Here is a 57,479-nt window from a genome sequence, read left to right on the forward strand (position 1 = left end):
ACCAGGGCGACCTTCTCCAGGAAGTCGGCGAGGGTGCCGGCCTCCTCGCCCTCGGCGCGCTCCTGTTCGAACTCCAGGGCGACGGCCGCGAGTTCCTGGAGGTTCTCGATGCGGGTCTCGTCCTGGGGGTCGGTGGAGGCCTGCAACTCGGCGAGGTAGCCGGTGCGTTCGAGGATGGCCTCCAGGACGGTGGCCGGTCCGGCGCCGGACTCGACGATGGTGCGCAGGTCCTCCATGAGCGTGTTGAACCGCTTGACGGCGTTGGCGGAGCGCGCCGCCATGCCGTACGCCTCGTCGACGCGCTTGAGCGCCTGCGGGAAGCTGATCTTCTCCCGCTGCGACAGGGCGTCGATCATCGCCTCGGCCCGGTCGCCGATGCCGCGCTTGGGGACGTTGAGGATCCGGCGCAGCGGCACCGAGTCCTCGGGGTTGGCCAGCACCCGCAGATAGGCCAGGACGTCCCGGACCTCCTTGCGCTCGTAGAAGCGGACGCCGCCGACGACCTTGTAGGGCAGCCCGGTGCGGATGAAGACCTCTTCGAAGACACGGGACTGCGCGTTGGTGCGGTAGAAGACGGCGACGTCGCCGGCCTTGGCCTCGCCCGCGTCCGTGAGGCGGTCTATCTCGTCGGCGACGAACTGGGCCTCGTCGTGCTCGGTGTCGGCGACGTACCCGGTGATCTGGGCGCCGGCGCCCTGGTTGGTCCACAGGTTCTTGGGCCGGCGGGACTCATTGCGCTCGATGACCGCGTTGGCGGCGGTGAGGATGGTCTGAGTGGAGCGGTAGTTCTGCTCCAGGAGGATCGTCGTCGCGTTCGGGTAGTCCTCCTCGAACTGGAGGATGTTGCGGATGGTGGCGCCGCGGAAGGCGTAGATCGACTGGTCGGCGTCGCCCACCACGCACAGCTCGGCGGGCGGGACCTCGGCCTCCGGCGGCACGTCGACGGGGTGCTCCGACGCCCCGCCGACCAGCTCGCGCACCAGGGCGTACTGGGCGTGGTTGGTGTCCTGGTACTCGTCGACCATGACGTGCCTGAAGCGGCGGCGGTAGTGCTCGGCGACGTCCGGGAAGGCGCGGAGCAGATTGACCGTCGTCATGATCAGGTCGTCGAAGTCGAGGGCGTTGGCCTCGCGCAGCCGCGACTGGTACATGGCGTACGCCTGGGCGAGGGTCTTCTCGAAGCCGTCGGCGGCCTGGGCGGCGAAGTCCTCCTCGTCGATCAGCTCGTTCTTCAGGTTGCTGATCTTGGCGCTGAAGGACTTGGGCGGGAAGCGCTTGGGGTCCAGGTCGAGGTCGCGGCAGACCAGCGCCATGAGCCGCTTGGAGTCGGCGGCGTCGTAGATCGAGAAGGACGAGGTGAAGCCGAGCTTCTTCGACTCGCGGCGCAGGATGCGGACGCAGGCGCTGTGGAAGGTCATCACCCACATCGCGTTGGCGCGCGGGCCGACGAGCTGCTCGACGCGCTCCTTCATCTCGCCGGCGGCCTTGTTGGTGAAGGTGATCGCGAGGATCTGGCCCGGGTGGACGCCGCGCTCGGCCAGCAGGTGGGCGATGCGGTGGGTGAGCACGCGGGTCTTGCCGGAGCCGGCGCCGGCCACGATGAGCAGCGGGGAGCCGGAGTGCACCACGGCGGCGCGCTGGTTGTCGTTCAGCCCGTCCAGGAGGGCGGCCGGGTCCAGGGCGGGGCGCGGGGCGCCGTCCCGGTAGTACCGGTCGCGCTCCGGGGGCGCGTCGAACTTCCCGCCGAACAGGTCGTGCGGGACCGGCTCCGGTCCGTGACCGTCCTCGGGCGGCGGCGGGGGTTCCTCCTCATGACCCCGGGGGGTCTGGAGGCTCGCCAGGAAGCTGTCGTCAAAGAGGCTGCTCATCGCTCTCCGAGTCTAGGGCGCCCCACCGACAACCCGGCGCCACCCCGGAAAATGGCCGGGACACCTCACACCGGTACGCCCTGCGACGTGCCGGGATACGAAGAGTGACACCCGTCGCCGAGGTAACGAAAATGTATCGGGCATATCACCCACCAACCTTCACAGCGGCCACACGAGTTGGCTACGGTGCGGGCAGGCCGAACGACCCCCTCCGGCGAACCTCGCCGGGCCGCGCGGCCTCCGCCGAGTCCGACGTGCCCGCCACGGCGCCCGGAGCCGGGGACCCAACCGAGAACTTGGGGTGAATCGGCCGTACCGCCTCCCGCGAGGACGGTCCGCCGTAGGGCAACCCTTCCGTGCCGCCCGAACCCGACAGCTAACCCGGTAGGCGGAGCACTTGGAAGGAGCGCCTCCTTGGCGTCGCACCGCAAGTCGCGCCCCACCGGTTCACGCGTCGCGGGCATACGGACCCCGGCCCTCGCCACGGCGGCCCTGACCTCCGTCGCCCTGCTGTCCCAGACGGCGAACGCCACGCCGTCGGACGACGACAGGCCGAGCCTCGAAGAGGTCGAGAAGAAGGTCGACGACCTCTACCGCCAGGCGGGGTCGGCCACCGAGAAGTACAACGCGGCCAAGGAGAAGACCGCCAAGCAGCGCAAGAAGGTCGACACCCTCCTCGACGACGTCGCCCAGCGCACCCAGAAGCTCAACGACGCGCGCGAGGAACTGGGTTCCTTCGCCTCCGCGCAGTACCGCACGGGCACGGCGGTCCCGGAGACGGCGACCTTCCTGCTCGCGGACTCGCCGCAGGAGTACTTCGACCAGAACCAGCTGATGGGCCGGCTCACCGGCCGCCAGAAGACCGCGGTCGACGACTACGTCACGCAGCAGTCCGAGACGATGAAGAAGCGCCGGGAGGCCGCCGAGAGCCTGGAGACGCTCACCGGCTCGCAGAAGGACCTGAAGACGGCCAAGTCGACCGTCCAGAAGAAGCTCGCCACCGCCCGTGAACTGCTCTCGAAGCTGACCGCCGAGGAGAAGGCCCGGCTCGCGGCGATCGAGAAGAAGAAGCAGGAGGAGGCCGCCCGCAAGGCCGCGGAGCTGGCCGAGCAGCAGGCCCGGCAGCAGGCCGAGGAGCGCGAGCGGCGGGAGGAGGCCGCACGGCAGGAGAGCGGCGGTGGCACCTCCTCCGGTTCCTCGGAGTCCGGCGGCAGCGGCTCGTCGGGCTCCTCGACGCCGGACTCGTCGTACGGCACCAAGGCCGAGAAGGCGCTCGGCTTCGCCCGCGCCCAGATCGGCAAGCCGTACGTCTGGGGCGCCACCGGCCCCGGCTCCTACGACTGCTCCGGCCTCACCCAGGCCGCCTGGAAGGCCGCGGGGGTGACACTGCCGCGCGTCACGTACGACCAGGTCAACGCCGGAACGACCGTCCCCGTCTCCCAGGCACAACCCGGTGACCTGGTCTTCTTCTACGACGACCTCAGCCACGTCGGCCTCTACATCGGCAACGGCATGATGATCCACGCCCCGAAGCCGGGCGCGTACGTCCGCGAGGAGTCGATCTACTACGACGGCGAGTCGTCGATCCACAGCGTGGTGCGACCCGCCTGACCGGCGCGGCTCTCTAGCATCGGGAGCATGTCGTCAGGTACGTCACCAGGCACGTCGTCAGGCACTCTCCCCTTCCCCCTGCGCGCCTGGTGGGCGCAGCGTCCACCGGCGGCCGGGGCCGCGGTGATGGCGACCGGCATCCTGTCGGTCGCCCTGCATCTGACGGGACACGAGGTCCTGTCCCGCATCGCGCTGTTCCTGGCCAGCGCCGCCTGGCTGACCCTGGCGGCGAACTTCGTCTACCTGCTGCTGGTCGAACGCCCGCAGTGGCTGACGCGGGCGGGGACACCGGGCGCGCTCACCGCGGTCGCCGCGACCACCGTGCTCGGCACCCGGTTCGCGCTGCACGGCTGGACGCCCCTGGCCGCCGCGCTGCTGGCACTGGCGGCGCTCCTGTGGCCGGTGCTGATCCTCTTGGTCGTGCGGCACTGGGGGCGCAGGATGCCGGGGGCGGTGTTCCTGGGGTGCGTGGCCACGGAGGGGCTGGCGGTGCTCGGCGCCACGCTCTCCGCGGTCACCTCGACACCCTGGCTGGCGCACGCGGCGCTGGTGCCGTTCTGGCTGGGGATCGTGCTCTACCTGATCGCGCTGTTCCGCTTCGATCTGCGGCAGGTGGCGCTGGGCTCCGGTGACCACTGGGTGGCCGGCGGCGCGCTCGCCATCTCGGCCCTCGCCGGCGCCAAACTGATCGCGGCGGCCGGGACCGGCATGTACCTGTGGAACTCCGACGACAGCGCCGTGCTGCACGACGTGACCGTCTTCCTGCTCACCCTCGACCTCGCCTGGTACGTCGTCCTGCTGGTCGCCGAGTTCGTCTGGCCGCGGCTCCGCTACGACGTGCGGCGCTGGTCGACGGCCTTCCCGCTCGGCATGACGGCGGCGGCGACGCTCTCCGTGGCCGCCGCGATCGACCTCGCGTGGCTGGACACACCCGGCCAGGTCCTGCTGTGGATCGCGGTGGCCGGGTGGCTGGCGGTCGCGGCGGGAGCGGTCGCCCAGGCCCGGGCCGGGGCCCGGTCTGCGGGCGCGGGTGCCTCCGCCGTCACGTCCACAGCACCGCGATGAAGATGTTCGCGACGGTCAGCAGGCCCACGAGGCCGAACAGCGGCTTGTCGACCTTCTCGTCGTCGCGCTTCACGTAGACCAGGCCGAGGATCACGATCAGCAGGGCGAGCTTCACCCCGATCTTGAGGTTGTCCACGGACTGGTCGTCGGCCTGGTTGAGGCCGACCAGGGCGACACCGGTGACCAGCATCGTCAGCGCGCCGTGCAGCATCGCGGGGATGAAGCGGGCCGTGCCCCGGCCCATCGCCTTCATCTGGGTCAGGAAGCCGCCGAGGAGCGCGGCGATGCCGATGATGTGCAGACCGACGAAGAGGTGGATGAGTACGTCCATGAGGCCGGAGCCTAATGAGCGGCCCGACACGGTCCGCCACCGGCCCGGCCACGGGCGGGACGACCCGGCGCATATATGCGTCCCATAACAGCTCAGGTCCCTCAACCGCCCCCGATCGGCCGGCTCGGTCATCACCCCGCGTGAAGACGACGGCCGCCGGACGGGCACGCGGTCAGATGCGTACGCGGGCCGATCCGGTACCGCCACTTCCGCGCATCCCGTCACCGGACCGTTACCGACGCGCCTAGCGTCCTCCTCCAGGCAGCCGGAGCGGACCGGAGCCGACCCGGCACGGCCGGAGTCGAGTCGTACGGAAGACGGAAGGACGTGGATCGCAGGTGGGAACCCACCGCAGGCCGCGACAGCGCGTGACGGGCGGCGGCAGGGCCCGTACGGCGGCCACCATCACCCTCGCGGGCGCGGCCACCGCGACGGGCCTGGGCGGGACCGGTCACGCCGACCCGCAGCCGACGGCGGCCCAGGTCAGGGCCGAGGTCGACAAGCTGTACCAGCAGGCGGAGGTCGCGACCGAGAAGTACAACGGCGCCAAGGAGAAAGCGGACGCCGCCGAACAGCGCCTGGAGAAACTGCGGGACCAGGCCGCCCGCAAGGAGGACCGGCTGAACTCGGCCCGGGAGGCGCTGGGGTCGGTCGCCGCGGCGCAGTACCGCAGCGGCGGCCTCGACCCGGCCGTGCAGCTCATGCTCTCCGCCGACCCCGACCGGTATCTCGACGGCGCCGCCTTCGTCGAACGCGCGGGCAGCCGGCAGACGGCCGCCGTGGGCCGGGTGCGCAAGGAGCTGCGGGACATCGAGCGCCTGCGCGGCGCCGCCCGCGTCGAGCTGACCTCGCTGACGTCACGCCGGGCCGAACTGAAGCGTCACCGCGAGACCGTCACCGGCAAGCTGGAGACGGCCCGCCGCCTGCTGTCCCGGCTGACGGCCGAGGAACGCGCCGGCCTCGCCGACGGCACCGGCGACCGGGCCTCCCGCTCCGCCTCGGCGCCCCGGACCGGCCTGCCTGCCTCGGCCCAGGCCCCCAACTCCCGTGCCGCGGCGGCCGTCGCCTACGCCTACCAGAAGCTCGGCAGCCCCTACGTCTGGGGCGCGACCGGCCCGAACGCCTTCGACTGCTCGGGCCTCACCCAGGCCGCGTACCGCGCCGCGGGGGTGTCCCTGCCCCGCACGACCTACGCCCAGATCGACACGGGCCGCCGGGTCTCACGGTCCGAACTCCTCCCCGGCGACCTGGTCTTCTTCTACTCCGGCATCAGCCACGTCGGCATCTACGTCGGCAAGGGCCAGATGATCCACGCCCCGAACCCGTCGGCGCCGGTCCGGGTGGCACCCGTGGACCAGATGCCGTTCGCGGGGGCTACGCGGGTGGCGTAGCGCCGGTACGCGCGTGCGCGACGAAGGCACCCCAGGCGGCTCCGGCAACGGCAAACCGGGGGCTGCCGGGGCCGAGCTTGGAGTCCCGGACGTGGATGGTGTGGGGGCAGGGGGCGACTTCGAGGCAGTTACTGCCCTCGCTGTCGCTGTAGCTGGACTTACGCCAGTCGAGGGCTACTTCGAGGCAGTTGCCGCCCTGGCTGTCGCTGTAGCTCGACTTGAACCAGGTCAAGCGTTCAGTCATCGCTCCTCCGCCACCCTTCTGATGAACGTGGCCGACTCTTCCACACTGAGACAGTGCATGCGGATCATCGCATGGGCTTGTGTAAGGGCGCTCACCTTTGCGGGGCTGCTCTGCAGAACGCTGACCTCGGGTGCCTCGATGTACCCATAGTGCTCATGCTCGGGTGTCTCCAGTAGCACGATGCTGCCGTTCAGCGCGACGCCGCTACAGCGGCCGAACGGCAAGACCTGAACCGACACGTTGCGGAGCGCACCCACCTCCAAGATATGACGCAACTGCTCACCCATTACATGGATCCCGCCAACCTCGGTACGCAATGCGGCCTCGTAGATCACGAACCCGTACATCACACCGACTTTGCGGCGAAGTCCTTCGGCCCTACGGAGCCTGGCTGCCACTCGCTCGCCAACCGTCTCGTCGTCCAATGGCGGCGAACTGTCACCGATCAGCGCATGCGCGTAAGCCTCCGTCTGCAACAGTCCCGGAATGAGCAACGGCTCGTAACAGGCGAAACTGATGGCCTCCGCCTCGATGGCCATGAACTCCTGCGACCGCGCAGGAAACGGCTCCGGCTTCAAATACTCCTGCGCAGCAACCAGCTTCCCACCCGCCCCGCACACCTGATCCGCGATCTGCAACAGCCGCAGTGTGGGCCGACGGCGGCCGTTCTCCATGGACTTGACGTACTCGTAGTCGTAGCCGGCCTCCTTGGCCAGCGCCTCCCGGCCGACACCCGCGTCGGTACGCCACATCTTGATCTGGCTGCCGCAGTACCGCCATGCGATCGGCGGCTGGGAGTTCACCTCGGTCGACACGCACACCTCCGCCGGAACCACGCCGGGTACAACCACGCGCTGTACCCGGGCCGTTACTCCTGAGGCTACGCGCGAACCGGGACGGTGATCTCGCCAACCGCGAAACACCGACGCAAGGGATGAACCGCACATGCCGCTGCCCACGACGGCCCCGAAGGACATCGAATGGCGGCTGCCCCGTCACGCGCGCAGCGTGAGCAGGGCCCGCGCCCTGCTCCGCGAACAGGCGGCCTCGTGGGAGCTGCCGCAAGACGTGACGGACACGGCGGAACTGCTCCTCAGCGAACTGATGACGAACGCCTACCGCCACGCCCGAGTCCCGGCCGGCCGCCAGATCTGGGCCCGCTGCGTACTCACGGAAGAGCACCTCCGCATCACGGTGACCGACGCCAACGACACACTCCCGTCTCCGGCCACGGCTCACCTGGACGACGAGTCGGGCCGCGGCCTCTCGCTGGTGACCGCACTGGCGGACGACTGGGGCGCGGCGAGGAGAAGCTGCGGCATCGGCAAGGAGGTCTGGGCCGAACTGACCGTCCGGGTCACACCAGCCGACGCGCCGTAGCCCACCGCGTCAGCTCATGCCGGTTGGACAGCTGGAGCTTGCGGAGGACCGCCGAGACGTGGGACTCGACCGTCTTCACCGAGATGTACAGCTGCTTGGCGATCTCCTTGTACGCGTAGCCCCGGGCGATCAGGCGCAGCACCTCCCGCTCGCGCTGGGTGAGGCGGTCCAGGTCCTCGTCGACCGGCGGGGCGTCGGTCGAGGCGAACGCGTCCAGGACGAAACCGGCCAGGCGCGGGGAGAAGACGGCATCGCCCTCCTGGACGCGGAAGACCGAGTTCACCAGGTCGGTGCCGGTGATCGTCTTGGTCACGTAGCCGCGGGCGCCGCCGCGGATCACGCCGATCACGTCCTCGGCCGCGTCCGAGACGGAGAGGGCGAGGAAGCGGACGGGACGCTCGGTGTCGCTCATCAAGGACGCGCAGCGGCGCAGGACCTCGACGCCACCGCCGCCCGGGAGGTGGACGTCGAGGAGGACCACCTCCGGGCGGGTCGCGGTGATCACCGTGACGGCCTGGTCGACGTCGGCGGCCTCGCCGACGACCTCGACGCCGGTCTGCGCGGTCTGGCCGATCTCGGCCTGGACGCCGGTACGGAACATGCGGTGGTCGTCGACGAGCACCACGCGCACGCGCCGCTCCCCCGCGGTGCCGCCGGCCGGCTGCGCGGGCTCCGCCGCCTCGTCCGCTCCCGCCGTACCGTTCGCCTCGGTCGGGTCGCTCATGACGTCTTCTCCGCCCTCTCCATTTCCAGTTCGACCTCCGTGCCGCCGTCCGGCACCGCGCGCAGTCGCGCCGTGCCGCCGTTGCGCTCCATGCGGCCGATGATCGATTCTCTGACTCCCATGCGGTCGGCGGGTATCGAGTCGAGGTCGAAGCCGGGACCGCGATCGCGGACGGACACGAAGACCGTCCTGCCCTCGACTTCGGCGAAGACCTGTACGGCGCCGCCCTCGCCACCGTACTTGGCCGCGTTCACCATCGCCTCGCGCGCGGCCTGCATCTGTGCGCCGATTCTGTCGTCGAGCGGGCAGTCGCCCACGACCACGACCTCGATGGGGACTCCGTGCTTGTCCTCGACCTCCGCGGCATTGCGCTTCACGGCCTCGGCGAGGGTGGTGGGCTCGTCGTCCTCGTCCTTTCCGTTGCCCTCCGGCTTGTAGAGCCAGGAGCGCAGGTCGCGCTCCTGGGCGCGGGCGAGGCGGCGCACCTCCCCCGCGTTCTCCGCGTTGCGCTGGATCAGGGTCAGGGTGTGCAGCACCGAGTCGTGGACGTGGGCGGCGACCTCGGCCCGCTCCTGCGCGCGGATGCGCATCAGCCGCTCCTCGGAGAGGTCCTGCGTCATCCGCACCAGGTAGGGACCGGCGAGGAGCGTGATGCCGACGAGGACGGCGAGCGCCGCCTGCAGGACGGAACCGAGGTGGGCGGCGGAGCCCTGGAGGACGAAGATGCCGGTGACGCCCGCCGTCACCAGCAGGACGCCGCCCACCGAGCGCAGCAGGGTGACGGTGCGCCGGTGGCGGCCCACCTCGGCCCAGCGGGCCCGGCGCGCGTTGTCCGCCTGGCGCCAGACGAGGGCGACACCGGCGCCTACGAGCACGGTCGGCCAGAGGTAGACGCGGGCCCCGCCGCCGAGGTCGACGTTGCCCACGAAGACCAGGGCGACGACGACCATGAGGAGCAGGGCGACGATCTGGCCCTTGTCAGGCTTGCGGGCGACGAGTCTGCGGCGGCCGTCCGGCGCGGTCTCGGCGGTGACGAGGGACGGCGGCTTCTGCGCGTCGACGCCGCCCACGCCCAGCGGCACGAAGAACCAGAAGGCCGCGTACAGCAGCGCGCCCAGTCCGTCGGCCATGAACAGACCGACGAAGACGAACCGCACCCAGATGACGGGCAGGCCGAGATGACCGGCCAGCCCCCGCGCCACGCCACCGAGCCAACGTCCGTCACTGCTGCGGTAGAGCTTGCGCGGCGGCCGCGGTTCGACGAGGGGTGCTGCTGCGGCTTCCGGCATGACACTGATGGTCACACGGGTGCGGGAGGCGGAGCATCAGGGTCGGCCCCCGAGACTCCCCTGATCTTCGGGCCGCAGCGGCCTCGAACACTCCCCGGGCCCCGCGTCAGGGCCGAAATCAGGGTCCGACCAGGGTCGAACCGACTCCCGTCCGGACGCCGCGCCCGTCACCATGGACTCATGACAGATCACGAGCACGCCGCGACGGGTCCGGGACCCGGCTCCGGCCCGCGCCCTCCACGGGGTGCCGGGCCGCAGGATGCCGCGCCCGCCGCGGATGCCACGGGTGCCGCGACCGGCCCGGGCGCGGGCGGCGTCGACACCGGCGAGGGCAGCGGCCCTCCCGGGCCGCCGCAGGATTTCCGGCGCGACCGGCAGCACCGGACGATCGCCGGAGTCTGCGCCGGCCTCGGCCGGCAGTGCGACCTCGACCCGGTGATCTTCCGCATCACCCTGGCCGTACTCTCCGCGACCGGCGGCATCGGCCTCATCTTCTACGGCTTCGCCTGGCTCTTCGTCCCCGCCGACGAAGAGGAGGAGAACGAGGTACGCAAGCTGCTCACCGGCCGGATCGACGGTCAGGCCCTGGCCGCGGTGCTCTTCGCCCTGGTCGGCTGCGGAGTCTTCCTGACCATGCTCAACAACGGCGGAGTGCTCACCTTCGCCGTCGTCCTCTCCCTCCTCCTCGCGGGCGCCGGGTACTGGTCGCGGCAGCGGAGGACCCCCGCCCCCGACCCGATAGCCGCGCAGGCCGCCGCGGACGCCCCGCCGGAGGCGCAGGCGCCCCCGATCATGTTCACCTGGCCCTCCTGGTGGCGGGACCCCATAGTCAAGGACGGCACCCATGACGGCGGTACGGGCTACCTGTGGGGTCCGCCCGGCTCCGACGAGCGCGACATCGCCGCGGCCGTCAACATCGGCCGCGGCGCCCCGCACCGGTGCGGCCGCACGCCGGGTGAACGGCGCCCCCGGTCCCCGCGGCCGCGCGGCCCGCGCGGCATCGGCGGCTGGGTGTTCCTCCTCGCCCTGCTCGCCGGCTTCCTCGGCACCCGGCTGACCTGGGACGACCAGCCGCTCGGCACCAGCCTGCAGACCGGACTGGCCTGCGCGCTCGCCGTCTTCGGCCTCGGTATCGCGGTCAGCGCCTTCCTGGGGCGCACGGGAGCAGGGTCCGTCTTCCTGGCGATCATCACGGCCGCCCTGCTCGCCGGGTCGGCAGCCGTGCCGAAGGACGTCGGCACCGAGTGGACCCGGACCACCTGGAGGCCGACGGCGGTGACCGACGTGCGCGAGCAGTACGAGGTCGGGGCGGGCGACGGCACACTCGACCTCTCCCGGCTGAACGTGGCCGACGGGCAGACGGTGACCACCCGCGCCGACGTGGGCGTGGGCCGAATACGGGTCATCGTGCCGCAGGACGTGACCGTGCGGCTCAGCGTCGAGGTGGGCGTCGGCGACATCCAGCTGCCCGGGGAGAACGAGAAGGACGTCGACGTGGCTCCGGGCAAGCACAAGGAGGTCACCCTGGCTCCCACCATGAGCGACGAGGACAGCGGGACGCTCGACCTCGATCTCCAGGTCGGCCTCGGACAGGCGGAGGTGACCCGTGCTGCGTCATAGGTTCCAGCCCGGACGGCTCGTGGCGGGCTTCTTCCTGATGCTGGCGGGCGTCGTCTACGCCGGTGACGCGGGCGGCCTGTGGGAGACACCGTGGTTCGTGATCATCCCGCTCGTCGTGGGCGGGCTCTGCCTCGCGGGAGCGGTCGGGGTCGTGGCCCGTTCCGCGCGCCGGGACGACACCCGGGCGGACCTGCCCGGGTAACGGCCCGAGGGACACCGGCCCGCGCCGGGGGCGGGGCGTACGGCCGGTCGCGGCGGCCTCTACCGGTACCCGTCCCCCGACCGGTCCCGGCGCCGCGAGCGCAGGGCGGCGTCGATGGAGAGGAGTGGCGCGCCCGCCAGGACGAGGGGGGTCCAGGCCATGAGGTAGGCGAGATCATTGCCGTAGTAGTACGGATCGGAGGCCCAGCTGACGGTCAGCCACAGGCTGAGCGAGATCAGGGCGCCGCCGAGTGCGGCCAGGCGGGTCAGCAGTCCGAGCAGGGTGCCGATACCTACGGCCAGTTCGCCCAGGGCGATGGCGTAGCCGAAGCCGGACGGGCTCTTCAGGGCCATGTCGACCAGCGCGGGGATGGCCGAGGAGTCCCGGACGGTCCGCATCATGTCGCCGATGGAACCGGCGCCCGAGTCCTTCATGAAGGCGCTGTCGGTGAGCTTGTCGAGACCCGCGTAGATGAAGGTGACGCCAAGGAAGATCCGCAGGGGCAGGAGGGCGTATCGGGCGGCGTTGTCCCGCCAGTCGCCGCCGTTCTGCCGGGAGGAGTACACATCGCCCCGCATACCGTGCGTCATCACTGCCAGCCGCCTCTCGCCGCGCATGCCGAGCCCCTCACCAGACCATACGTACGACACCCAGGCCCCGCTCAACCCTCCCGCAACCGGTTTCTTGCTGTCGGTTTCGACAGGTTGGCGTCCGCCGGTCGGGAGTCAGCCCGAGGGATCAATGAGCCTCCGCCAACCTGAAGAAGCAGGTCAGCGGTCTGGTGTGACCGGCTCTCGAAATACTCGCGCTGGTCGTCGGCGGCTGTCTGCGGAGTAGATCGGCTGACAGAGCCGGACCTAATAGGGATCGTCGCCGTAGCCGGACGTGCTGCTCCCACCACTGTCGGACGAGGAGCCATAGTCGCTGGACGAGTCGTAGCTGTCGGACGAGGAACTGTAGTCGCTGGACGAGTCGTAGCTGCTGGAGCTGCTGGAGCTGCTGGAGAAAGAGCCTTCGTCGCTTGCGGCGGCGGACGAGGGGTGGCCGCCACCCGTGCCGGAGTACATGCCCCTGGGCGGTGCAGGAGGTGGGGGCTGTTCCTCGGCGGCGTCGACGGGCAGCGGGGAGGCGACGGGGCCGGTCGCGTCGGCGGCGGTGCCGACTGGAAGTGCGGCGAGTGCGGCGTCGTCCGCGGGCGACAGGGGGACCAGGCCGTGCGAGGCGTTGCGGCCGTCCGGAAACAGATGCCCGACGGCGAGACTGGCAGGGGTGCCCGGGGAGGCGTCCTCCATGAGGAGCGCAGCCGCTGGCGGCAGGGCGATCAGCGGGCTCAGCGGCTTCAGCCGGATGCGCCGCAGCGAAGCGCGACGGCGGACGAGACGCCGGACGCTCCGGTGCGCCTCCCGGGCGCGCAGCTCCAGCTCCCGCGCCCGGTGCTGCGCCGTGTCTGGCTGGACCTCGGAGAAGTACTGGGCGGCGGCTCCCAACCAGTGACGCGTCTGGCGGACCTCACCCGACGTGGCCCAGGCGATCCCCAGGTTGTACGCGGCCTGCCCCAGTCCGAAGAGGTCCTCGGCGGGGATCACACGGAGCGCCTGCCGGTAGGAGTCGCGAGCGGCCGACGCATCGCCGCTCCGCAGCTGGGTGTTTCCCACGTGGAGGAGCGACCGGCCCTCGCTGGCCCTGTCCCTGGCACGCCTGCCGAGCTCGACGGCCCGCTCGTGGTAGGCGAAGGCCCGCTGCTCGTCCCCGTGTCGGGTCTCGACGACACCGAGGTTGTCGAGGATCGCCGCGAGCCCGCTCCAGGCCTTCCAAGCGTGCGGGGCGCTCACAGGCGGCTCGCAGGCTTGCACGACGAGTCTCAGCGCGGCGACGCCCTCGTCGCCGTGTCGCCCGGGCTGGTCGAGTTCGCTCAGCGCCCGGTACATCAGAGAGAGAGTCTCCTCCGCGCGATGGCTCTGCCCGAAGGGCACGTCCACCGCCTCCCGATAGTAGGGCAACGCCTGGTCGAGCAGCCCTTGTTGGTGGTACGCCCTGCCGATTTCCCTCAGCAGATGACTACGGCTCTTCGCGAGGCCGAGACGTTCCGCCGCGTGGACCGCCGCTTCGTGGGAGAGCAGCCAGTCGTACCAGAGCTTGCGCAGGTCGAAGTAGGGCGTGAGCCAGGACGCCAGGGAAACGGCACGGTCCTGCGAGGGCGGGTGGTCCTGGGAGCGCATCACGGCGGCCACCAGATTCGGTCGCTCGGCGTCCAGCCAGGCGAGCGCGGAGCCGGTGGTCCTGATGCCCTTGTTCGCGCGGGCGGCGGAGTGCGGGGCCGGGTCACGCGCATACAACGCGGGGTACGGCCGGGGGGAGCGGTGCGGGCCACCAGGCAGCCGTGCGACAGCGGCCTCCACCGTCACGTCGTAGTGGTCCATGAGCCGGGTGAACGCGGCGTCCCGCTCTTCGGCGGTGACCTCCTGGCAGAGCTCCTGGGCGTGGAGCAGCACCAGGGATTCGAAGCGATAACCGTCGTAGCCGGTGCTCCTTTCGAGAATGCGCAGGCCGTGCAGTTCGCTCAGCCGGTCGTCGGCCCTGGCCGGCGAGACCCCCGAGAGTGCGGCCGCGGCGTGGACGCCGATGTCGGGCCCGGGGTGGAGGGGCAGCAGCCGGAGCATCTCCCGCGCAGGCATCGAGAGCAGCCGGTAGGACTCGTCCAGGATGGAACGTACGCTCCGGTCCCCCGTGCTCAGTTCGGCGAGCCGGCCCGAGGAGTCGGCGAGTCGGTCGCGGAGACCGTCGAGGGACATGCCCGGACGGGTGACGAGCAGGTGTGCCACCCGCATGAGGGCGAACGGCAGGCGGTCGCACAACTCGGCCACCGCTCGTGCGGCCTCGGGGTCGTCGGCGACCCGCCGGTCCCTGCCGAGCGCGTGCTCGACGACGGATCCCAGGAGCGCGACGGCGTCGGACGGAGCGAGGCGGTCGAGCGGTTGGAACGCTGCGTGCTCGTCGAGCAGCTCGGTCAGCTGGCGGCGGCTGGTGACCAGCAGCCGACCGGTCCCGCCGGGCGGCAGGAACGGGGTGACCTGTTCGGCGGCGGTGGCCCCGTCCACGACGATCAGCAGCGGCTTGCCGTGCTGCTCGGCGTGGTCGAGCAGATAGTGGCCGAACAGCTCCTGCTGCTCGTCGAGCGTCCCCGCCCCGGGCACGGACCGGTGCAGGGCCACCGCCAGCATGCGCACGGCCCGACTCAGCGCATCGTACGGCGTACCCACGTCACCGGGCCGGTTGTCCACGTCGATGAACAGCTCGCTGCTGAACCAGCGGCGCCCGGCCCGCCTCGCCTCCTGCGCCACCGCCCGGGCCAGCAGGGTCTTGCCCACACCCGCCGGTCCGTGGACGACCACCGGTCCCAGGGCGCCGCGACGAGGGTCCAGCCGGGCCAGCACCTGTCGGGTCTCGTCCTCCCGGTCGATCCAGCGGCCGACGTCGGGCATCCGCCCCACCGCCTGGGCCCTGCCCTCCCGGGGCAGATTCCAGATGTTGAACTGGCGGTTGCCGTCCCCGATCTGCTGGCCGCTGTTGCGGTAGGTGTTCCCGGTCAGGCTCGTGCCGCCTGTCCGGTGTCCGCGGGAACCGTCCGGGGAGTCGGAACCCCGCCTCACGTGTCGGAGCCGTAGTGGATCTGCTGGTGGTTGTGGCTGCCGTACTGCTGGGGCGACTTGTCGTAAGTATTACCGTGAATGTTCAGCACCTGATACCGGTCCACCACCCCCGGAACCAGGGAGATCAGCCGCCTTAGCTCCGTCTCCGTCCGCTGTCGGACCTGGTCGTCGGCATCGCTGAGCAGGGCGGTGAAGTGCCGCTGCCACAGGCCCGCCTGACGTCGGCTTCCCTCCGCATCGTCCGCCGCCCGGACCAGCGCTGTCCGCTCCAGGTCGCGCTGCACCTCGTCCTCACCGCCACGCCCCGAACGCCTCCGGAACATGCGGGCCACGCCTTCGCTCACGGTCCCCCACGCCTCCGTACCGGCGGCCTGCGCGACAGCGGCCCCGCCCGCCGCGGCCAGCGCCAACAGCGATTCGGTCAGCATCCCCACACCCTCTCCCCCGCACCTGAACAGCCCTTCCCACCCCGTCCTCCCCGCCCCAACTCCCGGACAAACGAGGCCCCACAGCACAGGCGTTCCCGCTCCCGCCGCTCGGATGAGACAGTGCCGCGGGCGATACGTGCGTAGGGAAGGACCCGCTGAGCGACACGGACGGCAAGAGCGACGCGAACACGGGCGACTCGGACGCAGGCTTGCACGGGCCGGAACGGCAGCGACGGTACGGGCCGGGGCGACGACTCAAGCGGTACGGGCGTACCGGCGGCGACGAGACGGCAGCGCCACGGCTCGATACCGGCGTAACCGGGTTGCTCTCGGCGGCCGGTTCCTGCGCGCTCTACTCGTCCTGACGAACCTCGAAGTCAACCGCTGACGGGCTATCTTCTCCGTGGACTGCCGCCCACGACCAGCACGAGCACTCCGAGAACCGGTCACACCAGCCCTCTGACCTGCGACTTCAAGTTGGCGGAGGCTCAATCCGTGACGTCGATCGCGTACCGGTTGGTCTCGGCTCCGGCGCCGGTGACCACCTGGACGTCGACCCGGCCCGGTTCCACGTCGGCCGGTACGGGGACGGTCAGCACGTCGTCCGCGGGGTTGCTGAAGCCGCCCGTCACGGGGACGAGGGGGACGTGGACGTTGACCGCGCCGATGCGGACGACCATGCGGGACAGGCGGTCCGCGCGCTGGGCGCCCGGGGGTACGAATCCGGCGCCGCGGATCTCGATGTCGTCGCCCGTGCGGATCGGCCCGTCCAGGTCGCCGGCCTCGCGTGCCCGGACCACGGAGAGGATCACCGGCCTGCCGCCCTCGGCGTACTTGCCGGCCACGTAGGTCGCCGCCGACACCAGCACCACCACCGCGAGCCCCCACGGCAGGTCGGGGAGGTGTTCCGGGCGCCGGGCCAGCCGTACCGCCGCGAAGACCAGGGCGACGGCGCTGATCACCACGTACTGGATGTCGGCGAAGGTCCCGCGGCCCGCGTCGTCCGTCAGCAGGTCGGAGGCGCGCGGCCGGTCCGCCCGTACCTTCTGCAGGCGCTGGCCCAGCACCCGCAGTCCGACCACGCGGCGCACCAGGACGGCGATGCCGCACACCACCGCGAGCACGGTCACCGCGCCGGTGGCCCGGCCGAGTCCGAGACCGGAGATCAGCGTGTCCCGCCCCTCGTGGCCCGAGGCGAGGGCCAGTTGTCCGGCCAGCACCAGCACGGCGTAGGCGACGAGGAGGACCCAGGCGGCCGCCACGGCCCGGGAGGTGGAGAGGCGGTTGTCCTCCCCGATGACGGGAGCCAGCGCTCCGCCCCGCGTCCGGTGGAACCACGAGGCCGCCGTCAGCGCCCCCGCCACCACCAGCGCGGCGGCGAGTCCGGCCGTGCGTGCCGCCGTCCAGCCGGCGCCGATCGCGGTGAGGGACTGGCCGAGCAGCAGCAGGACGACCGCCGCCCACACGGCCGCCACGGTGCGCCGGCCCAGACCGGCGAGCCAGGCGTCGCCCTCGGCGCGGCCGCGTTGGGCGACGAGTTCGGCGGACTGTGTCAGTTCCTCGGACACCCACTGGCGGGAGGCGGAGGCCGAGTGGGCCACGGCGGCCGGCAGCCCCTGCCCGGCCGCGAACTCGTCGCGCCGCCGCAGGAAAGCGGCGACCGCCCGGCGGTGCCCCTCCCGGGCGCCGTGCGGGCAGTCCCCGCAGGTGCAGCCGCCGTCGTGGGCCGCCTCGATCGCGCCCTTGTCCGAGCCGCTCCCGCGTCTCGCCTCCTGCACCGCCACGCCCTACGCCCGCCTTCCCGCACCCCTGCGACAGAACATCCGTGAATGAGGATGAGTAACCATGAATGAACGTCCGTGAATGAACATCCGTGAAAGCGCCCCCTGTTCCCTAGGGCCCCATGCGCCTGAGTCCCTAAGTCCCTTGGCACGAGAGCGAATTGTGCCGTACACGACCCCCCGCGCGCCGGGCGGCCCCGGTCCCTCGTGCTCAGCAGGGGTGACGCTCGGGGCACCGCCTTGACGCGGTCGCGAGAGGGGGTCAGTCGAACAGGTCCGGCTCGCTCCGACTGATCTCCTGCCACAGCGGCTGGTAGTTGATCCACGCCACCAGGTCGCCGCCGAGCTGCTCCCGGGTCGCCACCGCCTGACGGTGGTCGATCAGCACCGGCCGCCCCGCCGCCCGGGCCGTCAGCTGCACCTGGCAGGACCGCTCCAGCGACAGGAACCACCAGGCCGCCGCGTCCACCGAGTCGCCCACCGTCAGCAGTCCGTGGTTGCGCAGCACGAGCGCCTTGCCGGAGCCGAGCATCCGGGCGATGCGCCGCCCCTCCTCGGCGTCGACGGCGACGCCCGAGTAGGAGTCGTACAGGGCGTGGTCCTCGTAGAAGGCGCAGCTCTCCTGGGTGATCGGGTCGAGCAGGTCGCCGAGGGCCGACAGCGCGCGCCCGTGCACCGAGTGGCAGTGGGCGACCGCGACGACGTCCGGGCGGGCGGCGTGGACCTGGGAGTGCACGGTGAAGGCGGCCTGGTTGACGTGGTGGCCGCCCTGCACCACCTGGCCGTCGGAGTTGGCCAGCACGAGGTCGCTCACGGTGATGTGGGCGAAGGGCATGCCGAACGGATTGACCCAGAAGCAGTCGGTGTACTCGGGGTCGCGGGCGGTGATGTGTCCGGAGACGCCGTCCTCGAAGCCGTACCGGCCGAAGAGGCGCAGCGCGCCCGCGAGCCGTTCCTTGCGGTGCCGGCGTTCGTCCTCGACCGAGTCGTGCATCGGCGGCATCGCGAACCGCAGCTTGTCGGTGGGCAGCGGCGGGGGCGGAGTGGCCCCGGGCGTCCCGTGCATGTGTCCTCTGTCCTCCGGCACTGGAATTGCCTTACGTGCCGGAAGTTACCGGGGGTGCGGCCGGTGCGACAGATCCGGGCGGGATACTCGACACAGGGTGTCGGGTTTCGGCCGCACACTGAGTCCATGACCTCAGACACGGCACCCGACGCACCCACGAACTGGGCCGGTTTCGTCACCGCCGAACCTGCTCTGGCCGCCACCGTCGAGGCGCGGTTCGGGGCGTACACGCACCATGTCCTCGCCACTCTCCGCAAGGACGGCTCGCCGCGCACCACGGGCCTGGAGGTGCGGTTCCTGGACGGCGAGCTGTGGCTCGGCATGATGCCGGGGTCGGTGAAGGCGCTCGACCTGCGCCGCGACCCGCGCTTCGCGTTGCAGGCGAACCCGGGGGACGGCACCGGCATGGGCGGCGGGGACGTCCGGATCGGCGGCCGGGCGGTGGCGGCCGAGGACGCCGCGGCCCGGGCCCGGTACGTGGAAGAGGTGGAACCGCCGGAGCCGTTCCACCTCTTCCGTACCGAGCTGACGGAGGTCGTGCGGACCTACGTCGAGGACGACGCGTACCTCGTCGTCGAGATCTGGCAGCCCGGCCGGCCCGTGCGCACGGTCAAACGCACGTAGCCGCTGCTGCGGCGCCTGCCGCGGCGCTCACTCCCACTCGATGGTGCCCGGCGGCTTCGACGTCACGTCGAGGACGACGCGGTTGACGTCCTTGACCTCGTTGGTGATCCGGGTCGAGATCTTGGAGAGCACGTCGTACGGCAGCCGGGACCAGTCGGCGGTCATGGCGTCCTCGGACGAGACGGGCCGCAGCACGATCGGGTGGCCGTAGGTGCGGCCGTCGCCCTGGACGCCGACGGAGCGGACGTCGGCGAGCAGGACCACGGGGCACTGCCAGATCTCGCGGTCGAGGCCGGCCGCCGTCAGCTCCTCGCGGGCGATGGCGTCGGCCGCGCGGAGCAGGTCGAGCCGCTCCTCGGTGACCTCGCCGACGATGCGGATGCCGAGGCCGGGGCCGGGGAAGGGCTGGCGGTGGACGATCTCCTCCGGCAGGCCCAGCTCCTGGCCGACCATCCGGACCTCGTCCTTGAACAGCTTGCGCAGCGGCTCGACCAGCTGGAACTCGATGTCGTCCGGGAGCCCGCCCACGTTGTGGTGGGACTTGATGTTGGCGGTGCCGGAGCCTCCGCCGGACTCGACCACGTCCGGGTAGAGCGTGCCCTGCACGAGGAAGGCGACCTCGGGGCCGTCCTCCCGCATGATCTCCAGCTGCGCCTGCTCGAAGACGCGGATGAACTCGCGGCCGATGATCTTCCGCTTCTCCTCGGGGTCGGAGACCCCGGCGAGCGCCTTCAGGAAGCGCTCCTGCGCGTCGACGACCTTGAGCTGCACGCCGGTGGCGGCGACGAAGTCCTTCTCGACCTGCTCGGTCTCGCCCTGGCGCATGAGGCCGTGGTCGACGTAGACGCAGGTCAGCTGGGTGCCGATGGCCTTCTGGACGAGGGCGGCGGCGACGGCGGAGTCCACGCCGCCGGACAGGCCGCAGATGGCGCGCTTGTCGCCGACCTGCTCGCGGATGGCCGCGACCTGCTCGTCGATGACGTTCCCGGTGGTCCAGTCCGGGCGCAGGCCCGCGCCCCGGTACAGGAAGTGCTCCAGCACCTGCTGCCCGTGCGTGGAGTGCATCACCTCGGGGTGGTACTGGACGCCGTAGAGCTTCTTCTCGTCGTTCTCGAAGGCGGCGACCGGGACGACCTGCGTGGAGCCCGTGACGGTGAAGCCCTCGGGGGCGGCGGAGCAGGCGTCGCCGTGCGACATCCACACGGCCTGCTCGGCGGGGGTGCCCTCGAAGAGGGTGGAGGACGGCTTGGAGACCGAGAGGTCGGTACGGCCGTACTCGCGGGCGCCGGAGTTGTCGACAGTGCCGCCGAGGGTCTGTGCCATCAGCTGGAAGCCGTAGCACATGCCGAAGACGGGGACGCCCGCCTCGAACAGGCCGCGGTCGATGGTGGGGGCGCCCGGCTCGTACACCGACGAGGGGCCGCCGGAGAGGATGATGGCCGCCGGGTTCTTGGCGAGCATCTCCGCGACCGGCATGGAGCTGGGCACGATCTCGCTGTAGACCCGCGCCTCGCGGACACGACGGGCGATGAGCTGGGCGTACTGCGCACCGAAGTCGACGACCAGGACGGTGTCGGGGGCGGCGGCAGCGGGAGTCGCTGATGACACGGGGTGCCTTCCGGCGGTCGGGCGGGGGTCTTGTGCTGCCGATTCTACCGAGACGGGCGGGTGGCCCGTCCCGGCCGGTGCGCGGCCCGGTGCACCCCCGGTGGACGGACCGATGGGCGGACCGCCGGGCGGACCGGCGGGCGGCCCGATGGGCGGACCGGCGGGCGGTCCGGTGGGCGGACCGGCTTGGACACCGCCCGGCGGCGCGGGCATACTGGCGCCATGCTCACGCACCAGGTTTTCCTGTTTACCTATGGCAACCGGCCCACCGGCTGCCATGGTCGTGCTGCTTGAGCAACTGACAAGCGACTTCCCAGGCGCCCCGGGCCGACAAGGTCCGGGGCGCCTGGCGTTCGCGGACCCTGCCGGTTCCGGGCACCGCCTTCCACCGGCGAGGAGCCACCGACATGACCGTCACCACAGCAGCCGAGTCCGTCACCGCCGCGGACAAGACCGGCGCGCGCACCACCGAGGCCGCCGAGGTGATCACCGGCGCGCGGGACCGCATCGACGCCCTGGACGACCGGATCATCGGCCTCATCCAGGAACGGATGGCGGTGTCCGCCGTCATCCAGGAGGCGCGGATCACCTCCGGCGGCCGGCGGGTGAACCTCTCCCGCGAGATGGAGGTCCTCGACCACTACAGGTCGGCGCTGGGCAAGCCGGGCACGGCGCTCGCGATGACCGTGCTGGAGCTGTGCCGGGGGCGGGTCTGAGCCTCGTATCTGAGTTCGGGCGCCGTCTCACCCGTACGGCGCGTGACCGCGGCGCGAGCGGCTTCGTTGTCCCGGTGTCCGTGTCAGCCAGGGGCGGGCCCGAGAGAACCACGCGTGGCTCGCTGGAGCGATGAGACGTGCGGATCGTGCCGTACGTCGTGGGACCTCGCTCCAGACAAGTGACCGGACGGCAGGGGACAGCAGCCCGGTCACCCAAGAGAACGGCCGGCTCCGGGGACGCCCGGGGCCGGCCGACGGAACAGCCTTCAAGACCAGCGGCGCTACCCCCCGGCGCCGCTCCGAGGCACCGGCGCTGCCCTGACGCCGGTGCTGGCTGAGGAAGGGCCCCGCGGCCGTAGTCCGCGGGGCCCTTCGCCGTGCCCGGCGTCCACGGAACGCGGCGTGTACGTGACGTAAGCCACATAAGTATTCCGTGAAGCCGGGGCAACCCTTCACAGGGTTCACCGATCCAACAGGCCGAGGCATCCCACGGACGGCGGCTGTGCCGCGCCCGTGTGGAGAGGGACCCGCGCTCGGAGGGGGGTGCGGGTCCCTCTCACCTCCTTCGCGCTACTTCTTCGGCGGCACCGCCGGTATCCCCAGGAACGGCAGACGCAGCGCGCCGAAGGCCTCCGCCGGGACCGCCGGCGACTTGGGCTCGACCGGCGCCAGCCGCTCGTACGCGGTCCCCTGGGCGGGGCGCGGGTCGCTCTCGCCCTTGTTCGGCCAGTACGACATCGCCCGCTCGGCCTGCGCCGTGATGGTCAGGGACGGGTTGACGCCCAGGTTGGCGGAGACCGCGGCGCCGTCCACGACCGAGATGCCGGGGTGGCCGTAGAGCCGGTGGTAGGGGTCGATGACGCCGGTCTCACGGGAGGCGCCGATCGGGCAGCCGCCGAGGAAGTGGGCGGTGAGGGGGGTGCCCATCAGCTCCCCGACGTTGGAGCCGGCGAAGCCGTTGATCTCGGCGGCGAGCGCGGAGGCGCCCTCGGTGGCGGCCTTGATCTGCTTGGGGTTGGGCGAGCCGTGGCCCTGGCGCGCGGTGAGCAGGCCCTTGCCGACGCCCGCCGGTTTCAGGTGCGTGGTCAGGGAGTTGTCCAGCGACTGCATGACCAGGCCGATGATGGTCCGCTCCGACCACTTGCGGTTGGACAGGGAGCGCAGGACCAGCAGCGGGTGCTTGGCCGCGTGACCGAGGAAACCCAGGACGCGGGAGGCGCCCGAGGCGGTGTGCCCGGCGTAGGGGACCTGGAGGATCGACAGGCCGCCCATCGAGTTGGAGCCCTTGCCGTAGCGGACCGGCTCGATGTGGGTGTTGGCGTCCGGGTGGATCGAGGACGTGATGGCGACCCCGCGCGTGAAGTCGGCGCGGGACTCGCCGGTGGCCTTGCGGTAGCGGCGGTCGTCGGTCTGGGCACCGACCAGGGCCTCGGAGTTGGTGCGGGTCAGCTCGCCGAGCTTGTCGGACATGTGGGCGAGCTGACCGCCCGCCTTCATGCGGTGCAGGAGGGTCTGGGTGCCGTAGGTGCCCGCGGCGATGACGACCCGGCGGGCCGTGAAGGTGCGGCCCGCGTCCTTCTTCTGCCGGTCGGTGGGGAGGGTGGCGATCGCGAAGCCGCCGCGCGAGTCCTCGGTGACCGAGACGACCGTCGTCATCGGGTGCACGACCGCGCCCGCCTTCTCGGCGAGGTACAGGTAGTTCTCGTTGAGGGTGTTCTTCGCGCCGTGCCGGCAGCCCGTCATGCACTCGCCGCACTCGTTGCAGGCCTTGCGGTCGGGGCCCGCGCCGCCGAAGTAGGGGTCGGGCACCCGCTCCCCCGGCTTCGCCCGCGCCCGGCCGTCGGAGTCCTCGCCGTCGCCGAAGAACACGCCGACCGGCGCCATGTGGAAGCTGTCGCCGACGCCCATCCGCTCGGCGGCGGCCTTCAGGTGCACGTCGGACGGGGTCATCGTCGGGTTCAGCCGGACCCCGAGCATGCGGCGGGCCTGGTCGTAGTACGGCGTCAGCTCCTCGTGCCAGTCGGTGATGTCACGCCACTGGGGGTCCTCGAAGAACGGCTTCGGCGGCACGTAGAGGGTGTTGGCGTAGTTGAGGGAACCGCCGCCGACGCCCGCGCCTGCCAGGACCATGACATTGCCGAGCAGATGGATGCGCTGGATGCCGAACATGCCGAGCTTGGGCGCCCAGAGGTAGTTCTTGAGGTCCCAGGAGTTCTTGGGGAGCGACTCCCGGGTGAAACGGCGGCCGGCTTCCAGGACGCCGACGTCGTAGCCCTTCTCCGTGAGGCGGAGGGCGGAGACGGATCCGCCGAAGCCGGAGCCGACTATCAGGACGTCGTAGTCGTAGGCGTCTTGAGGCACGGTGGTCTCCTCGTCGAGTTTCGCGTGCGGGTGCTCTGTGGCCGGTCGCGCCCGGGCGGCGGAGCCGCATATCGATACAGCCCCGCGCCCCTCAGTGGGTCACCTGAACCGGAATGCCTTCATGAGCCGCAGACTGCGGCTCATGAAGGCCGCGTACTTCTCGTCGTCCATGCCCAGCGAGGGGGCCATCGGCAGCAGGCGCTGGTGGGCGACGGTCTGCGACTCGGTGTACTTGAGGATGCCCTCGGAGCCGTGCCGGCGGCCGAGTCCGGACTCCTTCATGCCGCCCATCGGCGACTGCACGCTGCCGTAGGCGGAGGCGTAGCCCTCGTTGATGTTGACCGTGCCCGTGCGCAGGCGGGCGGCGACCTCGCGGCCGCGGCGGGCATTGTTGGTCCAGACCGACGAGTTCAGGCCGTACGGCGTGGCGTTGGCGCGGTCGACGACCTCGTCCACGTCGGAGAAGCGGTACACGGAGACCACCGGGCCGAAGGTCTCCTCGCAGCACAGGGTCATGGCGTCCGTGACACCGTCGAGGATCGTGGGCTCGTAGAAGTACGGGCCGACGTCCGGCCGCGCCACACCGCCGGCGACGATCCGCGCCCCCTTGGCGACGGCGTCCTCCACGTGCCGCTTGACCGTCTCCAGCTGGTGGCCGCTGACCAGCGACCCCATGTCCGCGCCGTACGCCAGGGCGCTGCCCAGCCGCATCGCGCGGGTGCGGGCGGCGAAGCGGTCGAGGAAGGCGTCGGCGACCGACTCGTGGACGTAGAGCCGCTCGATGGAGACGCAGAGCTGGCCGGCGGAGGAGAAGCACGCGCGCACGGCGCCCGCCGCCGCCTTCTCGATGTCGGCGTCGTCCAGGACCAGCATGGCGTTCTTGCCGCCGAGCTCCAGCGAGACGCCGACCAGCCGGTCCGCGGCGACGGTCGCGACCTCGCGGCCGGTGCGGGTGGAGCCGGTGAAGGACACGTAGTCGCCGTGCTTGACGACCTCGGGTCCGATGACCGGGCCGACGCCGATGACGGCCTGGAGGACGTCGGCCGGCAGCCCGGCCTCGATCAGCAGGTCACGGGCCCACAGCGCGGTCAGGCAGGACTCGGTGTCCGGCTTCATCACGACCGCGTTGCCCGCGACGAGGGCGGGCAGGGCGTCGCCGACGGACAGCTCGAACGGGTAGTTCCACGGCACGATCTGGCCGACGACGCCGCGCGGGTGACGCAGTTCGGTGACCTTCGTCAGGGTCGGCACGGCGCCGGTGTGCCGCTTGGGCCGCAGGTACGCGGGCGCCTTGCGGCCGTAGTGCCGGGCGGCGACGGCGACGGCCTGGACCTCCTCGTGGGCGTGCAGCCTGGCCTTGCCGGTCTCCAGCTGGATGAGGTCGAGGACCTCGGCCTGGCGCTCCAGGACCAGGTCGTGGAAGCGCAGCAGCACCGCGGCGCGCTGCCGCAGCGGGGTGCGCGCCCACACGGCCTGGGCGGCGCGGGCCTGCTCGAAGGCGCGGGCCACGTCCTCGGGCGTCGACTCGGGCAGGTCGGCGAGCTTCTCGCCGGTGAAGGGCGAGTGGTTGGCGGTGCGGCCGGAGCCGGCCACGCCCTTGGTGAGCTGGGCGACCAGCTCGGGCGTGACCACGTCGGCAGCGGTGCGGGCGCCCTCCGGGGAGGGGGCGAGGGGATTCGTGCCGGTGAGTTCCGGGGCCTGCGCGTCCGTCATGAGCCGCAGGGTATGACGCCGCGGGGCCTTTGTGTACCCGTCGGTAACGGGGATTCACCGAGTACTCACACGACGCCAGTGATCGCTGGCACAAACCCGCTGATCAGGGCTTTGCGACCGTCCAGTTGGCGACGACCGTGCGCGCGATCTCCTTTCCCTCGTCGGCGAAGTAGCCCTTGCGGGGATAGTCGATCCACACCTTGTACATGTCGCCGTTGCCCGCCCGGTAGTAGACGATGTGGAACTCGCGTTCCCGGGGGCTTTCCGAGTCCGTTGTCGTGTACTGGATGGTGTTCTCGGCGGCCTTGCCGCCCTGGGACTCGGTCTCGCTGGGCTCGCCCCTGGGGGCGGGGTCGTCGGCGAAGTCGTAGGAGTACTCGCCGTCCTTGAACGTGTCCCAGTCCGCCCAGGCGCCCGCCATGGCGGTGTCCGGGATCTGGTCCTGCTTGTCGTCGGCCTTGATGTCGCGGTCGACGAAGACGGTGACCGCGCCGCTGGGATCGGTGAACCTCTCGTTGGTGCCGTCCCAGTCGGTCTCGCGCTTCTGCCGCACGAACTCGGCGGGCAGGCCGACGCTCATCCCGAGCCTGGCGTCGAGCTTCTGCTCCTTCCAGCCCTCGGGCAGCGGCCCCGCGAAGGGGTCCGCGACCACCAGGTACGACGCCACCGCCGCCGCGACGACCGCCGCGCCGAGGGTGATCCAGGCGTTGCGGCCCAGCCGGACGCTCCACCGGGACGCCGGCCCCGACGGCCCGTCCGCCGCGGCGACGCGCACGACCTGGGTGGGCGGTGGCGCGGGCGGGTTGGCGGCGGCGTCCAGCAGGCCGCGCACCCGGGCGGCGTCCGGGCGGCGCGCCGGGTCCTTGTCCAGCAGGGCCGTGATCACCTCGGCCAGCGGGCCCTGCGCGGCGGCGGGCGCCGCGGGGGTGGCGTTGAGCACCGACTGGAGCGTGGCGGGGGTGTTGCTGCGGCGGAAGGGCGAGACGCCCTCCGTCGCCGCGTACAGCACCACGCCCAGCGACCACAGGTCGCTCGCCGGGCCGGGGCGCTGGCCCAGCACCCGCTCCGGGGCGATGTACTCGGGCGAGCCGACGAAGCCGCCGGTGTCGGTCAGGCTGGTCTCGCCCTCGATCTGGGCGATGCCGAAGTCGGTGAGGACGACCCGGTCGTGCCGGCCGAGCAGCACGTTGTCCGGCTTCACGTCCCGGTGCAGGATGCCGGCCGCGTGCGCGGCCTCCAGCGCGCCGAGCACCTCCAGGCCGATGCGGGCGGCCTCGCGGGCGCCCAGCGTGCCCTCCTGCAACGCGTCGCCCAGCGAGCGGCCCCGCACCAGCTCCATCACGATCCACGGCTGGCCGTCGACGACCGCCACGTCGTGCACGTTGACCACGCCGGGGTGGTCGAGCCGGGCGGCGGCGCGGGCCTCGCGGCGCATCCGTTCGAAGGCGTTGTCCCGTTCCCGCTCGGGCAGGTGATCGGGTACGCGGGGTTCCTTGACGGCCACCTCGCGGTCCACGGTCTCGTCCTGCGCCCGCCACACCGTGCCCATGCCGCCGTGTCCGAGCTTGCCGAGCAGCCGGTAGCGGCCCGCGATCAGACGCCCGGCACCCGGGTCCTGCGCGGCCGGGGGCTGCGCGGACGGCGTCTGGGCGGACGGAGTCTGGGCGGGAGGTGAACCCGGCTGCGACGGTACGACCGACGGTACGACCTGGGTGGGTGCCGCGTACGGGTTGCCGGGATGCGGCACGGCGACGGGCTGGTTCGGTGGTTGCAGGCCAAAACTCGTCGGCTCGTCCGACCCCCTGCGGGGTCCCCCGTTGCTGCTCATGGGTCCATCCATATCGCGCCGGACAAGCCCGTATCCACCGCGGGTGCACGGTGGTCACAGACCCGTGACGCGCGCTGCCGCTTATCTCCCCTTTAGGTGTGATGCGGGGGACTCGTGGGCGGACGGAGCGCCGGACGGGGACACCGAGGGGGACGCGGGATCCGTCGTCGGTGTCGCGGGCGCCGAGCTCGTGGGGGCGCCGCCCCCGCCGTCGTCGCCGTCCACGAGCAGCACCGCCGCCGAGATGCCCGCGCCGGCCGCCGCGACGACCAGCAGCACCGCCATGAGCACGCTCCGCTTCATCCGCCGGGCCTCGCGGGCCGCCGCCGTCGCGGGAGTGCGGCCGGTACTCAGGTAGAGGCGCAGCATCCGGTCCGCCTCCGCCGCGTCCAGCCGCCGTCGCGGATCGCGTTCCAGGAGGCCCCGGACGACGGGGAGGAGCGGTCCGGTCTGGGCGGGCGGATGGATCTCCTCGGTGACCACGGCGTGCAGGACGCCGCCGAGCGAGTCGCGGTGGAAGGGGGAGGTGCCGCTGAGGATCGCGCACAGCAGGACGCCCAGGGACCACAGGTCGGACTCCGGTCCGGTCCCGGCGCCGGACATCCGCTCCGGCGCGGTGTACTCGGGCGAGCCGACGAAGGAGCCGCTCTCGGTGAGGGTGGTGGCGCCCGCGACCTGGGCGACGCCGAAGTCGGTGAGGACGACCCGGCCGTCCTCGGCGATCAGCACGTTGGACGGTTTCACGTCCCGGTGCAGGACGCCGGCCGCGTGCGCGGTGCGCAGGGCGTCGAGCAGGGCGATGCCGATCCGGGCGGCCTCGCGGGGGCCGACGGGGCCGCGGGCGACGACGCGGTCCGCGAGCGAGCCGCCGTCGACGAGTTCCATGACCATGTACGCGCGGGCGTCGTCCTCCACGACGTCGTGCACGACGATGACGTGCGGATGCCGCAGCTGCGCGACCGCGCGGGCCTCGCGCAGGGTGCGCTCGCGGCGCCGCCTGGCCTCGGCGGCGGACAGGGTCTCGTCCAGCGGCAGCGCCTTCACGGCCACCTCGCGGACGAGCAGTTGGTCGGTGGCCCGCCACACGATGCCCATGCCGCCGCTGCCGAGCCGCTCATGGAGCCGGTAACGGCCCGCGATGACACGCCCGCCGGCCCCCTCGGTCACCATGCGTCCCATGATGCCCCACCGGACCGGACGCCTCCGCGCGGCGGCCACCCGGGTGGCCGACAACCGACGGGTGCGCGAGTGCCGTTGGGGCGGCTCCCGGCGGGTGTCCGGCGCCGCGCGGTGCGGGTCTCAGCCCGTCCGCTCCTGCCAGCTCTGCAGCACCGACCTGAACTGCCGCTCGGTGGTGGGCCAGTCGTCCGCTGGCCCCGACATGTTGAGGGCGTACTCGACGCCGTCCCGGGAGATGTACGTGTGCGCGACGGCGCGGCGCGGGCCGGGGAAGGGGGTGTCCTTGGCCAGCGCGGTCCAGGTGTACTCCCACCTGGCGCTGTCGCGGTCGCGGTAGGTGCCGCGCTCCAGGGTGACCCGCCGGTAGTCGACCAGCCGCTGGAGCTGGACCTCCAGATCGAGCTGGTGCGCGTGCGGGTCGTTGTAGTCGGGTGCGGTGTCGACGGATACGCGCAGGAGGTGCTTGCCGCCGTCGGGGCTGTAGTCGGCCTGCTTGAGTTCGCCCTCGGCGTCGAAGGCCTCCCGCTGCCAGTTCTCGGGCAGGTAGAGGCTGAAACCCAACGGGTCGTCGCGGCGCTTCCAGTTGTCCGGGACGGACCCGCCGGGGCCCTTGTCGTCGGTGGGGGACCCCGAGGGCGTGGTGGGCGAGGAGGACGTCGGCCCGCTGGGCTCCGGGCCGGCCTCCGTGCCGCCGCCTTCGCGCTGTTGCAGCAGCACGGCGGTGCCCGCGCCGATGAGCGCGGCGACGGCGACGACCAGGGCGACCGTGCGCAGACGGCCCTGCCGACGGCGCCGGGGGCCGGGGGCTCCGGACGGCGCGGCGTGCGGGTGGCCCGGCGGTACGGTCCCCGGCGGCACGGCGCCCGTCCCGTACGCCTGTGCCGTGTGGCCCGTCGCGGGCTGGCCGACGGCCGCGGTGGGGCCGGTCACCGGCGGGTAGGGCGTCGCGGTGGGTGTGCCCGCCGTCCCGTGGTGCAGGGTGTCGCCCTGCCGCACCGGGCCCGTGTGCCGGGTGGTCGGCACGTACGCCTGGGCCGCGTCCGGCCGCCGTCCCTCGGCCGCCTGGGCCAGCAGGTGCTCGGCCTCGGTCGCGTCGGGCCGCGTCTCCGGGTCCTTGCGGAGCAGGGCGCTGATGACCGGCGCGAGCGGGCCGGCGTACCGGGGCTCGGTGGCCTCCTCCTCGACCACGGCCTGCATGGTGGTGAGCGGTGAGGTGCGGCGGAACGGCGATCTGCCCTCCACCGCCGTGTACAGCGTCGCGCCGAGCGCCCACAGGTCGGAGGCGGGGCCGGGGTCGTGGCCGCGCACCCGCTCGGGCGCGAGGTAGTCGACGGAGCCGACGACCTCGCCGGTCCGGGTGATGGTGGAGTCGCCCTCGATCTGCGCGATGCCGAAGTCGGTGAGCAGGACGCGGCCGTCGTCGGCGAGCAGCACGTTGCCCGGTTTGACGTCGCGGTGCAGGACGCCGGCGGCGTGCGCGGCGCGCAGGGCGCGCAGCACCCACAGGCCGACACGGGCCGCCTCGCGCGGCTCGACCCGCTCCTGCTCCTTGACCGCGTCGGCCAGCGAGCGGCCCTCGACCAGCTCCATCACGATCCAGGGCCGGCCGTCGTGTTCGAGTACGTCGTGCACGGTGACGACGGCCGAGTGGTTGATCCGCGCCGCCGCGCGCGCCTCGCCCCGGGTGCGTGCCAGGAGGATCGCCTGGTCGCTCTCGGAGACGTAGAGGGCGGCGGTCAACTCCTTGATGGCGACGGTCCGGTTCAGTACCTCGTCGTGTGCGCGCCACACCCGGCCCATGCCGCCGCTGCCGATGGCGTCCCCGAGCCGGTAGCGGCCCGCGACGAGCCGGCCCTGCATCTGATTCACGTTGCCCCGCAATGGTCTTGTCAGGGCCAGACTAGGGACCGGTCCCCTCCCGGGGAACGGCTGGGGTCCCATGGAAACCGCTCTGTGACGGTTGTCGCTTTCCGTGACGGGAGGCAACCATCGGGGCGAACTGCGGTCAGCGCGTGTACTGGTAGGTCGCCGAGGCCTGTTCGAACAGCCGGCTCACCTCGTCCCGCTCGGCCTCCGGACCCCGCACCTGCACCACGTGGTAGCGGCCGTCGATCAGGATGGCGACGTTGCGCACGAACAGCTCGCCGCCCGCGCCGGTCCAGGTGAACTGGCCCTCCGCCATGGTCCGTCCGCCGACCTCGATGGTCTTCAGCCCGCTGGAGGTGGCCCAGCTGGAGGCGCGGTAGGAGGCCAACTCGGGCTCGCCGTCGCGCTGGTAGACCATCGGGTCGTCGCCGAACTCGGAGGTGCGGTCGCGGCCGGGCACGACGAGCAGCTCGAAGTCGCCCTTGCTGTATACGACCTGACCGCTGCCGTTGCGGGGGGTGCGGTCCCAGTCCTCGGCGACGGCGACGCGGAAGCCCTCCGGGTCCTTGCGCAGGGTGAACCCGTCGGCGACGTTCGACTGCGTCTCGGTGGAGCCGCCGTCGGTCTCCGAGCCGCCGGGGGTGGAGTCCGGGGACGTCTGCTCGGGCCGGGGCTCGCTGCTGACGTCCGGTGACCCGGCGGGCGGCGCCTGGCTCGCGTCGCCGGCGGTTCCGGTGCGGTCGGCGGCGCCGGAGTCGCGCGTGTCGCTCTTCGGCAGGAAGAACATGGCGTACGCGATGGCTCCGGCCAGGGCGAGCAGTATCAGCAGGAGCAGGGTCCGGCCGAGGCTGCGCGGCGAGCGGGCGGGTTCCGCGCGGCCCCGCTTGTGCCGGCCGTGGTGCGCGGGCAGTCCGGCCCGGCGCCGGCGCACCAGCTCGCCGCGGCGGCGCACGATGGGCAGCCGGCTGTGGCCGGTCTCGGCGGGCGGGGCCGAGATCACGTGCAGGCCGGCCTCGGGCTCGGGCGCGGAGCGCACGAGGGAGCGCAGCCAGCCGCGCAGTTCCTCGAAGTCGATGCGCTCGGTGGGGTCCTGACGCAGCAGGGACTCCACGACCGGCCGCAGCGGGCCGCACTCCTCGGCGAACGCGGGGGGCTCCGCGCACACGATCTGCACCAGCTCGGCGGTGGACTCCTCGGGGTAGGGGGCGTACCCCTGTACGGCGCGGTAGAGCAGCGCGCCCAGCGCCCACAGGTCGGTGGCGGGGCCGATGGGCGCGGCCAGCTGCCAGTTCTCGTGCACCGGCCCGGCCTGCTCGGGCGCCCACCGCTCGGTCACCGGCCCGACCACGGCCATCCGCGTCTGCCGGGCCCGCTCGGCGGCGAGCGCGGTGGCGGGCCCGCGCGGCGCGGCGGTACGGGCGACGAGGTCGTCCCAGCGCCCGGAGGCCACCGGCCCACCCTCCTGCGGCGGGACGGTGTACCCGGCGGTGTCCGCCTGCCGGGGGGCGGGGGGCAGGCCGCGGCCGGGGGCGGCCGGATCGCCGGGGGTGCGGGGGGCGTGGGGTGCCGGGTCACCGGGGAGACGGGGCGCGGGGGTCGCCGGGTCACCGCCGAAGCGGGGCGGGGCGGATGCCGGGTCGCCGCCGAGACGGGGTGCAGGAGCCGCCGGGTCACCGCCGAAGCCGGGCGGGCCCGATGCCGGGTCACCGCCGAAGCCGGGCGGGCCCGATGCCGGATCACCGCCGAGACGGGGTGCAGGAGCCGCCGGGTCACCGCCGAAGCCGGGCGGGGCCGATGCCGGATCACCGCCGAGACGGGGCGCAGGAGCCGCCGGATCACCGCCGAAGCGGGGCGGGGCGGATGCCTGGTCGCCTCCGGTGCGGGGCGTGGCACCGTGCCAGGCGGTCGCGCGTACGCCGTAGGGGTCGGCGATCCGCCCGGGCGGGGTGTCCTCGGCGGGCCGGTCCGCGGGGGCGGTTCCGTAGGGGGACCCGGGTCCGGTGGCTCGGGAGGACCAGCCCGGGTCCGCCTCGCGCCGGGGCTCGTGGCCTTCGGCGCCTTGGCCCTCGGCGCCCTGACCCTCGGCGCCCTGGCCCTCGGCGCCCTGACCCTCGGCGCCCTGGCCCTCGGCGCCCTGGCCCGAGGAGTTCACGCCGTACCCGGACCCCTCGAAGCGCGGAGGCGGCTCCTCGCCCGCAGCGGGGGCGGGCGGGTGCGGCGGGCGGTCGGTTCCGAGGGCGTACGGGGCGCCGAGCCCCGGGTGTCCCGGGTCCTGGCCGGGCCGGCCGGTCCCGGGGCCCTGGTGCGGCGGGCGGGCGCCGGCCTCGTCGGGGGCCGGGCGGGCTCCCGGGAGGGCGGCGCGGCCGTTCTGGGCCTCCTGGACGCGGGCGGCGGCCCGGGCCCCGGCGCGGTACGCGGCGATCGCTCCGGCGCGGGCGGCGCGGATGTCGCCGCTGGTGTCGAGCTGCGCGGGTGCGAGCCCGGCGGGTGCCCCCGGGCCCACGGCCCCGGGCACCGGCAGCCCGCCGACACCCCGGGCCTCGATGGCGGCCCGCCGGGCGGCCTCCGGATCGGCGCCACCGGGACCGAGGATTCCGGAGTCACCGGAACCCAGGATTCCGGCCCGCGCTCCGACCGGCCCCGGCGTCCCGGGCCCGGCGCCGCCCGGGCCGGGCACACCGCCGCCGGGGCCGAAGGTCCCGCCTGGGTCGAGCGGGCCGGGGGCGGGGTCCTCGTCGGGCGGCGGGACCGGGTCGTACCCGCACAGCGCCTCCTCCGCCGCCCCGACCGCCAGGCCGGTCAGCATCACCCGCCCGTCGTCGCAGACCAGCACGGTGCGCGCGGTGATGTTGCGGTGAACCCAGCCGTAGGTGTGCAGCACCCGCAGCGCGAGCAGGATGTCGGAGGCCACCTCCGCCGCGCGGTAGGGCGTCAGCGTCTGCTCGGCCAGGAGCGCGGCCAGCGGCCTCGCGGCGACCAGCTCGCTGACGATCCACAGCGAACCGCCCTCGGCGAACACGTCGAAGACCTGATCGAGGCGCGGGTGGTCGGGAACGGCGGCGGCGGCCTGCGCGGCCTCGACGGCCCTTCGCACCACGGGGTCGGCCGGCCGCCGGATGCCGGTGCTCCCGCCGGAGGTCCGCCTGCCGGGGTGCCGGACGCCGCCGTCACGGGACGTGAAGCCGTCCGGCAGACCGTCCGCGTCGAGCACCTCGGCCTCGACGACCTCCGGCAACGGGACCTGCCGGACCAGGACTTCCTGGCCGCTGTACGTGTCGAAGGCCCGGCTCTCGGTGAGTTCGTACTCGTCGGACGGCGGCAGGGGCAGGCGGTAGCGGTCGGCGAGCACCCGTCCCGCATAGTCGTCCACGTCGCCACCCCCGGCAGCCCGTCGGTCAATTCCGTTCGCCCGGCGGGCCGTTCCGGCTGCGTACGGTCCGCAAGCACTCACGATACGTGCCGGAGGCAACCCGCAAAGAGCTGATGCCAGATATCGGGCCGCTCAAACCCGAGGCCGTCCGCTCAGGACTTGGGTTCGAAGGACTTCGTCAGGGTCCGCCAGGTGTTCCGGCGCAGGTCGTCGTCCCAGTCGTCGGCCTTCGCGGTGTACATGAGCGCGTAGCCCTGGTGGTCGTTGACGACGAACCCCCGGTCCACGGTGCGGTACTTGGTGCCGCCGTCGGTGTAGGTGAACTCCCAGTCGGCCGCGTTCCAGCCCCGGTAGCCCACCTTCTCTATGCGGATCTTCTGGTACTGCGAGCGGACCATGTACCGCTCCTGGTTCTCCCAGTCGGCGACCGGGTCGCTCTTGGGGGTGGAGGTCCAGGCGATCAGCAGCTTCTGCCCGCCGGGGCCGGTGAACCGGTCGCCCGAGGCGCCCGTGGAGGTGAACTTCCAGCCCTCGGGCAGCCCGATGCGGTAGCCCTGGCCGCCCTTGTGGGTGGCGGCCACGTCCTCTTGGTCCTCGGACTCCCGGCCCTCGGACTTCCCGGCGTCCGGGGACCCGCCGTCCGCGTCGCCGGACGCGCTCGCGCCGCCTTCCGGCACGCCGCTCGCGTCACCGTCCGTCGCCGGGTCGGAGGCGGCGCCGTCGGCGCCGGTGCCGCCCTCGTCGTCCTGCTTGGTCTCGCCACTCGGTCCCGCGGAGGCGACGGGCCCGCCGCCGTTGCCGCCCTCGGCCCCCTTCTCGTCGTCGCCGCCGAGAGTGAGCGCCAGCACGGTGCCGAGCACGGCGAGCGCCACGATCACCGCGATGACGATCAGCGTCCGGCGCGGCACCACGTCGGTGAGCGGTGCCCGGGGCACGGGCCTGGCCGGCAGGTCCGGCGGCGGCACGACGGGCCATCCGGAACTCCGCTTGCCACCGGGAGCGTTCCCGCCCTGCGAGCCTGCCCCCGAACCCTGCGCCGATCCCGTGGCGGCGGCCGTACCGGACGCGGCGGCAGAGGACGCGGCGGCAGAGGACGCGCCCGCCGTGGAGCCGGAGTCCGCGCCGGCCCCGGAGCCCGTACCGCCCTGCCTGCTCCGCGAGGCGGCGGCCGCACCGGCCGCACCCGCCCCGACCGCGGCCTTGCGCACCGAGCGCAGCGCCCCGCGCAGCCGCTCTCCGGCCTCCTCGGCCCGCTTGCCGCCGGCGCCGCCACCCCGGCGCGTCCGCTCGTCCGGCTGGGGCGGGATCGGTACGACCTTGGTGGCTTCGGCCGGATCGATCTCGTCGGCGGCGGGCGCGTGGATGACCTTGGTCAGCATCGCGCGGGCGCCGGCGTCGTCGAGCCGGTGGGCGGGGTCCTTGTTGAGCAGCCCGTAGATGACGTCCCGCAGCGGGCCGGCGTTCTTCGGCTCCTCCAGGTTCTCCGTCATCACCGCGGTGAGCGTCGCGATCGCGGAGCCCTTGTCGTAGGGCGGGGTGCCCTCCACGGCGGCGTAGAGCAGCCCGCCGAGCGACCAGAGGTCGGCGGCCGGTCCGGGCTTGTGGCCGCGGGCGCGCTCCGGGGAGATGTAGGAGGGGGCGCCGACGAGCATGCCGGTGGAGGTGATGGACGGGTCGCCCTCGACCTGGGCGATGCCGAAGTCGGTGAGCACGACCCGGCCGTCCTCGGAGATCAGCACGTTGGACGGCTTCACGTCGCGGTGCAGGATGCCCTCGCGGTGCGCAGAGCGCAGCACGTCGAGGACGGCGAGGCCGACCTCCGCGGCGCGCTTGGGCTCCAGCAGACCGTCCTCACGGATGGCCTCGGCGAGCGACTTGCCCTCGACGAGTTCCATCACGATCCAGGGCCGGTCGTCCTCCTCGACCACGTCGTAGACGGTGACGGCGCCGCTGTCGCGGATCCGCGCGATCGCCTTGGCCTCGCGCAGCGTGCGCGTGATCAGGCGCCGCTTCTCCTCCTCGTCGATGTTGCCCGGGAACCGCAGCTCCTTGACGGCGACCGTGCGTCCCAGGGTCTCGTCCTCGGCCCGCCACACCGTCCCCATGCCGCCGCGGCCGAGCACGTCTCCCAGCCGGTAACGCCCGGCGAGGAGACGTGCGCTCTTGTCCGTACGGGGTGTCCCCGCCCGCTCCGCGTCCGACATGCGTCCCCTCATGCAACCCGCCCTGACAGAGCCTTCATTGTCCCTCACGCGACAAGTGCTCGACGCCCAGGGTGCCACGGGGGCCCGGGGGGCGCGGGGGACGGTCCGTGCGGCGGGCCCGGGGGGTCCGGCCCGCCGCCGCGGACGCTACTTGGGCACGATGTCCGGCGCCCCCAGCCGGGCCGCGTCGGCCGTCAGGTCGTCCGGCTGGCGCTGCGACTCCCGCTCGGCCTCGACCCGCTTCTCGTAGTGCTGGACCTCGCGTTCGGCCTGGTCCTTGTCCCAGCCCAGCACCGGTGCCATCAGCTCGGCGGCCTCACGGGCGCTGCGTGTCCCACGGTCGAAGGTCTCGATGGAGATGCGGGTGCGGCGGGTGAGGACGTCGTCCAGGTGCCGTGCGCCCTCGTGCGAGGCGGCGTAGACGACCTCGGCGCGCAGGTAGTCGTCGGCGGCGTGCAGCGGTTCGCCCAGCGAGGGGTCGGCGGCGACCAGTTCCAGCACCTCCTCGGCCAGCGACCCGTACCGGTTCAGCAGGTGCTCCACGCGCACCACGTGCAGGCCGGTGCGCGCGGCGATCCGCGCCCGCGCGTTCCACAGCGCCTGGTAGCCCTCGGCGCCGAGCAGCGGGGTCTCCTCGGTGACGCTGTCGGCGACCCGCAGGTCGAGCCCGTGCACCGCCGCGTCCACGGCGTCCTTGGCCATCACCCGGTACGTCGTGTACTTGCCGCCCGCCACGACGACCAGGCCGGGCACCGGGTGCGCGACGGTGTGCTCGCGCGAGAGCTTGCTGGTGGCGTCGGACTCGCCGGCCAGCAGCGGCCGCAGCCCGGCGTAGACCCCCTCGACGTCGTCGCGGGTGAGGGGCACCGACAGCACCGAGTTGACGTGCTCCAGGAGGTAGTCGATGTCGGCGCTGGAGGCGGCCGGGTGGGCCTTGTCGAGGTCCCAGTCGGTGTCCGTGGTGCCGATGATCCAGTGCCGCCCCCAGGGGATGACGAAGAGCACGGACTTCTCGGTGCGCAGGATGAGCCCGGTGGTGGAGTGGATGCGGTCCTTGGGCACGACGAGGTGGATGCCCTTGGACGCCCGGACGTGGAACTGGCCGCGCTCGCCCACCATCGACTGGGTGTCGTCGGTCCACACCCCGGTCGCGTTCACGATCTGCTTGGCGCGGATGTCGTACTCGCCGCCGGCCTCGACGTCCTGCACGCGCGCGCCGACCACGCGTTCGCCCTCGCGAATAAAGGAGGTGACCCGCGCGCGGTTGGCGACCTGGGCGCCGTACGCCGCGGCGGTGCGCACCAGGGTGGCCACGAACCGGGCGTCGTCCATCTGCGCGTCGTAGTACTGGAGCGCGCCGACCAGTGCGTCCTTCTTCAAGGCGGGTGCCACCCGCAGGGCGTGAGAGCGGCTCAGGTGACGGTGCGTCGGCAGGCCCCGGCCGTGGCCGCGGGCCATGGACATGGCGTCGTAGAGCGCGACACCGGAGCCCGCGTACAGCCGCTCCCAGCCCTTGTGCTGCAGCGGGTACAGGAACGGCACCGGCTTCACCAGGTGCGGCGCCAGCCGTTCGAGCAACAGGCCGCGCTCCTTCAGCGCCTCCCGGACGAGCGCGAAGTCGAGCATCTCCAGATAGCGCAGGCCGCCGTGGATCAGCTTGCTGGACCGGCTGGAGGTGCCCGAAGCCCAGTCCCGCGCCTCGACCAGGCCGGTCGACAGGCCGCGCGTCACGGCGTCCAGCGCGGTGCCGGCGCCGACCACGCCGGCGCCCACCACCAGTACGTCCAGTTCGCGCTCGGCCATGGCCGCGAGCGACTCGGCGCGCTGCGCCGGCCCCAGTGTCGCTGTCCTCACTGCTGCCTCCCGCTGTGGTCGCGTCGGCCGCACCCGTCGGGCGAAGCCCGTCTCCTGGTACCCACCATGCCCAGATTCTGTCCGGCCTGCCCGACATCGGCCGCCGCACGCCCTCAGCCTGTGGACGACTTCCCCCAGGTCACCGTCGAGACTCACCCGAAACGAGGCAGATCAATCCCACAAATCGGTCATATTTACTCCTAGTCTGACGTTGTGCTCGCCCATCCTGTCCACCGGGCTTGCGCACCTGTCCCGCTTCGGCTACTGGGAAGGACGGCCCACGCCATGCCCGCAGATCTCGCCGTCATCGGACTCGGCCCGTACGGCCTGCCCCTGGCCCAGGCCGCCGTCGCCGCCGGCATCCCCACCCTCGGCTACAAGACCGGCCCCGAGGCCGGCCCCCTCTCCCCCGCCGAGCTGCGCCGGATGCTCGCGGCGGGCTTCCGCACCGCCGCGGGTCCGGCCGAGGTGGGCCGGGTGCGCACCGCGGTCATCTGCGCGCCCACCCCGCCGGCGCCGGACGGCGGCCTGGACCTCACCCAGGTCGAGGCCGCGGCCCGCACGCTCGCCGCCCACATGCGCCCGCACACCACGGTGATCCTGGAGTCGCCGGTGCGGCCGGGGACCACGGAGGAGTTCCTGCGCCCGATCCTGGAGCAGGGCTCCGGGCTGCGCGCGGGCCGCGACTTCCACCTCGCCTACTCCCCCAGCCGCGTCGACCCCGGCAACCGCGACTTCACGCCGGCCAACACCCCGAAGGTCATCGGCGGCCTCACCCCGGCCTGCACCGAGTCGGCCGCCGCCTTCTACGGCCGCCTCACCGACAAGGTGGTCCGCGCGCGCGGCCCCCGCGAGGCGGAGACGGTACAGCTCCTGGAGACCAACTTCCGCCACGTCAACATCGCCCTCGTCAACGAGATGGCCGTCCTCTGCGACGACCTCGGCGTCGACCTGTGGGACGTCCTGCGCTGCGCCGAGACCAAGCCCTTCGGCTTCCAGGCCTTCCGCCCCGGCCCCGGCGTCGGCGGCCACTCCGTCCCCCAGGACCTGACCGGCCAGGCCCCCCACAGCCTGCGCATGGTGGAGGTCGCCCAGCGGGTCAACTCCCAGATGCCCCGCTACGTCGTCCAGCGCGCCGCCGCCCTCCTCAACGAGCACGGCAAGTCCGCGCGCGGCGCCCGCGTCCTGCTCCTCGGCGTCACCTACAAGGCCGACCTCGCCGACCAGCAGGCCACCCCGGCCGAGGAGATCGCGACCCGCCTCATGGGGCTCGGGGCCGCCGTCAGCTACCACGACCCGCACATCCCCTCCTGGAACGTCGCGGAGCGCCCCGTCCCCCGCGCGGACTCCCTCTACGAGGCCGCCGCCGACGCCGACCTGACGATCCTCCTCCAGCAGCACCGCACGTACGACCTCCAGGGCCTGTCGGTGAAGGCCCAGCTCCTGCTGGACACACGCGGGGCGACGCCCACGGGCGCGGCGCACCGGCTCTGAGCGGGGCCGGACAGGCGAGAAGGGGCCCGGAGCGACTGCTCCGAGCCCCTTCTCTACGCCGTCCGGGTGACTACCGCCGGTGCTGCGAGTCCGCGACGGTGACCTCGACCCGCTGGAACTCCTTCAGCTCGCTGTAGCCGGTCGTCGCCATCGCGCGGCGCAGCGCCCCGAAGAAGTTCATCGAGCCGTCCGGGGTGTGGGACGGGCCGGTGAGGATCTCCTCTATGGTGCCGACCGTCCCGAGGTCGACCTTCTTGCCGCGGGGCAGCTCCTCGTTGACGGCCTCCATGCCCCAGTGGTTGCCCTTGCCCGGCGCGTCGGTGGCGCGCGCCAGCGGGGAGCCCATCATCACGGAGTCGGCGCCGCAGGCGATGGCCTTGGGCAGGTCGCCGGACCAGCCGACGCCGCCGTCGGCGATGACGTGCACGTACCGGCCGCCGGACTCGTCCATGTAGTCGCGGCGGGCCGCCGCCACGTCCGCCACCGCCGTCGCCATGGGCACCTGGATGCCCAGCACGTTGCGCGTGGTGTGCGCGGCGCCGCCGCCGAAGCCGACGAGGACACCCGCCGCGCCGGTGCGCATCAGGTGCAGGGCGGCGGTGTAGGTGGCGCAGCCGCCGACGATGACCGGGACGTCCAGCTCGTAGATGAACTGCTTGAGGTTGAGCGGCTCGTGCGAGCCGGAGACGTGCTCCGCCGAGACCGTGGTGCCGCGGATGACGAAGATGTCCACGCCCGCGTCCACGACGGCCTTGGAGAACTGGGCGGTGCGCTGCGGGGAGAGCGCGGCGGCGGTGACGACGCCGGAGTCGCGCACCTCCTTGATGCGCTGCCCGATCAGCTCCTCCTTGATGGGAGCGGCGTAGATCTCCTGGAGGCGGCGGGTCGCGGTGTCCGCGTCGAGACCGGCGATCTCGTCGAGCAGCGGCTGCGGGTCCTCGTGCCGGGTCCAGAGCCCTTCGAGGTTGAGCACGCCGAGGCCGCCCAGCTCGCCGATGCGGATGGCGGTGGCCGGCGAGACGACCGAGTCCATGGGAGCGGCCAGGAACGGCAGCTCGAAGCGGTAGGCGTCGATCTGCCAGGCGATCGAGACCTCCTTCGGGTCCCGCGTACGGCGGCTGGGGACGACGGCGATGTCGTCGAAGGCGTACGCCCGGCGGCCGCGCTTGCCGCGCCCGATCTCGATCTCAGTCACGTCTGTGGCCTTTCCCTGATGCGTTGCAGCGCCTTCCAGTATCCCCGACGGGCACGGCGGGGCACCGCAGAGGGCGGCCCCGGATGGTCCGGGGCCGCCCTCTGGAGGCTGCTGCCTACTTGCTGCGGCTGTAGTTCGGTGCTTCGACCGTCATCTGGATGTCGTGCGGGTGGCTCTCCTTGAGGCCGGCGGAGGTGATCCGCACGAACCGGCCCTTGGACTCCATCTCCTCGATGGTGCCGGCGCCCACGTAGCCCATGGTCTGGCGCAGACCGCCGACGAGCTGGTGCAGCACGTTGCCCAGCGGGCCGCGGTAGGGCACCTGGCCCTCGATGCCCTCGGGCACGAGCTTGTCGTCGGAGGCCACCTCGGCCTGGAAGTAGCGGTCCTTCGAGAACGACTTGCCCTGGCCACGGGACTGCATGGCGCCCAGCGAGCCCATGCCGCGGTACGACTTGAACTGCTTGCCGTTGATGAACTGCAGCTCGCCCGGCGACTCCTCGCAGCCCGCGAGCAGGCTGCCCAGCATCACCGTGTCGGCGCCGGCGGCCAGCGCCTTGCCGATGTCGCCGGAGTACTGCAGGCCACCGTCGCCGATCAGCGGGACGCCGGCGGGCCGGGCGGCGAGGGAGGCCTCGTAGATCGCCGTGACCTGCGGGACACCGATGCCGGCGACGACGCGGGTGGTGCAGATGGAGCCGGGGCCCACGCCCACCTTGATGCCGTCGACACCGGCGTCGATCAGCGCCTGGGCGCCGTCACGCGTGGCGACGTTGCCGCCGACGACGTCGATGCCGACGCTCGACTTGATCTTCGACATCCAGCTCAGGGCGTTGCTGTTGTGGCCGTGCGAGGTGTCGACGACCAGGAAGTCCACCCCGGCCTCGGCGAGGGCCTGGGCACGGTCGAGCGCCTCGGGGCTGGCGCCCACGGCGGCGCCGACGATCAGGCGGCCCTCCGCGTCCTTCGCGGCGTGCGGGTACTGCTCGGCCTTCACGAAGTCCTTGACCGTGATCAGGCCCTTCAGGACACCGTCGCCGTCGACCAGCGGAAGCTTCTCGATCTTGTGGCGGCGCAGCAGCTCCATGGCCTCGACGCCGGAGATGCCGACCTCGCCGGTGACCAGCGGCATCGGCGTCATGACCTCGCGCACCCCGCGGGAGCGGTCGCTCTCGAAGGCCATGTCGCGGTTGGTGACGATGCCGAGCAGCCGGCCCGCGTCGTCGGTGACGGGTACGCCGCTGATGCGGAACTTGGCGCACAGCGCGTCGGCCTCGGCGAGGGTGGCGTCCGGGTGGATGGTGATGGGGTTGGCCACCATGCCGGACTCGGAGCGCTTGACCAGGTCGACCTGGTTGGCCTGGTCCTCGATGGACAGGTTCCGGTGCAGGACGCCGACACCGCCCTGGCGGGCCATGGAGATCGCCATCCGGGATTCGGTCACCTTGTCCATCGCCGCCGAGAGCAGCGGGATGTTGACCCGCACGTTGCGGGAGATGCGGGACGAGGTGTCGACCGCGTTCGGGAGCACCGCGGAGGCGCCCGGCAGCAGCAGCACGTCGTCGTAGGTCAGCCCGAGTGTCGCGAATTTTCCGGGCACTCCGTCGACGTTGGCAGTCATGACACCTTCCCCAAATGGCCTTGATCGGTGCGGATGTCCATGCTAACGGGAAGCGGACGTGGCTCATTCCACGATCAGGAAGGCCTGCGATCTTCGTAGTTTTGTACGGACAGGTACCGCCGTCCGTTCACAGCGGCAATCGGCGGAGATTACTGCTCCGCCAGCGCCCGCAGTCGACTCAGCGCCCGGTGCTGGGCGACCCGCACGGCACCGGGTGACATTCCCAACATCTGGCCGGTCTCCTCGGCCGTGAGTCCGACCGCGATGCGCAGCAGGAGCAGCTCCCGCTGGTTCTGGGGCAGGTTGGCGAGCAGTTTCTTGGCCCAGGCGGCGTCGCTGTTGAGCAGCGCGCGCTCCTCCGGGCCCAGGGAGTCGTCCGGCCGCTCGGGCATCTCGTCGGACGGGACGACGGTCGAGCCGGGGTGGCGCATCGCCGCGCGCTGCAGGTCGGCGACCTTGTGGGCGGCGATGGCGAAGACGAACGCCTCGAAGGGCCGGCCGGTGTCCTTGTAGCGGGGCAGCGCGAGCAGCACCGCGACGCAGACCTCCTGGGCGAGGTCCTCGACGAAGTGGCGGGCGTCGCCGGGCAGGCGCGACAGACGGGTACGGCAGTAGCGCAGCGCCAGGGGGTGGACATGGGCGAGCAGGTCGTGCGTGGCCTGCTCGTCCCCGTCGACGGCGCGGTGGACGAGCCCACCGACCGTCCCCTGGTCACGGGGCGCCTCGTCGTCACGCATCGGTCCATCGTGCCTTGCGGCCGTCCGATCCGTGGCTCCGTGCCCGCTGTTGTGCACCGAAGCGTTATGAGCAGGTGCGCCGGAACTCATCCCCTGCGCCCTCCCCTTCCGCTTGAACGACTCGTCCCCGAGGAACTCCACACCTCAAGGATGCGTCATCGGCGGCGAAACGAGCAGCGGGCACCCGGCGGGTCGCCTTGCCACCCCCGCTCACCTCGCGATAAGCGGGGAACGTCACCTCCCCGACGGGGCCTTTCCGCGTCCACCGCACGGATGCCGCACCGGGCCTCCACCGCACGGGTGCCCCTAGGGCCTGCTGCGACAGTCCCGTCGTCCGCACGAAGGGCGGGCCGGACGGCGTCAGGTGCGTGCTCTCGGCGTGCCGGGCCTCGGGCCTCGTACGGGAGGTACTCGGCGCAGGGCCCGGTGCGGCGGGAGTGCGTGCGTGGCGTCGCCCGGCAGGCGGGACTTTCGCGGCAGGCCCTAGCGGACCAGGCCCCACCGGAAGCCGAGCGCCACGGCGTGCGCGCGGTCCGAGGCGCCGAGCTTCTTGAAGAGCCGCCGGGCGTGGGTCTTGACGGTGTCCTCGGAGAGGAACAGCTCGCGGCCGATCTCCGCGTTGGACCGGCCGTGGCTCATGCCCTCCAGGACCTGGATCTCACGCGCGGTGAGCGTGGGCGCGGCGCCCATCTCGGCCGAGCGCAGCCGGCGCGGGGCGAGCCGCCAGGTCGGGTCGGCGAGGGCCTGGGTGACGGTGGCGCGCAGCTCGGCGCGCGAGGCGTCCTTGTGCAGATAGCCGCGGGCGCCGGCGGCTACCGCGAGGGCCACGCCGTCCAGGTCCTCGGCGACGGTGAGCATGATGATGCGCGCCCCGGGGTCGGCGGACAGCAGCCGCCGGACGGTCTCGACACCGCCCAGGCCGGGCATGCGCACGTCCATCAGGATCAGGTCCGAGCGGTCGGCACCCCAGCGGCGGAGGACTTCCTCGCCGTTGGCGGCCGTCGTCACGCGCTCGACGCCGGGCACGGTCGCCACCGCGCGGCGCAGCGCCTCTCGGGCAAGCGGGGAGTCGTCGCAGACGAGGACGGAAGTCATGGCCGTCCTCCGCAGCTCTTGCGCGTCACGTTGAGCCTCCAGGCTGGTACGAAATCGTCACCTGTGCGGTCGACCGTCCCGGACGCCCGCCCGAGCACTTGTTCCTTCAACCGCCTCCGCACTCTCAACGATGGTCACTCGAAAGAGTTACGGGGCTGTGTGTCGTCTTCGGCACTCTACGTGAGGGGGCGGCCACACAGCAGACACGCACGTCGGACCCGCGCCGTTTCATCACAACCAGTGCCCCATTTAGCCGCTTTTCTTCCACTTCGGCGGTGTCTGCGGCTAGATTCGCAATGAGTCATATTTTCATCTCCTTAGATCGTAGTTGTACGGTCGTGGATGCTGGGTCGCTGGATCGCCGCATCGCCGCGTCGTCGGGATTCACCCAAATCTCCAACAAGGGGTCACGCAATGGCAGATTTCTCCCGCCTTCCAGGACCGAACGCGGACCTGTGGGACTGGCAGCTCCTGGCCGCGTGCCGCGGGGTGGACAGCTCGCTCTTCTTCCATCCGGAGGGCGAACGCGGTGCGGCACGGAGTGCTCGTGAGAACTCGGCCAAGGAGGTCTGCATGAGGTGCCCGGTCCGCGCCGAGTGCGCGGCGCACGCGCTGGCGGTGCGTGAGCCGTACGGCGTGTGGGGCGGACTGACCGAGGACGAGCGCGAGGAGCTGATGGGACGGGCACGCCACCGCCTGGTGTCGGCGTCGGCGTCCGGACCGGCCGGCGGGGACACGGCCGCCCACCACTGAAGGAACGTTTCTTTCCAGGGGGTCCGAGAACAGGGGTTCTCGGAGCAGCGGTCTCAGAGCAGGGTTCTCGGAGCAGGGGCTACTCAGAGCAGCTGCTTCTCAGAGGGGGTCGGTCCGACGTGCCGCCGTCAGGCGCGCGGCCGCGCGGGCCAGCTCGTCCAGCGTCGCCGCCACCGCGGGCACCTGGGCCAGGTCGGGCAGGCTGAGCGCGACGATCTCCCGCCGCACCGCCGGCTCCAGCGTCACCGTGCGCACACCCCGGGGCCGTACGGACTCGACGGCGAGCTGGGGCAGGACGGCCACGCCCAGGCCGGCGCCGACCAGGCCGACGACGGCCGGGTAGTCGTCGGTCGCGAAGTCGATACGGGGGGTGAAGCCCGCTCCCTCGCAGACCTCGACCAGCTGGCCCCGGCAGCGGGGGCAGCCCGCGATCCAGGACTCCCGGGCCAGCTCCCCGATGGCCACGGGCCCGGCGGACTCCGCGCGGGCCAGCCGGTGGCCGTCGGGGACCAGCGCCACGAGGCGGTCGGTCAGCAGCGGCCGTACGACCAGGTCGTCCCACTCCTCCGCGCCCGCCGCGCCCTCGTAGCGGAAGGCGAGCGCCACGTCGCAGTCGCCCTCGCGCAGCAGCTCGACGGAGTTCGGCGGCTCGGCCTCCTCCAGGGAGACCCGGGTGCCGGGGTGCGCGGCACGCAGGGCGGCCAGGGCGTTGGGCACGAGGGCGGAACTGCCGCTGGGGAAGGAGACCAGCCGGACCCGGCCGGCGCGCAGCCCGGCGATGGCGGCGACCTCCTCCTCCGCGGCCGTGAGCCCCGCGATGATCCCGGCGGCGTGCCTGACCAGCGCCTCACCGGCCTGGGTGAGGCGCATCTCGCGCCCGGTGCGGACGAGCAGGGGGGTGCCGACGGAGGACTCCAGGGCCTTCATCTGCTGGCTGACGGCGGGCTGGGTGCAGCCCAGCTCGCGCCCGGCGGCGGAGAAGGAACCGGTCGATGCCACGGCGCGCAGCACACGGAGATGACGAGCCTCGATCACACCCCCGAGGATAAGTGACCCTTTGACCGAACGACGAATATCGCGTCGACACTTTGATGAGGATTGTCCTACCGTTCGGCCATGAAGCTTCTGTCTGTCAACCTCGGCCGCGCGAAGACCGTGCCGTACACGGACCACCCGGAGGGCGTCACCGGCATCGACAAGCGGCCGGCCGACGGCCCCGTGCGGGTGGCGGCGCCCGGGCCGAAGGGCGTCGGGGCGAGCGGGCTGGCCGGCGACACGGTGTGCGACACGCGTCACCACGGCGGCGAGGACCAGGCGGTCTACGCGGTGGCTCGCGAGGACCTGGACGCCTGGGAACGCGAACTGGGCCGGGCGCTGCCCAGCGGCTCGTTCGGCGAGAACCTCACCACCACGGGCCTGGACGTCTCCGGCGCCCTGATCGGCGAACGCTGGCGGGTCGGTCAGGACCTGCTCCTCGAAGTGACCTCCGGGCGCATCCCCTGCCGCACCTTCCAGGGCCACCTGGGTGAGCAGCGCTGGGTGAAGCGCTTCACGGAGAAGGCCGCGCCGGGTGCGTACTTCCGGGTGGTGGAGCCCGGCGAGATACGGGCGGGCGACCCGGTCCGCATCGTGCACCGGCCCGACCACGAGGTGACGGTGGCCCTGCAGTTCCGGGCGGTCACCACCCAGCGGGATCTGCTGCCCCGGCTGCTCGCGGCCGGCGGGGCGCTGCACCCGGAGGCGCTCGCGCAGGCGCGGAAGTACGTCGCGAGGTACGGCGGCTGACCGCTCCTCACCAGTAATTTCTTCACGCGCTCTTCACTGGTGGCGGGACCGGTGAGCGATCGGGACCTGTCCACCGCGCCCCCTAATCTTGCGCCATGACAACGGCATTGATTACGGGATCGACGGCAGGCATCGGCGCCGCGTTCGCCCGGCGGCTGGCGGCCGACGGACACAACCTGGTGCTGGTGGCCCGCGACACCAAGCGGCTGCGCGAACAGGCCACCGAGCTGCACGACCGGCACGGCATCGAGGCGGAGGTGCTGACGGCCGACCTGTCCACGGACGCCGGCATCGAGGCGGTGGCCACCCGGCTGGGCGAGCGCAGGCACCCCGTCGACCTGCTGATCAACAACGCCGGCTTCGGCAACAAGGGCAAGTTCCTCGACGTCTCCATGGCCGACGAGCTGACCATGCTCAAGGTGCACTGCGAGGCGGTGCTGCGGCTGACCTCGGCGGCGGTGGAGGCGATGCGGGAGCGCGGCCGCGGCGGCGTCGTCAACGTGGCCTCGGTCGCGGCCTTCGTGCCGCGCGGCACCTACGGCGCGTCCAAGGCGTGGGTCGTGCAGTTCACCCAGGGCGTGGCGAAGGACCTGGCCGGCAGCGGCGTCCGCCTGATGGCCCTGGCCCCCGGCTTCGTCCGCACGGAGTTCCACGAGCGGGCCGGCATGGGCACGGACAACATCCCGAACTGGATGTGGCTCGACGCGGACAAGGTCGTCGCGGCCGCCCTGGACGACCTCTCCCGAGGCAAGTCCCTCTCCATCCCGGACCCCCGCTACAAGACCCTGATGGGCGCGGCGAAGCTGGTCCCGCGGGGGATGCTGGGCGGGATCAGCTCACGGACGGGGCGGAAGTACGGGCCGCAGTAGCGGTGGGGGCCGCCTCGTCGGGCTGCGTGAGGTCATGCCGGCCCAACTCCGTTGCGCGCAAGAGACGGTAACCCGAACGTGTGGTCCATTCCCGATCCCTCCCCGGCGGGGCGCAGGGGAGGCCTAGCGTCAAGTGGCCGCACCCGCGGCGGGCGGGAGGTCGCGGGCGGACCGCCAACAGAGAGGGTGACAACAGGTGAGTACGGGCTCTGGTGACCGGGACGGACTCTTCGTCGACGGCACTCGCGGGGGACGCGGGAACTCGGTGAGTACGGGCCGGGGAACGGTCGGCGGTGGAGGGGTGTTGTTCTCCGACCTCGGCCCGGAGGCCTCTGGCCCTCGCCCGTCCGACACCGCGTTCCCGGCCGGCCGTCCCGTGCCGCTGCCCCGCCCCCGGACCGGGGCAGGGCGTGGCGGCTCGCTGCGGCGCGAGAAGAGGCGGCCTGCGACGGTCGCGCAGCGGATCGTGCCGGACGACCTCCAGCCCGACGTGCTGCGACTGGAGCTGGTCGACCTCGGGGACGCGTTCCGCGCGTACCAGCGGCGTCCCGAGCCCGACCTCGCCGTCCTCGCCGGACTCCACGACCGCAAGGCACGCGCCTTCGCCCTGTGGGCCACCGTCAGCGAGGACGCGTCCCTGCGCGAGGAGGCGGAGCGTGCGGAGGCGGCCGCACGGACGACACGCGAGATGCACACCAACCGGCTCGGCGTACCGGTGGAGGCGGACGGACCGGTGGTGGAACGGCTGCTGACCCGGGGCCAGGCCGCCCACGCCCGCGGTGTGCTGGAGCACATCAGGACGCACGCGCCGCTACCCGGGGCCCAAGAACGGCTCGCGGTGCTCATGCTCACCCTGCGTGCCGCGCGCGCCGGCACCGGGAACGTGACCGGGCAGGATCTCGCCGGCTGGCTGCAGGGCGACGCCGAGCGGGTGCTCCAGGGGCTCGTCGACGTCGGCTGGCTGCGTCTGCCGGAGGACTTCACCGCTGACGATGCCCTGACGTCCCGGCCCGAGGAACCCACCCAGGTCACGGTCCCCTCGCTGCTGCCCGGCGAGCCCCGCCCGTTCTCCTTCGGCAAGGTCACCCGCGCGCGCCTGTCGGGGTGGGCGCAGCGGGTCGTGGGCGACCGGAAGCTGCGCAAGAAGAAGGCGGGCGCCGCCACCCGGCTCCTCGCCGTGTACACGGCGGCCCACAGCCGTCCCGACGGCCGTCTCGGCAGTGCGGAGGACGACGGTCTCGACCTGGACACGGTCGCCTCGTTCTGTGCCCTGAGGCCCGAGGACGTCGCCGGGCACGCCGGACTGCTGGTCACCGCCGACTGGCTCGTGGAGGCCGAGACCGCCGGGGGAAGGCTGCGGGGACAGCTCGCCGAGCGGGTACTGCCGCTGAGCGGGTTGCTGTGTTCGCCCTGCTCACCGGGCTGATGCGGTCGCACGCGGGAAATCGCCCCGTAGCGGGAAGGGCCGGCTCTCCGCACGCTCCACACGTGCGGAGAACCGGCCCGCCCGTCAGGAGTCGAAGGCGATATCCAAGTCGCTGCCGTACGCGGTGTCTTCGCCCCCGGTCGGCCCGTCACTCGCCTCGGCCGACCTGCTGATGCCGTCGAACAGCGAGTAGTTGAACCGGAAGCCGAGGTTGGCGGTCCCGGTCTTGCCGCCCACCTTCACGCGGAACGTGCAGTTCCCGTAGAGGGTGTAGTTCTTGTTCCGCCGGTTGCCCGGGACCGACGAGTGCCAGAAGTAGTCGACGGCCACGCTGGTGTGCTTGTCGTGGTACGGCAGCTGCATGTGCCCGGCCGTACACGTCATCCGCCCCGTTGCGATGGCCTGCACCTTCTTGGAGGTGCGGAAGGACCACGCCATGTTGGCCGACTTGCCGACGGTGCCGGCCATGTTCACCTGTCCTGTGAACGTACCGTTGGAGTCCGTCCGCTTGTAGGACGGAGCGGACATCTTGAACGTGTGCTTGGCCTGGTTTACCCCCGCATGGGCCGGCACGGTTCCGACGGCGAGCACGGCGGCGAGGGCTGAAGAGCCCACGATCGCTGCCCGCCTGGTGGATATGGAGAGCACAGGAATCCTGTCTGCGAACGCGCACGGCAGCAGAGACCACCCGACTGCCGGGCGCGGTTGGTGGGACCGATTCGGCTGTGGCCGACGCGCGGTCAGGAGTCGAAGTCGATGTCCAGACCGGACGAGTAGCCCGGTCCGTCCTCTTCGTCCAGCCGGCGGTGTGCGGCGGTCTCCGGCCGGACAGACACGGCGCGCCAGTGGTAGTCGTCCTGCTCGGCCGGTTCGGCTGTGAAGACGACGTACTGGCCTGCGGTCAGTTCGCGGAAGCCCTCGGCCTCCACGACTGAGAAATGAGCCCACACCCGCTCCGGCAGGGCATCGGACACCAGTACGCCCCAGCCTTCTTCGCTGTGCCACTCCAGCACGCGGCCGGTGAACACGTCGCCGGACGGAATGTCAGGCATTCCTTCTTCCCCCTTGCTCAACGGAGCATCGCCGTTCGGCACACGCTGTGGTCAGCAGCGCTCGACCGAATCGATCATGACGCTAACAGGTGCTCCACCGTTTCCCGTCATCGGGGGACACGACAGCCGAAGGGCCCGGCACCCTGGTGGGTGCCGGGCCCTTCTACGAGCGTGTCGCTCAGTGGGCGTGGCCGTGGCCGTGGCCCGCGGCGGCCGGCTCTTCCTCTTCCTTCTTCTCGACGACCAGGGTCTCGGTCGTCAGGAGGAGGGAGGCGATGGAGGCCGCGTTCTCCAGGGCGGAGCGGGTGACCTTCACCGGGTCGATGACGCCGGCCTTGACCAGGTCGCCGTACTCGCCGGTGGCGGCGTTGAAGCCCTGGCCCTTGTCCAGCTCGGCGACCTTGGAGGTGATGACGTAGCCCTCCAGGCCGGCGTTCTCGGCGATCCAGCGCAGCGGCTCGACGGCGGCGCGGCGGACGACCGCGACACCCGTGGCCTCGTCGCCGGTCTTGCCGAGGTTGCCGTCCAGCACCTTGACGGCGTGGACCAGCGCGGAGCCACCACCGGAGACGATGCCCTCCTCGACCGCGGCGCGGGTCGCGGAGATGGCGTCCTCCAGACGGTGCTTGCGCTCCTTCAGCTCCACCTCGGTGGCGGCGCCGACCTTGATCACGCACACGCCGCCGGCCAGCTTCGCGAGGCGCTCCTGGAGCTTCTCGCGGTCCCAGTCGGAGTCCGTGGACTCGATCTCGGCCTTGATCTGGTTGATGCGGCCCTCGACCTCGTCGCGCTTGCCGGCACCGTCGACGATCGTGGTGTCGTCCTTGGTGACGGTGATGCGGCGGGCGGTGCCGAGCACGTCCAGGCCGACCTGGTCGAGCTTGAGGCCGACCTCCTCGGAGATGACCGTGGCGCCGGTGAGGACCGCCATGTCCTGGAGCATCGCCTTGCGGCGGTCGCCGAAGCCCGGGGCCTTCACCGCGACGGCGTTGAAGGTGCCGCGGATCTTGTTGACGACGAGGGTGGAGAGCGCCTCGCCCTCCAGGTCCTCGGCGATGATCAGCAGCGGCTTGGAGGCGTTGGCCTGGATGACCTTCTCCAGCAGCGGCAGCAGGTCCGCGATGGAGGAGATCTTGCCCTGGTTGATCAGGATGTACGGGTCTTCGAGGACGGCCTCCATGCGCTCCTGGTCCGTCACGAAGTACGGCGACAGGTAGCCCTTGTCGAAGGCCATGCCCTCGGTGAAGTCCAGCTCCAGACCGAAGGTGTTGGACTCCTCGACGGTGATGACACCGTCCTTGCCGACCTTGTCCATCGCCTCGGCGATCAGCTCGCCGACCTGCTGGTCCTGGGCGGACAGCGCGGCGACGGCGGCGATGTCGGACTTCTCGTCGATCGGCCGGGCCGTGGCGAGGAGGTCCTCGGACACGGCGGCGACGGCCGCGTCGATGCCCTTCTTCAGCAGCGCCGGGGAGGCGCCGGCGGCGACGTTCTTCAGGCCCTCGCGGACCAGCGCCTGGGCGAGCACGGTGGCGGTGGTGGTGCCGTCACCCGCGATGTCGTTGGTCTTGGTCGCCACCTCCTTCACCAGCTGGGCGCCGAGGTTCTCGTACGGGTCCTCGACCTCGACCTCGCGGGCGATGGTGACGCCGTCGTTGGTGATGGTGGGGGCGCCGAACTTCTTGTCGATGACGACGTTGCGGCCCTTGGGGCCGATCGTCACCTTCACGGTGTCGGCGAGCTTGTTGACGCCGCGCTCGAGGGCGCGACGGGCGTCCTCGTCGAACTTCAGGATCTTCGCCATGGGAGCGTGAGCCCTCTTCCGGAAATCTTGGGGTTAAACGGCGACTGCGCCCCGGGCGCCCGGCTTTTTATGGTCGCGGGAGCCAGGGGCGCAGCTGTAAAGCAAGGTGCTTCGGTGAAGTGAAGAGCTGGTGAGCCGCTTCTACTTCTCGACGATCGCGAGCACGTCGCGGGCCGAGAGGACGAGGTACTCCTCGCCGTTGTACTTCACCTCGGTGCCGCCGTACTTGCTGTAGAGCACGACGTCGCCGACGCTGACGTCGAGCGGAAGGCGGTTGCCGTCCTCGAAGCGGCCCGGGCCGACGGCCAGGACGACGCCCTCCTGGGGCTTCTCCTTGGCGGTGTCCGGAATGACCAGGCCCGAAGCCGTGGTCTGCTCGGCGTCGAGCGGCTGGACCACAATGCGGTCCTCGAGCGGCTTGATGGCAACCTTGGAGCTGGTGGTCGTCACGATCCGACCTCCCCCTTCGGAGATCTCACGGGGTTAACTGTCTGAGGTGGCGACCAGGTGGATCCGTCGTCGCGGGTGCCGGACCTGCCCGTCGCGTAGTTGGCACTCTCCAGTGGGGAGTGCCAGAGCCGAGACTATGACTGCGATTAGCACTCGGTCAAGCGGAGTGCCAATGCCGGCAGCGCGTCGGCCGGGTTTTCTCGTGAACGCCGGTCTGTGGAGCGCACCCGGCGTGGGTGTGGACGATGCTGGGGGCTGCCGCCCCCGGGCCCCCGCTTCGGCCTGAACGGCCTCGTCCTCAAACGCCGGACGGGCTGGAAGCGAGGTAGTCGTTCAAGTTGCCCACCTTCAGCCCCTGCTCCTCGATCGTCTCCAGCAAACCCTCCGTATGGACCGTCAGGTCCACGGACACGATGTCGCCGGGGTGCAGGCGGTGCTCGCCCCGGGTGTAGGCGAGGTGGCCGTCGGCGTTCAGGGACGCCCGCCACAGGACCACGGCCGTGATGCCGCAGTCGGCGGCGGCGCGCAGGGTCGTCGTGTCGTACGTGCCGTACGGCGGGCGGAAGAGGTGGGGGCGGACGCCGAAGCGGGACCTGAGCTTGGTCTGCTGGCCGCAGATCTCGGCGCGCTGGCCGGCGTAGGGCAGGCCCCGCAGGGAGCGGTGGTCCAGGGTGTGGTTCTGCAGGCTCGCGCCCACCGAGCGCAGCCCCGCGAAGTGGCCGTACGCCGGTCCGGCCACGGTGTCGGTGAGGAACAGGGTGACGGGGAGGCGCCGCTCGCGGATCAGGGCGGCGAAGCGGGGGTCGCGCTCGGCGCTGTCGTCGTAGGTGAGGAAGACGACCCGGTCGGTGGTGCGGACGTGGTCCACGACGGGCGGGAGGTTCCGGTGCTGGTCGCCGGACCGGTCGCCGCCCCGGGCCGGTTCCCCGGCGGCCGGGTGTCCGGCGGGGCCGGCGAACTGGGCGCATCCGGTGAGCAGTACGGCGGCCAGGGCGGCCCCGGCCGGCCGGAGCCGCCCTCGCCTCACAGGTAGTCCTCCAGGCGGGCCACCGCGTAGCCCTCGGCCGTGATCCGGTTCAGGAAGCGCCGGGCCATGTCGGTCATCGTGCCGTCCCAGTCCTCGCGGCCCCGGAAGTGGGTGAGGACGATGTCCCCGGGGTGCAGGTCCCGGTCCCACTCGCGGTACTCCCAGTGGTCGACGAACACCTCCTCGCTCCAGATGGGCGCGTACTTGATGCCGCAGGACTTCGCGGCGCGCAGGGTGTCGCGGTTGTAGTTGCCGAAGGGCGGGCGGAAGAGGACGGGGCGCTTGCCGTAGCGCTTCTCCATGACCTCCTGCATGCCGCAGATCTCCCGCTTCTGCTCCGCGTAGGAGAGGCCGGGGAGGTAGGGGTGGCTCAGGGTGTGGTTGTTGAGGGTGACGCCGCGGGCCTGCATCTTCTTGAAGTAGCCGTAGTCGTCCTTGATCTCCTCGTCGGTGAGGAAGACGGTGTACGGGATCTTCAGCTCGCTCATCATCCTCAGGAACGCCCGGTCCTTCTCGGCGCCGTCGTCGATGGTGAGGAAGACGATCTTCTCCTTGGTGGGGACCGTGGTGAAGACCGGCGGGAGGCCGTCCTCCTCCTGGCCCTCGACCTCGAAGCCGTCGCGCGCCTTGATCTCCGGCTTCTTCGCGGGGGGCGCGGGAGCGTTCAGCGGGACCTTCCTGAGGTCCCAGCGCTTGGCGGCGGCGACCCGGGCGGCCTGGGCCGCGCGCAGTTTGGCCGCGTACGCGTCGAGCGCGCGCGCCGGGGGTGCCTGGAGGGGCTCCTGGCCGTGGGCGCCCCGGACGTCCGAGGTGTCCTGCGCACAGCCGGCGGCGAGGGCGGCCACGGCGAGGACGGCGGTGACGGTGGCGGCGCGTCCGCGCGGTCCGGGGGCAGTCGCCGCCCGCAGCACCCGAGACGCCCGGCTTTTGTCATTTTGTACGACTGCTCGCATGGTGCCGGATCCTCGCAGTCCCGGGCCGCCGGACCCCGTCCGACACCGCGCCGGAGGCACACCATCCACCGACTGGCCCACAATGAGGCGGTGAACGACCTCGACGCCCTGCTCTCCCTGCTCACCCCCGAAGGCCGCGCGCTCCTCGACGAGGTGCGCGACACCGACCCCGCGCGGGAGTTGGCCGTCGCCACCCGGCTGCGCCGCGAACACCCGGCCGCGCTGGTGTCGGCCGCGCTCGGGCAGGCGCGGCTGCGGCAGCGGGCGGCGGCGAAGTTCGGGGCCGGGGACGCGGGGCGGATGTTCTTCACGGCCAACGGGGTCGAGCAGTCCACGCGGGCGAGCGTGGCGGCGTACCGGGCGGAGCGGTTCGCGGCTCTGGGTGTCACCTCCGTGGCCGACCTGTGCTGCGGGATCGGGGGCGACGCGATCGCGCTGGCCCGGGCCGGCATCCGGGTGCTGGCGGTGGACCGCGACCCGGCGACCGCCGCGGCGGCCCGCGCCAACGCCGAGGCGCTGGGGCTGGCCGAACTGGTCGAGGTGCGCGAGGCGGATGTCGAGGCGGTGGACACCAGCGGGTACGACGCGGTCTTCGTCGATCCGGCCCGGCGCGGCGGCAGGGGGAGGATCTTCGACCCCGAGGCGTACTCGCCGCCGCTGTCCTGGGCCGTCGGCGCGGCCCGTACGGCCTCCCGTGCCGCCGCGCTGAAGGTGGCGCCCGGCATTCCGCACGAGGCGGTGCCGGAGGACGCCGAGGCCGAGTGGATCTCCGACGGCGGGGACGTGAAGGAGGCGGTGCTGTGGTTCGGCGGCGCCGCGGGGGCGGTGCGGGCCACGCTGCTGCCCGGGCCCCGCACCCTGCCCGGCACCGGCCTGCCCGACCCGGAGGTCCGCACACCCGGCCGGTACCTGTACGAGCCGGACGGCGCCGTGATCCGCGCCCATCTGGTCGCCGAGGTCGCCGAACAGGTCGGCGGCGGGCTGCTCGACGCGACCATCGCCTACGTCACCGCGGACGAACTGCTGCCGACGCCGTACGCCACGGCGTACGAGATCACCGACCTGATGCCCTTCAACGTGAAGAAGCTGAAGGCGCTGCTGCGGGAGCGGACGGTCGGCACGCTGACCGTGAAGAAACGGGGGTCGGCGGTCGAGCCGGAGGAACTGCGGCGGAAGGTCAAGCCGCAGGGGCCGAACGCGGCGACCGTGTTCCTGACCCGGGTCGCGGGAGCGCCGGCGATGCTGGTGGGGCAGCCGGTGCGGCCGTCCCGGTGAGCTGACGGCGGCTGAGCGGAGTGCGCGGCATCGGTGCCTGAACCGGCGAGGCGAGGATCGTCCACTCGTTCGCGTGGCCCCGGACGGAAACTGACATGCCCGCAGCTCACCGCACGGGAGCGGGCGCGGTGCCGGAGGGGTGCAGTGCGACACGCCGCGCTTGAGTCAGCGCAGCGATTCCCACAGGTCAGCGGCGTCCGGCTCGCGGGCGATCACCCGGTTGGGGTCCCAGGGCGCCGGGTCCACCGGCATGGTCACGGTGCGTACGTCGTCGGCCGCGAGGCCCCTGAGGCTGCGGCCGAGGCCGGTCAGCTCGCCCAGCGAGTCCAGGCCGGTGTCGGTGGTGAGGCTGCCGGTGACCGCGTCCGCGACCTGGTAGAGGCGCGGGGGGTCGGTGAGCAGGTCGGTGGTCGCGATCTGTTCGAGGAGCGCCTTGACCAGGTTCTGCTGGAGCTCTATCCGGGCCAGGTCGCTGCCGCCCGCCAGCCCGTAGCGGGTGCGGGCCAGGCCGAGCGCCTCGGTGCCGTCGAGGTGGTGGGTGCCGGCGTCCAGGTGCAGGTGGCTCTTGTCGTCGTCGATGTCCACGTCCGTGGTGACGGTGACCCCGCCCAGCGCGTCGACCAGCTTGGCGAAGCCGGAGAAGTCGATCTCGATGTAGTGGTCCATGCGGACACCGGTGAAGGACTCGACGGTCTTGACCGCGCAGACCGGGCCGCCCAGTTCGTACGCGGTGTTGAACATCGCGTTGCTCGCCCGGCGGGTCGAGTCACCGGACTCCAGCGGGCAGGAGGGACGGTCGACGAGCGTGTCGCGCGGGATGCTGACCACGGTGGCGGCGGTGCGGCCCGCGTCGAGGTGGACGACCATCGCCGTGTCGGAGCGGGCGCCCCCGCTGTCGCCGCCGCCGAGTTCCCGGTTCTCCTCGCCGCTGCGCGAGTCCGAGCCGAGGACGAGGATGTTCAGGGCGCCCGTGGGCACCGGGGAGGCGGAGGGCGAGGTGGAGGGGACGGTGGCCGGGCGGGCGGGGCGGTCGTCGCCGAGCGCGCCCTCGATGTCGACGCTGTTGATGTTGCCGTTCAGGTGCCAGTACGCCCAGCCCGCCGCGGCGAACCCGAGCAGCAGCGCCCCGGCGAGCGCCAGGCCGGCCACCTTGAACCCCTTCGAGCGCCCACCGCGCCCGTCCCGCGCGTCCCGCGCAGCCATGCGTCCGCCCCCGCCCCAGCCGGTCCCGTTCGCGTCCCCACGCGAGTGCCCCGTCGGAGGGAACATAAGTCGGAATTGTTGAATCAGGAACGTGCGGGTCGGGATTCTGCGTAAATTCTCAGACTTCGGCGCGGCTCGGGCTTCGGCGCGGCTCGGGCTTCGGCGCGGCTCGCGCTTCGGCGCGGCTCGCGCTTCGGCGCGGCTCGCGCTTCGGCGCGGCTCGCGCTTCCGCGTGGCTCAGCCGGTGCCGGGCGCCGCCGTGCTGCTGCGCACCTCCAGGCTGGTGGCCAGCTCCACCCGGGTCGCCGACGCGGAGCCGTCGTCCCGCCCGAGGTCCAGGACCAGCCGTGCCGCCGCCTCGGCCATCTCGGTCAGCGGCTGCCGCACGGTCGTCAGCGGCGGCCCCACCCAGCGGGCCACCGGCAGGTCGTCGAAGCCGACCACGCTGAGGTCCTGTGGGATGCGCAGCCCCAGCTCACGCGCGGCCTCGTACAGGCCCAGCGCCTGGAGGTCGTTGCCCGCGAAGACGGCGGTCGGCCGGTCGGGGCGGCGCAGCAGCTCCAGGCCCCGCCGGTAACCGGCCTCGTGGTGGAAGTCGCCGGTCACGATCAGGTCGGGTTCGACCGGCAGCCCGGCGGTCTCCAGGGCGGCCCGGTAGCCGTCGACACGGGCGCGGCTGCACATCATCCGGGTGGGGCCGCTGATCGCCCCGATGCGGGTGTGCCCGAGGTCGACCAGGTGCCGGGTGGCGGCGAGTCCGCCCTGCC

47 protein-coding genes and 1 riboswitch (2 of these 48 only partly in view) are annotated in these 57,479 nt (G+C 72.3%); of the genes, 14 read left to right on the forward strand and 33 right to left on the reverse strand.

From position 1 onward, the window contains the following. Positions 1-1,868 carry the 5' portion of a DNA helicase PcrA gene (gene pcrA / locus ACFW01_RS00245; RefSeq protein ID WP_384501834.1) on the reverse strand. Its footprint begins 622 nt before the window's first position, so 1,868 of the gene's 2,490 nt are visible here — the first part of the coding sequence; its start codon is at positions 1,866-1,868; its stop codon lies off the left edge, out of view. Between the two features lie 231 nt (positions 1,869-2,099). Continuing rightward, positions 2,100-2,274: riboswitch (cyclic di-AMP (ydaO/yuaA leader) on the forward strand. Between the two features lie 8 nt (positions 2,275-2,282). Here pcrA and ACFW01_RS00250 point away from each other — a divergent pair. Together ACFW01_RS00250 and ACFW01_RS00255 are read left to right on the forward strand one after the other, a co-directional pair. Continuing rightward, positions 2,283-3,479: a C40 family peptidase gene (locus tag ACFW01_RS00250; RefSeq protein ID WP_234955294.1), complete on the forward strand. Its 1,197-nt coding sequence runs from the start codon at positions 2,283-2,285 to the stop codon at positions 3,477-3,479. A 27-nt stretch (positions 3,480-3,506) separates the two neighbouring features. Next, positions 3,507-4,544 carry a tellurite resistance/C4-dicarboxylate transporter family protein gene (locus tag ACFW01_RS00255; RefSeq protein ID WP_384501836.1) on the forward strand — a complete coding sequence of 346 codons (1,038 nt, stop codon included), beginning with the start codon at positions 3,507-3,509 and terminating at the stop codon, positions 4,542-4,544. Here the strand turns inward: ACFW01_RS00255 and ACFW01_RS00260 are convergent. Beyond that, on the reverse strand, positions 4,522-4,875 hold the full coding sequence (locus tag ACFW01_RS00260) for a hypothetical protein (RefSeq protein WP_125492766.1): 354 nt from the start codon (positions 4,873-4,875) through the stop codon (positions 4,522-4,524). The two genes, ACFW01_RS00255 and ACFW01_RS00260, sit on opposite strands and share 23 nt — an antisense overlap. Before the next feature lie 338 nt (positions 4,876-5,213). Here ACFW01_RS00260 and ACFW01_RS00265 point away from each other — a divergent pair, with 338 nt between their 5' ends. After that, entirely contained in the window at positions 5,214-6,266 is a 1,053-nt protein-coding gene (locus ACFW01_RS00265) for an NlpC/P60 family protein (protein ID WP_384501838.1), read from the forward strand. On the opposite strand, the gene ACFW01_RS00270 is transcribed toward ACFW01_RS00265, so the two are convergent. Continuing rightward, complete coding sequence (locus tag ACFW01_RS00270) at positions 6,250-6,510, reverse strand: DUF397 domain-containing protein (protein WP_384501840.1); 261 nt, start codon at positions 6,508-6,510, stop codon at positions 6,250-6,252. The two genes, ACFW01_RS00265 and ACFW01_RS00270, sit on opposite strands and share 17 nt — an antisense overlap. After that, the gene (locus ACFW01_RS00275) at positions 6,507-7,325 is read right to left on the reverse strand and encodes a helix-turn-helix transcriptional regulator (RefSeq protein ID WP_234955302.1); all 819 of its coding nucleotides are present in this window, start codon (positions 7,323-7,325) and stop codon (positions 6,507-6,509) included. Before ACFW01_RS00275 ends, ACFW01_RS00270 begins: the two co-directional genes overlap by 4 nt. Positions 7,326-7,455: 130 nt before the next feature. Between ACFW01_RS00275 and ACFW01_RS00280 the strand changes: the two genes are divergently transcribed. Continuing rightward, complete coding sequence (locus tag ACFW01_RS00280; protein ID WP_384501843.1) at positions 7,456-7,890, forward strand: ATP-binding protein; 435 nt, start codon at positions 7,456-7,458, stop codon at positions 7,888-7,890. On the opposite strand, the gene ACFW01_RS00285 is transcribed toward ACFW01_RS00280, so the two are convergent. Together ACFW01_RS00285 and ACFW01_RS00290 are read right to left on the reverse strand one after the other, a co-directional pair. Further along, complete coding sequence (locus tag ACFW01_RS00285; protein ID WP_384501845.1) at positions 7,868-8,614, reverse strand: LuxR C-terminal-related transcriptional regulator; 747 nt, start codon at positions 8,612-8,614, stop codon at positions 7,868-7,870. The genes ACFW01_RS00280 and ACFW01_RS00285 overlap by 23 nt on opposite strands. After that, on the reverse strand, positions 8,611-9,903 hold the full coding sequence (locus ACFW01_RS00290; protein ID WP_384501847.1) for a PspC domain-containing protein: 1,293 nt from the start codon (positions 9,901-9,903) through the stop codon (positions 8,611-8,613). Before ACFW01_RS00290 ends, ACFW01_RS00285 begins: the two co-directional genes overlap by 4 nt. Positions 9,904-10,083: 180 nt before the next feature. On the opposite strand from ACFW01_RS00290, the gene ACFW01_RS00295 reads away from it, so the two are divergent. Continuing rightward, positions 10,084-11,523, forward strand: a complete 1,440-nt coding sequence (locus tag ACFW01_RS00295) for a PspC domain-containing protein (protein ID WP_384501849.1) — start codon at positions 10,084-10,086, stop codon at positions 11,521-11,523. Then, entirely contained in the window at positions 11,510-11,725 is a 216-nt protein-coding gene (locus tag ACFW01_RS00300) for a hypothetical protein (RefSeq protein WP_234955312.1), read from the forward strand. The genes ACFW01_RS00295 and ACFW01_RS00300 overlap by 14 nt, the downstream gene beginning before the upstream one ends. Positions 11,726-11,784: 59 nt before the next feature. On the opposite strand, the gene ACFW01_RS00305 is transcribed toward ACFW01_RS00300, so the two are convergent. From ACFW01_RS00305 to ACFW01_RS00325, 5 genes are all read right to left on the reverse strand, one after another. Further along, the gene (locus tag ACFW01_RS00305) at positions 11,785-12,315 is read right to left on the reverse strand and encodes a DoxX family membrane protein (RefSeq protein ID WP_234955442.1); all 531 of its coding nucleotides are present in this window, start codon (positions 12,313-12,315) and stop codon (positions 11,785-11,787) included. Between the two features lie 267 nt (positions 12,316-12,582). Then, positions 12,583-15,375, reverse strand: coding sequence for an AAA family ATPase (locus tag ACFW01_RS00310; protein ID WP_384501851.1), 2,793 nt, complete (start codon positions 15,373-15,375; stop codon positions 12,583-12,585). Continuing rightward, on the reverse strand, positions 15,372-15,803 hold the full coding sequence (locus ACFW01_RS00315) for a hypothetical protein (protein WP_384501853.1): 432 nt from the start codon (positions 15,801-15,803) through the stop codon (positions 15,372-15,374). Before ACFW01_RS00315 ends, ACFW01_RS00310 begins: the two co-directional genes overlap by 4 nt. Before the next feature lie 488 nt (positions 15,804-16,291). Beyond that, entirely contained in the window at positions 16,292-17,587 is a 1,296-nt protein-coding gene (locus ACFW01_RS00320) for a hypothetical protein (protein WP_384501855.1), read from the reverse strand. Between the two features lie 259 nt (positions 17,588-17,846). Beyond that, positions 17,847-18,650, reverse strand: a complete 804-nt coding sequence (locus ACFW01_RS00325; protein ID WP_234955316.1) for a class II aldolase/adducin family protein — start codon at positions 18,648-18,650, stop codon at positions 17,847-17,849. Positions 18,651-18,776: 126 nt separating this feature from the next. Between ACFW01_RS00325 and ACFW01_RS00330 the strand changes: the two genes are divergently transcribed. Then, entirely contained in the window at positions 18,777-19,274 is a 498-nt protein-coding gene (locus ACFW01_RS00330; protein WP_384501857.1) for a pyridoxamine 5'-phosphate oxidase family protein, read from the forward strand. A 27-nt stretch (positions 19,275-19,301) separates the two neighbouring features. Here the strand turns inward: ACFW01_RS00330 and guaA are convergent, their stop codons facing one another. Then, positions 19,302-20,882: a glutamine-hydrolyzing GMP synthase gene (gene guaA, locus ACFW01_RS00335; protein ID WP_384501859.1), complete on the reverse strand. Its 1,581-nt coding sequence runs from the start codon at positions 20,880-20,882 to the stop codon at positions 19,302-19,304. A 407-nt stretch (positions 20,883-21,289) separates the two neighbouring features. Here guaA and ACFW01_RS00340 point away from each other — a divergent pair, with 407 nt between their 5' ends. Then, positions 21,290-21,598, forward strand: a complete 309-nt coding sequence (locus ACFW01_RS00340) for a chorismate mutase (RefSeq protein ID WP_234955322.1) — start codon at positions 21,290-21,292, stop codon at positions 21,596-21,598. Between the two features lie 570 nt (positions 21,599-22,168). Here the strand turns inward: ACFW01_RS00340 and ACFW01_RS00345 are convergent. From ACFW01_RS00345 to ACFW01_RS00380, 8 genes are all read right to left on the reverse strand, one after another. After that, complete coding sequence (locus ACFW01_RS00345) at positions 22,169-23,959, reverse strand: GMC oxidoreductase (protein WP_234955324.1); 1,791 nt, start codon at positions 23,957-23,959, stop codon at positions 22,169-22,171. Between the two features lie 99 nt (positions 23,960-24,058). Continuing rightward, positions 24,059-25,672 (reverse strand): succinic semialdehyde dehydrogenase, encoded by a 1,614-nt coding sequence (locus tag ACFW01_RS00350; protein WP_384501862.1) that lies wholly within the window; start codon positions 25,670-25,672, stop codon positions 24,059-24,061. A 103-nt stretch (positions 25,673-25,775) separates the two neighbouring features. Beyond that, a complete protein-coding gene (locus tag ACFW01_RS00355) occupies positions 25,776-27,500 on the reverse strand; it encodes a protein kinase (protein WP_384501864.1) in 1,725 nt (574 codons plus the stop codon). Positions 27,501-27,581: 81 nt separating this feature from the next. Beyond that, entirely contained in the window at positions 27,582-28,670 is a 1,089-nt protein-coding gene (locus ACFW01_RS00360) for a serine/threonine-protein kinase (RefSeq protein ID WP_384501866.1), read from the reverse strand. 129 nt (positions 28,671-28,799) lie between these two features. Next, complete coding sequence (locus ACFW01_RS00365; protein WP_384501868.1) at positions 28,800-30,539, reverse strand: protein kinase; 1,740 nt, start codon at positions 30,537-30,539, stop codon at positions 28,800-28,802. Positions 30,540-30,684: 145 nt separating this feature from the next. Continuing rightward, a complete protein-coding gene (locus ACFW01_RS00370; protein WP_384501870.1) occupies positions 30,685-33,915 on the reverse strand; it encodes a protein kinase in 3,231 nt (1,076 codons plus the stop codon). Positions 33,916-34,067: 152 nt separating this feature from the next. Further along, positions 34,068-36,119, reverse strand: a complete 2,052-nt coding sequence (locus ACFW01_RS00375; protein WP_384502120.1) for a protein kinase — start codon at positions 36,117-36,119, stop codon at positions 34,068-34,070. Positions 36,120-36,266: 147 nt separating this feature from the next. Further along, a complete protein-coding gene (locus ACFW01_RS00380) occupies positions 36,267-37,973 on the reverse strand; it encodes a glycerol-3-phosphate dehydrogenase/oxidase (RefSeq protein WP_234955330.1) in 1,707 nt (568 codons plus the stop codon). A 285-nt stretch (positions 37,974-38,258) separates the two neighbouring features. Here ACFW01_RS00380 and ACFW01_RS00385 point away from each other — a divergent pair, with 285 nt between their 5' ends. After that, positions 38,259-39,467: a nucleotide sugar dehydrogenase gene (locus ACFW01_RS00385; protein ID WP_234955331.1), complete on the forward strand. Its 1,209-nt coding sequence runs from the start codon at positions 38,259-38,261 to the stop codon at positions 39,465-39,467. A gap of 70 nt (positions 39,468-39,537) precedes the next feature. On the opposite strand, the gene ACFW01_RS00390 is transcribed toward ACFW01_RS00385, so the two are convergent. From ACFW01_RS00390 to ACFW01_RS00405, 4 genes are all read right to left on the reverse strand, one after another. Next, a complete protein-coding gene (locus tag ACFW01_RS00390; protein ID WP_161327658.1) occupies positions 39,538-40,662 on the reverse strand; it encodes a GuaB3 family IMP dehydrogenase-related protein in 1,125 nt (374 codons plus the stop codon). A 115-nt stretch (positions 40,663-40,777) separates the two neighbouring features. Further along, entirely contained in the window at positions 40,778-42,283 is a 1,506-nt protein-coding gene (gene guaB / locus ACFW01_RS00395) for an IMP dehydrogenase (RefSeq protein WP_234955332.1), read from the reverse strand. Between the two features lie 149 nt (positions 42,284-42,432). Then, the gene (locus tag ACFW01_RS00400) at positions 42,433-43,020 is read right to left on the reverse strand and encodes a sigma-70 family RNA polymerase sigma factor (RefSeq protein ID WP_114530047.1); all 588 of its coding nucleotides are present in this window, start codon (positions 43,018-43,020) and stop codon (positions 42,433-42,435) included. 483 nt (positions 43,021-43,503) lie between these two features. Then, positions 43,504-44,115 carry a response regulator transcription factor gene (locus tag ACFW01_RS00405; protein ID WP_003948568.1) on the reverse strand — a complete coding sequence of 204 codons (612 nt, stop codon included), beginning with the start codon at positions 44,113-44,115 and terminating at the stop codon, positions 43,504-43,506. Positions 44,116-44,529: 414 nt separating this feature from the next. On the opposite strand from ACFW01_RS00405, the gene ACFW01_RS00410 reads away from it, so the two are divergent. Further along, a complete protein-coding gene (locus tag ACFW01_RS00410; protein WP_234955333.1) occupies positions 44,530-44,868 on the forward strand; it encodes a WhiB family transcriptional regulator in 339 nt (112 codons plus the stop codon). A gap of 99 nt (positions 44,869-44,967) precedes the next feature. On the opposite strand, the gene ACFW01_RS00415 is transcribed toward ACFW01_RS00410, so the two are convergent. Then, on the reverse strand, positions 44,968-45,903 hold the full coding sequence (locus ACFW01_RS00415; RefSeq protein WP_234955334.1) for a LysR family transcriptional regulator: 936 nt from the start codon (positions 45,901-45,903) through the stop codon (positions 44,968-44,970). An 81-nt stretch (positions 45,904-45,984) separates the two neighbouring features. Between ACFW01_RS00415 and ACFW01_RS00420 the strand changes: the two genes are divergently transcribed. The 3 genes from ACFW01_RS00420 (at position 45,985) to ACFW01_RS00430 (ending at position 48,948) form a co-directional block, all read left to right on the forward strand. Further along, on the forward strand, positions 45,985-46,653 hold the full coding sequence (locus ACFW01_RS00420; RefSeq protein ID WP_384501874.1) for an MOSC domain-containing protein: 669 nt from the start codon (positions 45,985-45,987) through the stop codon (positions 46,651-46,653). Between the two features lie 95 nt (positions 46,654-46,748). Next, complete coding sequence (locus tag ACFW01_RS00425) at positions 46,749-47,522, forward strand: SDR family oxidoreductase (protein ID WP_064729388.1); 774 nt, start codon at positions 46,749-46,751, stop codon at positions 47,520-47,522. A gap of 301 nt (positions 47,523-47,823) precedes the next feature. Then, positions 47,824-48,948 (forward strand): hypothetical protein, encoded by a 1,125-nt coding sequence (locus ACFW01_RS00430; protein WP_384502122.1) that lies wholly within the window; start codon positions 47,824-47,826, stop codon positions 48,946-48,948. Positions 48,949-49,032: 84 nt separating this feature from the next. On the opposite strand, the gene ACFW01_RS00435 is transcribed toward ACFW01_RS00430, so the two are convergent. The 6 genes from ACFW01_RS00435 to ACFW01_RS00460 all read right to left on the reverse strand — a co-directional run bounded on the left by ACFW01_RS00435 (position 49,033) and on the right by ACFW01_RS00460 (position 54,234). Further along, positions 49,033-49,563, reverse strand: coding sequence for a hypothetical protein (locus ACFW01_RS00435; protein WP_234955337.1), 531 nt, complete (start codon positions 49,561-49,563; stop codon positions 49,033-49,035). Positions 49,564-49,688: 125 nt separating this feature from the next. Further along, a complete protein-coding gene (locus ACFW01_RS00440; protein ID WP_384501877.1) occupies positions 49,689-50,000 on the reverse strand; it encodes a cold-shock protein in 312 nt (103 codons plus the stop codon). Positions 50,001-50,178: 178 nt separating this feature from the next. Then, complete coding sequence (gene groL, locus ACFW01_RS00445; protein ID WP_122615796.1) at positions 50,179-51,804, reverse strand: chaperonin GroEL; 1,626 nt, start codon at positions 51,802-51,804, stop codon at positions 50,179-50,181. A gap of 141 nt (positions 51,805-51,945) precedes the next feature. Then, complete coding sequence (gene groES, locus ACFW01_RS00450) at positions 51,946-52,254, reverse strand: co-chaperone GroES (protein WP_003974211.1); 309 nt, start codon at positions 52,252-52,254, stop codon at positions 51,946-51,948. A 298-nt stretch (positions 52,255-52,552) separates the two neighbouring features. After that, complete coding sequence (locus tag ACFW01_RS00455) at positions 52,553-53,281, reverse strand: polysaccharide deacetylase family protein (protein ID WP_384501880.1); 729 nt, start codon at positions 53,279-53,281, stop codon at positions 52,553-52,555. Beyond that, entirely contained in the window at positions 53,278-54,234 is a 957-nt protein-coding gene (locus ACFW01_RS00460) for a polysaccharide deacetylase family protein (protein ID WP_234955340.1), read from the reverse strand. The genes ACFW01_RS00455 and ACFW01_RS00460 overlap by 4 nt, the downstream gene beginning before the upstream one ends. Between ACFW01_RS00460 and ACFW01_RS00465 the strand changes: the two genes are divergently transcribed. Further along, positions 54,217-55,509 carry a methyltransferase domain-containing protein gene (locus tag ACFW01_RS00465; protein WP_384501882.1) on the forward strand — a complete coding sequence of 431 codons (1,293 nt, stop codon included), beginning with the start codon at positions 54,217-54,219 and terminating at the stop codon, positions 55,507-55,509. The two genes, ACFW01_RS00460 and ACFW01_RS00465, sit on opposite strands and share 18 nt — an antisense overlap. 165 nt (positions 55,510-55,674) lie before the next feature. Here the strand turns inward: ACFW01_RS00465 and ACFW01_RS00470 are convergent, their stop codons facing one another. Next, positions 55,675-56,712, reverse strand: a complete 1,038-nt coding sequence (locus ACFW01_RS00470) for an LCP family protein (RefSeq protein ID WP_234955343.1) — start codon at positions 56,710-56,712, stop codon at positions 55,675-55,677. 237 nt (positions 56,713-56,949) lie between these two features. Beyond that, on the reverse strand, positions 56,950-57,479 hold the 3' portion of the coding sequence (locus ACFW01_RS00475) for a LacI family DNA-binding transcriptional regulator (RefSeq protein ID WP_234955344.1). It continues 523 nt past the right edge of the window; the window shows 530 of its 1,053 coding nt (coding positions 524-1,053); its start codon lies off the right edge, out of view; the stop codon is at positions 56,950-56,952.

It is taken from the genome of Streptomyces sp. NPDC058985, from assembly GCF_042740985.1.
Taxonomy (GTDB): domain Bacteria; phylum Actinomycetota; class Actinomycetes; order Streptomycetales; family Streptomycetaceae; genus Streptomyces.

Bases quoted from the DNA above. Each gene is read 5' to 3' on its own strand.
- ACFW01_RS00255 (WP_384501836.1), top strand. From the start codon at position 3,507: ATGTCGTCAGGTACGTCACCAGGCACGTCGTCAGGCACTCTCCCCTTC.
- ACFW01_RS00260 (WP_125492766.1), bottom strand. From the start codon at position 4,875: ATGGACGTACTCATCCACCTCTTCGTCGGTCTGCACATCATCGGCATC.
- ACFW01_RS00270 (WP_384501840.1), bottom strand. From the start codon at position 6,510: ATGACTGAACGCTTGACCTGGTTCAAGTCGAGCTACAGCGACAGCCAG.
- ACFW01_RS00280 (WP_384501843.1), top strand. From the start codon at position 7,456: ATGCCGCTGCCCACGACGGCCCCGAAGGACATCGAATGGCGGCTGCCC.
- ACFW01_RS00285 (WP_384501845.1), bottom strand. From the start codon at position 8,614: ATGAGCGACCCGACCGAGGCGAACGGTACGGCGGGAGCGGACGAGGCG.
- ACFW01_RS00290 (WP_384501847.1), bottom strand. From the start codon at position 9,903: ATGCCGGAAGCCGCAGCAGCACCCCTCGTCGAACCGCGGCCGCCGCGC.
- ACFW01_RS00295 (WP_384501849.1), top strand. From the start codon at position 10,084: ATGACAGATCACGAGCACGCCGCGACGGGTCCGGGACCCGGCTCCGGC.
- ACFW01_RS00305 (WP_234955442.1), bottom strand. From the start codon at position 12,315: ATGACGCACGGTATGCGGGGCGATGTGTACTCCTCCCGGCAGAACGGC.
- ACFW01_RS00315 (WP_384501853.1), bottom strand. From the start codon at position 15,803: ATGCTGACCGAATCGCTGTTGGCGCTGGCCGCGGCGGGCGGGGCCGCT.
- ACFW01_RS00325 (WP_234955316.1), bottom strand. From the start codon at position 18,650: ATGCACGGGACGCCCGGGGCCACTCCGCCCCCGCCGCTGCCCACCGAC.
- ACFW01_RS00330 (WP_384501857.1), top strand. From the start codon at position 18,777: ATGACCTCAGACACGGCACCCGACGCACCCACGAACTGGGCCGGTTTC.
- ACFW01_RS00340 (WP_234955322.1), top strand. From the start codon at position 21,290: ATGACCGTCACCACAGCAGCCGAGTCCGTCACCGCCGCGGACAAGACC.
- ACFW01_RS00350 (WP_384501862.1), bottom strand. From the start codon at position 25,672: ATGACGGACGCGCAGGCCCCGGAACTCACCGGCACGAATCCCCTCGCC.
- ACFW01_RS00355 (WP_384501864.1), bottom strand. From the start codon at position 27,500: ATGAGCAGCAACGGGGGACCCCGCAGGGGGTCGGACGAGCCGACGAGT.
- ACFW01_RS00360 (WP_384501866.1), bottom strand. From the start codon at position 28,670: ATGGTGACCGAGGGGGCCGGCGGGCGTGTCATCGCGGGCCGTTACCGG.
- ACFW01_RS00365 (WP_384501868.1), bottom strand. From the start codon at position 30,539: ATGCAGGGCCGGCTCGTCGCGGGCCGCTACCGGCTCGGGGACGCCATC.
- ACFW01_RS00375 (WP_384502120.1), bottom strand. From the start codon at position 36,119: ATGTCGGACGCGGAGCGGGCGGGGACACCCCGTACGGACAAGAGCGCA.
- ACFW01_RS00385 (WP_234955331.1), top strand. From the start codon at position 38,259: ATGCCCGCAGATCTCGCCGTCATCGGACTCGGCCCGTACGGCCTGCCC.
- guaB (WP_234955332.1), bottom strand. From the start codon at position 42,283: ATGACTGCCAACGTCGACGGAGTGCCCGGAAAATTCGCGACACTCGGG.
- ACFW01_RS00400 (WP_114530047.1), bottom strand. From the start codon at position 43,020: ATGCGTGACGACGAGGCGCCCCGTGACCAGGGGACGGTCGGTGGGCTC.
- ACFW01_RS00405 (WP_003948568.1), bottom strand. From the start codon at position 44,115: ATGACTTCCGTCCTCGTCTGCGACGACTCCCCGCTTGCCCGAGAGGCG.
- ACFW01_RS00410 (WP_234955333.1), top strand. From the start codon at position 44,530: ATGGCAGATTTCTCCCGCCTTCCAGGACCGAACGCGGACCTGTGGGAC.
- ACFW01_RS00420 (WP_384501874.1), top strand. From the start codon at position 45,985: ATGAAGCTTCTGTCTGTCAACCTCGGCCGCGCGAAGACCGTGCCGTAC.
- ACFW01_RS00425 (WP_064729388.1), top strand. From the start codon at position 46,749: ATGACAACGGCATTGATTACGGGATCGACGGCAGGCATCGGCGCCGCG.
- ACFW01_RS00440 (WP_384501877.1), bottom strand. From the start codon at position 50,000: ATGCCTGACATTCCGTCCGGCGACGTGTTCACCGGCCGCGTGCTGGAG.
- groL (WP_122615796.1), bottom strand. From the start codon at position 51,804: ATGGCGAAGATCCTGAAGTTCGACGAGGACGCCCGTCGCGCCCTCGAG.
- ACFW01_RS00460 (WP_234955340.1), bottom strand. From the start codon at position 54,234: ATGCGAGCAGTCGTACAAAATGACAAAAGCCGGGCGTCTCGGGTGCTG.
- ACFW01_RS00470 (WP_234955343.1), bottom strand. From the start codon at position 56,712: ATGGCTGCGCGGGACGCGCGGGACGGGCGCGGTGGGCGCTCGAAGGGG.